General features: G+C 45.3%; 60 protein-coding genes (1 of these 60 running past the window's edge). 6 read left to right on the top strand and 54 right to left on the bottom strand.

Translation table 11 applies throughout. The features are described from left to right. Positions 1 to 585 precede the first annotated feature (585 nt). Together CSV77_RS03025 and CSV77_RS03030 are read right to left on the bottom strand one after the other, a co-directional pair. On the bottom strand, positions 586 to 1,035 hold the full coding sequence (locus CSV77_RS03025) for a transcriptional regulator (RefSeq protein ID WP_099631278.1): 450 nt from the start codon (positions 1,033 to 1,035) through the stop codon (positions 586 to 588). Positions 1,036 to 1,192: 157 nt separating this feature from the next. Then, positions 1,193 to 1,519, bottom strand: a complete 327-nt coding sequence (locus CSV77_RS03030) for a hypothetical protein (RefSeq protein WP_099672248.1) — start codon at positions 1,517 to 1,519, stop codon at positions 1,193 to 1,195. 172 nt (positions 1,520 to 1,691) lie between these two features. Between CSV77_RS03030 and CSV77_RS03035 the strand changes: the two genes are divergently transcribed. The 3 genes from CSV77_RS03035 to CSV77_RS03045 all read left to right on the top strand — a co-directional run bounded on the left by CSV77_RS03035 (position 1,692) and on the right by CSV77_RS03045 (position 6,520). Continuing rightward, entirely contained in the window at positions 1,692 to 2,117 is a 426-nt protein-coding gene (locus CSV77_RS03035) for a helix-turn-helix domain-containing protein (protein WP_099672249.1), read from the top strand. 90 nt (positions 2,118 to 2,207) lie between these two features. Beyond that, complete coding sequence (locus CSV77_RS03040) at positions 2,208 to 3,782, top strand: hypothetical protein (protein ID WP_099672250.1); 1,575 nt, start codon at positions 2,208 to 2,210, stop codon at positions 3,780 to 3,782. Then, on the top strand, positions 3,779 to 6,520 hold the full coding sequence (locus CSV77_RS03045; RefSeq protein ID WP_099672251.1) for a DEAD/DEAH box helicase: 2,742 nt from the start codon (positions 3,779 to 3,781) through the stop codon (positions 6,518 to 6,520). Before CSV77_RS03040 ends, CSV77_RS03045 begins: the two co-directional genes overlap by 4 nt. Before the next feature lie 51 nt (positions 6,521 to 6,571). On the opposite strand, the gene CSV77_RS16840 is transcribed toward CSV77_RS03045, so the two are convergent. Both CSV77_RS16840 and CSV77_RS03050 read right to left on the bottom strand, forming a co-directional pair. Then, complete coding sequence (locus tag CSV77_RS16840; protein ID WP_158232010.1) at positions 6,572 to 6,730, bottom strand: hypothetical protein; 159 nt, start codon at positions 6,728 to 6,730, stop codon at positions 6,572 to 6,574. 331 nt (positions 6,731 to 7,061) lie between these two features. Further along, positions 7,062 to 7,475 (bottom strand): single-stranded DNA-binding protein, encoded by a 414-nt coding sequence (locus CSV77_RS03050; RefSeq protein ID WP_099637238.1) that lies wholly within the window; start codon positions 7,473 to 7,475, stop codon positions 7,062 to 7,064. 244 nt (positions 7,476 to 7,719) lie between these two features. Between CSV77_RS03050 and CSV77_RS03055 the strand changes: the two genes are divergently transcribed. Then, positions 7,720 to 8,172, top strand: coding sequence for a YwpF family protein (locus tag CSV77_RS03055; RefSeq protein WP_099672252.1), 453 nt, complete (start codon positions 7,720 to 7,722; stop codon positions 8,170 to 8,172). A 548-nt stretch (positions 8,173 to 8,720) separates the two neighbouring features. Here the strand turns inward: CSV77_RS03055 and CSV77_RS03060 are convergent. The 8 genes from CSV77_RS03060 to glpK form a co-directional block, all read right to left on the bottom strand. Beyond that, positions 8,721 to 9,101 carry a hypothetical protein gene (locus tag CSV77_RS03060; RefSeq protein ID WP_099672253.1) on the bottom strand — a complete coding sequence of 127 codons (381 nt, stop codon included), beginning with the start codon at positions 9,099 to 9,101 and terminating at the stop codon, positions 8,721 to 8,723. A 90-nt stretch (positions 9,102 to 9,191) separates the two neighbouring features. Next, positions 9,192 to 9,587, bottom strand: a complete 396-nt coding sequence (locus tag CSV77_RS03065; protein WP_233189620.1) for a hypothetical protein — start codon at positions 9,585 to 9,587, stop codon at positions 9,192 to 9,194. Positions 9,588 to 9,668: 81 nt separating this feature from the next. Further along, on the bottom strand, positions 9,669 to 10,106 hold the full coding sequence (gene fabZ / locus CSV77_RS03070; RefSeq protein ID WP_099672254.1) for a 3-hydroxyacyl-ACP dehydratase FabZ: 438 nt from the start codon (positions 10,104 to 10,106) through the stop codon (positions 9,669 to 9,671). A gap of 53 nt (positions 10,107 to 10,159) precedes the next feature. Continuing rightward, complete coding sequence (locus tag CSV77_RS17080; protein ID WP_233212159.1) at positions 10,160 to 10,750, bottom strand: DNA-directed RNA polymerase subunit beta; 591 nt, start codon at positions 10,748 to 10,750, stop codon at positions 10,160 to 10,162. A gap of 23 nt (positions 10,751 to 10,773) precedes the next feature. Continuing rightward, on the bottom strand, positions 10,774 to 11,607 hold the full coding sequence (locus CSV77_RS03080) for a flagellar hook-basal body protein (protein WP_099672255.1): 834 nt from the start codon (positions 11,605 to 11,607) through the stop codon (positions 10,774 to 10,776). A 40-nt stretch (positions 11,608 to 11,647) separates the two neighbouring features. Then, positions 11,648 to 12,472 (bottom strand): flagellar hook-basal body protein, encoded by an 825-nt coding sequence (locus CSV77_RS03085; RefSeq protein ID WP_099672256.1) that lies wholly within the window; start codon positions 12,470 to 12,472, stop codon positions 11,648 to 11,650. Between the two features lie 76 nt (positions 12,473 to 12,548). Then, positions 12,549 to 13,550: a rod shape-determining protein gene (gene mreB / locus CSV77_RS03090; RefSeq protein WP_099672257.1), complete on the bottom strand. Its 1,002-nt coding sequence runs from the start codon at positions 13,548 to 13,550 to the stop codon at positions 12,549 to 12,551. A 143-nt stretch (positions 13,551 to 13,693) separates the two neighbouring features. Beyond that, positions 13,694 to 15,187 (bottom strand): glycerol kinase GlpK, encoded by a 1,494-nt coding sequence (glpK, locus tag CSV77_RS03095; protein WP_099672258.1) that lies wholly within the window; start codon positions 15,185 to 15,187, stop codon positions 13,694 to 13,696. A gap of 41 nt (positions 15,188 to 15,228) precedes the next feature. Between glpK and CSV77_RS17445 the strand changes: the two genes are divergently transcribed. Next, positions 15,229 to 15,879 (top strand): hypothetical protein, encoded by a 651-nt coding sequence (locus CSV77_RS17445; protein ID WP_483315660.1) that lies wholly within the window; start codon positions 15,229 to 15,231, stop codon positions 15,877 to 15,879. A 62-nt stretch (positions 15,880 to 15,941) separates the two neighbouring features. On the opposite strand, the gene CSV77_RS03100 is transcribed toward CSV77_RS17445, so the two are convergent. The 35 genes from CSV77_RS03100 to CSV77_RS03265 form a co-directional block, all read right to left on the bottom strand. Further along, positions 15,942 to 16,214, bottom strand: coding sequence for a sporulation transcriptional regulator SpoIIID (locus CSV77_RS03100; RefSeq protein WP_029053436.1), 273 nt, complete (start codon positions 16,212 to 16,214; stop codon positions 15,942 to 15,944). Between the two features lie 109 nt (positions 16,215 to 16,323). After that, positions 16,324 to 16,980 carry a M23 family metallopeptidase gene (locus tag CSV77_RS03105; RefSeq protein ID WP_199203696.1) on the bottom strand — a complete coding sequence of 219 codons (657 nt, stop codon included), beginning with the start codon at positions 16,978 to 16,980 and terminating at the stop codon, positions 16,324 to 16,326. A gap of 30 nt (positions 16,981 to 17,010) precedes the next feature. Beyond that, positions 17,011 to 17,841 (bottom strand): stage II sporulation protein D, encoded by an 831-nt coding sequence (spoIID, locus tag CSV77_RS03110; RefSeq protein WP_233212160.1) that lies wholly within the window; start codon positions 17,839 to 17,841, stop codon positions 17,011 to 17,013. 203 nt (positions 17,842 to 18,044) lie between these two features. Next, positions 18,045 to 19,340, bottom strand: coding sequence for a UDP-N-acetylglucosamine 1-carboxyvinyltransferase (gene murA / locus CSV77_RS03115; RefSeq protein WP_099631262.1), 1,296 nt, complete (start codon positions 19,338 to 19,340; stop codon positions 18,045 to 18,047). Between the two features lie 505 nt (positions 19,341 to 19,845). Next, the gene (locus tag CSV77_RS03120) at positions 19,846 to 20,079 is read right to left on the bottom strand and encodes a DUF1146 family protein (RefSeq protein ID WP_198166009.1); all 234 of its coding nucleotides are present in this window, start codon (positions 20,077 to 20,079) and stop codon (positions 19,846 to 19,848) included. A 77-nt stretch (positions 20,080 to 20,156) separates the two neighbouring features. Then, entirely contained in the window at positions 20,157 to 20,561 is a 405-nt protein-coding gene (locus CSV77_RS03125) for a F0F1 ATP synthase subunit epsilon (protein WP_099631261.1), read from the bottom strand. Positions 20,562 to 20,585: 24 nt separating this feature from the next. Beyond that, positions 20,586 to 22,001 carry a F0F1 ATP synthase subunit beta gene (gene atpD / locus CSV77_RS03130; RefSeq protein WP_099631260.1) on the bottom strand — a complete coding sequence of 472 codons (1,416 nt, stop codon included), beginning with the start codon at positions 21,999 to 22,001 and terminating at the stop codon, positions 20,586 to 20,588. A gap of 33 nt (positions 22,002 to 22,034) precedes the next feature. Then, entirely contained in the window at positions 22,035 to 22,892 is an 858-nt protein-coding gene (gene atpG / locus CSV77_RS03135; RefSeq protein WP_099672259.1) for an ATP synthase F1 subunit gamma, read from the bottom strand. A 151-nt stretch (positions 22,893 to 23,043) separates the two neighbouring features. Beyond that, on the bottom strand, positions 23,044 to 24,555 hold the full coding sequence (atpA, locus tag CSV77_RS03140) for a F0F1 ATP synthase subunit alpha (protein WP_099672260.1): 1,512 nt from the start codon (positions 24,553 to 24,555) through the stop codon (positions 23,044 to 23,046). A gap of 24 nt (positions 24,556 to 24,579) precedes the next feature. Continuing rightward, positions 24,580 to 25,116: a F0F1 ATP synthase subunit delta gene (locus CSV77_RS03145; protein WP_099672261.1), complete on the bottom strand. Its 537-nt coding sequence runs from the start codon at positions 25,114 to 25,116 to the stop codon at positions 24,580 to 24,582. After that, entirely contained in the window at positions 25,113 to 25,664 is a 552-nt protein-coding gene (atpF, locus tag CSV77_RS03150; protein ID WP_369802736.1) for a F0F1 ATP synthase subunit B, read from the bottom strand. Before atpF ends, CSV77_RS03145 begins: the two co-directional genes overlap by 4 nt. 146 nt (positions 25,665 to 25,810) lie before the next feature. Further along, positions 25,811 to 26,023 (bottom strand): F0F1 ATP synthase subunit C, encoded by a 213-nt coding sequence (gene atpE, locus CSV77_RS03155; protein WP_029053447.1) that lies wholly within the window; start codon positions 26,021 to 26,023, stop codon positions 25,811 to 25,813. A 70-nt stretch (positions 26,024 to 26,093) separates the two neighbouring features. Next, positions 26,094 to 26,804: a F0F1 ATP synthase subunit A gene (gene atpB, locus CSV77_RS03160; RefSeq protein ID WP_099631256.1), complete on the bottom strand. Its 711-nt coding sequence runs from the start codon at positions 26,802 to 26,804 to the stop codon at positions 26,094 to 26,096. A gap of 32 nt (positions 26,805 to 26,836) precedes the next feature. Further along, positions 26,837 to 27,205 carry an ATP synthase subunit I gene (locus CSV77_RS03165; protein WP_099631255.1) on the bottom strand — a complete coding sequence of 123 codons (369 nt, stop codon included), beginning with the start codon at positions 27,203 to 27,205 and terminating at the stop codon, positions 26,837 to 26,839. Between the two features lie 715 nt (positions 27,206 to 27,920). Beyond that, positions 27,921 to 29,039, bottom strand: coding sequence for a non-hydrolyzing UDP-N-acetylglucosamine 2-epimerase (wecB, locus tag CSV77_RS03170; protein ID WP_099631254.1), 1,119 nt, complete (start codon positions 29,037 to 29,039; stop codon positions 27,921 to 27,923). Positions 29,040 to 29,054: 15 nt separating this feature from the next. Further along, positions 29,055 to 29,684, bottom strand: coding sequence for a uracil phosphoribosyltransferase (upp, locus tag CSV77_RS03175; protein WP_085132710.1), 630 nt, complete (start codon positions 29,682 to 29,684; stop codon positions 29,055 to 29,057). A 330-nt stretch (positions 29,685 to 30,014) separates the two neighbouring features. After that, positions 30,015 to 31,268: a serine hydroxymethyltransferase gene (gene glyA / locus CSV77_RS03180; protein ID WP_099672262.1), complete on the bottom strand. Its 1,254-nt coding sequence runs from the start codon at positions 31,266 to 31,268 to the stop codon at positions 30,015 to 30,017. 54 nt (positions 31,269 to 31,322) lie between these two features. Then, positions 31,323 to 31,868: a TIGR01440 family protein gene (locus tag CSV77_RS03185; RefSeq protein ID WP_199203697.1), complete on the bottom strand. Its 546-nt coding sequence runs from the start codon at positions 31,866 to 31,868 to the stop codon at positions 31,323 to 31,325. Positions 31,869 to 31,886: 18 nt separating this feature from the next. Next, the gene (gene rpiB, locus CSV77_RS03190; RefSeq protein WP_099672264.1) at positions 31,887 to 32,327 is read right to left on the bottom strand and encodes a ribose 5-phosphate isomerase B; all 441 of its coding nucleotides are present in this window, start codon (positions 32,325 to 32,327) and stop codon (positions 31,887 to 31,889) included. 324 nt (positions 32,328 to 32,651) lie between these two features. Next, positions 32,652 to 33,944, bottom strand: coding sequence for a methyl-accepting chemotaxis protein (locus CSV77_RS03195; protein ID WP_099672265.1), 1,293 nt, complete (start codon positions 33,942 to 33,944; stop codon positions 32,652 to 32,654). Further along, positions 33,941 to 34,387, bottom strand: coding sequence for a low molecular weight protein arginine phosphatase (locus CSV77_RS03200; protein ID WP_099672266.1), 447 nt, complete (start codon positions 34,385 to 34,387; stop codon positions 33,941 to 33,943). The genes CSV77_RS03195 and CSV77_RS03200 overlap by 4 nt, the downstream gene beginning before the upstream one ends. 55 nt (positions 34,388 to 34,442) lie before the next feature. Continuing rightward, positions 34,443 to 34,946 (bottom strand): manganese efflux pump, encoded by a 504-nt coding sequence (locus tag CSV77_RS03205; RefSeq protein WP_158232011.1) that lies wholly within the window; start codon positions 34,944 to 34,946, stop codon positions 34,443 to 34,445. 79 nt (positions 34,947 to 35,025) lie between these two features. Then, a complete protein-coding gene (locus CSV77_RS03210; RefSeq protein WP_199203698.1) occupies positions 35,026 to 36,057 on the bottom strand; it encodes an L-threonylcarbamoyladenylate synthase in 1,032 nt (343 codons plus the stop codon). Between the two features lie 60 nt (positions 36,058 to 36,117). Continuing rightward, entirely contained in the window at positions 36,118 to 36,687 is a 570-nt protein-coding gene (locus tag CSV77_RS03215) for a stage II sporulation protein R (protein ID WP_099672268.1), read from the bottom strand. A 47-nt stretch (positions 36,688 to 36,734) separates the two neighbouring features. Further along, positions 36,735 to 37,586: a peptide chain release factor N(5)-glutamine methyltransferase gene (gene prmC, locus CSV77_RS03220; protein ID WP_099672269.1), complete on the bottom strand. Its 852-nt coding sequence runs from the start codon at positions 37,584 to 37,586 to the stop codon at positions 36,735 to 36,737. After that, positions 37,579 to 38,655 carry a peptide chain release factor 1 gene (gene prfA / locus CSV77_RS03225; protein ID WP_099631245.1) on the bottom strand — a complete coding sequence of 359 codons (1,077 nt, stop codon included), beginning with the start codon at positions 38,653 to 38,655 and terminating at the stop codon, positions 37,579 to 37,581. Before prfA ends, prmC begins: the two co-directional genes overlap by 8 nt. A 92-nt stretch (positions 38,656 to 38,747) precedes the next feature. Beyond that, positions 38,748 to 39,344, bottom strand: coding sequence for a thymidine kinase (locus CSV77_RS03230; protein WP_099631244.1), 597 nt, complete (start codon positions 39,342 to 39,344; stop codon positions 38,748 to 38,750). A gap of 58 nt (positions 39,345 to 39,402) precedes the next feature. Continuing rightward, a complete protein-coding gene (locus CSV77_RS16845) occupies positions 39,403 to 39,936 on the bottom strand; it encodes a hypothetical protein (RefSeq protein ID WP_158232012.1) in 534 nt (177 codons plus the stop codon). Beyond that, positions 39,878 to 40,093: a 50S ribosomal protein L31 gene (rpmE, locus tag CSV77_RS03235; RefSeq protein ID WP_099631243.1), complete on the bottom strand. Its 216-nt coding sequence runs from the start codon at positions 40,091 to 40,093 to the stop codon at positions 39,878 to 39,880. The genes CSV77_RS16845 and rpmE overlap by 59 nt, the downstream gene beginning before the upstream one ends. 442 nt (positions 40,094 to 40,535) lie before the next feature. Next, on the bottom strand, positions 40,536 to 41,816 hold the full coding sequence (rho, locus tag CSV77_RS03240; protein ID WP_099631242.1) for a transcription termination factor Rho: 1,281 nt from the start codon (positions 41,814 to 41,816) through the stop codon (positions 40,536 to 40,538). Positions 41,817 to 41,976: 160 nt separating this feature from the next. After that, positions 41,977 to 42,942: a class II fructose-bisphosphatase gene (glpX, locus tag CSV77_RS03245; RefSeq protein ID WP_099631241.1), complete on the bottom strand. Its 966-nt coding sequence runs from the start codon at positions 42,940 to 42,942 to the stop codon at positions 41,977 to 41,979. Positions 42,943 to 43,079: 137 nt separating this feature from the next. Next, on the bottom strand, positions 43,080 to 44,357 hold the full coding sequence (locus CSV77_RS03250) for a UDP-N-acetylglucosamine 1-carboxyvinyltransferase (RefSeq protein WP_099637591.1): 1,278 nt from the start codon (positions 44,355 to 44,357) through the stop codon (positions 43,080 to 43,082). Positions 44,358 to 44,377: 20 nt separating this feature from the next. After that, entirely contained in the window at positions 44,378 to 45,025 is a 648-nt protein-coding gene (fsa, locus tag CSV77_RS03255) for a fructose-6-phosphate aldolase (RefSeq protein WP_099672270.1), read from the bottom strand. Positions 45,026 to 45,121: 96 nt separating this feature from the next. Then, positions 45,122 to 45,979 (bottom strand): class II fructose-bisphosphate aldolase, encoded by an 858-nt coding sequence (locus CSV77_RS03260; RefSeq protein WP_099637593.1) that lies wholly within the window; start codon positions 45,977 to 45,979, stop codon positions 45,122 to 45,124. A 98-nt stretch (positions 45,980 to 46,077) separates the two neighbouring features. Next, complete coding sequence (locus tag CSV77_RS03265) at positions 46,078 to 46,446, bottom strand: response regulator (protein ID WP_099672271.1); 369 nt, start codon at positions 46,444 to 46,446, stop codon at positions 46,078 to 46,080. Between the two features lie 240 nt (positions 46,447 to 46,686). On the opposite strand from CSV77_RS03265, the gene CSV77_RS03270 reads away from it, so the two are divergent. Beyond that, a complete protein-coding gene (locus CSV77_RS03270; protein ID WP_099672272.1) occupies positions 46,687 to 47,214 on the top strand; it encodes a DUF2529 family protein in 528 nt (175 codons plus the stop codon). 566 nt (positions 47,215 to 47,780) lie between these two features. Here CSV77_RS03270 and CSV77_RS03275 read toward each other — a convergent pair. The 7 genes from CSV77_RS03275 to CSV77_RS03305 all read right to left on the bottom strand — a co-directional run. Next, positions 47,781 to 49,382, bottom strand: coding sequence for a CTP synthase (locus CSV77_RS03275; RefSeq protein WP_099672273.1), 1,602 nt, complete (start codon positions 49,380 to 49,382; stop codon positions 47,781 to 47,783). A 173-nt stretch (positions 49,383 to 49,555) separates the two neighbouring features. Continuing rightward, a complete protein-coding gene (gene rpoE, locus CSV77_RS03280; protein WP_199203699.1) occupies positions 49,556 to 50,119 on the bottom strand; it encodes a DNA-directed RNA polymerase subunit delta in 564 nt (187 codons plus the stop codon). A 706-nt stretch (positions 50,120 to 50,825) separates the two neighbouring features. Then, complete coding sequence (gene icmF / locus CSV77_RS03285; RefSeq protein WP_099672274.1) at positions 50,826 to 54,083, bottom strand: fused isobutyryl-CoA mutase/GTPase IcmF; 3,258 nt, start codon at positions 54,081 to 54,083, stop codon at positions 50,826 to 50,828. 67 nt (positions 54,084 to 54,150) lie between these two features. Then, a complete protein-coding gene (locus tag CSV77_RS03290; protein ID WP_099631233.1) occupies positions 54,151 to 54,768 on the bottom strand; it encodes a TetR/AcrR family transcriptional regulator in 618 nt (205 codons plus the stop codon). Positions 54,769 to 54,783: 15 nt separating this feature from the next. Further along, a complete protein-coding gene (locus CSV77_RS03295; RefSeq protein ID WP_099631232.1) occupies positions 54,784 to 55,923 on the bottom strand; it encodes an acyl-CoA dehydrogenase in 1,140 nt (379 codons plus the stop codon). A 265-nt stretch (positions 55,924 to 56,188) separates the two neighbouring features. After that, the gene (locus CSV77_RS03300; RefSeq protein ID WP_099672275.1) at positions 56,189 to 57,325 is read right to left on the bottom strand and encodes an acyl-CoA dehydrogenase; all 1,137 of its coding nucleotides are present in this window, start codon (positions 57,323 to 57,325) and stop codon (positions 56,189 to 56,191) included. 32 nt (positions 57,326 to 57,357) lie between these two features. Continuing rightward, positions 57,358 to 57,671 carry the final stretch of a 3-hydroxybutyryl-CoA dehydrogenase gene (locus CSV77_RS03305; protein ID WP_099672276.1) on the bottom strand. It continues 538 nt past the right edge of the window, so only the last 314 of its 852 coding nucleotides appear in the window; its start codon lies off the right edge, out of view; its stop codon occupies positions 57,358 to 57,360.

Here is a 57,671-nt window from a genome sequence, read left to right on the forward strand (position 1 = left end):
ATTCACTTTAGAATTCATGTAAGTCCTCCTTGGTTATTATTAGGGGTCAAGTAGTCGATGCCTTGACACCCCCGAATCATACCAAGGGGACTTTTCTATTTCAATAGGGCTCCACTAACCAAACAGGAATGCTCTGGGAGGATCAGCGTGACAGGTGAAACACCCGGCGAAGCAAAGCGGAGCGGTGTGGTTCACCGCACGCCCTCCAGAACGCGTCCCCTCCGAAGCGCAAATCCCCACCCCAAACCCCCGTCATCCCTTAACGATTTAACAACCCCTAGTTCATTAGATTCATTTAATTATCTGAATGTTTCCAATCTATCGAAATAGGTTACAATAGGAAGTAATAGGGTCAGATGGCTCTTATTACATAAAGGAGTGATGAGCGATGAACTTGGACAAAACGATTGAGTTTACATGGCAGGACTTTGCACTTGGCCTCGGTGGATCGGGACTATTCGTAGTGGCGCTCCATTTCCTTACACTATGAGAAAACGTATAACACAACGCACATAAAAACACCTCAACGTCGACGCACATAGATGTGCTTCCAATTGAGGTGTTTTTATCGTTTTAGTGTGATAATCAAATCATTCGCAGTCCTTCCATCAACTCCTTGAACAAGAGCTGGTTTTTCGTTTCTAACGCATAATCTACCATTCGTTCCCAATTATCTTGCTCCAACTTCTCCACCAAACCGTCCGCTTCACGCATGTACTCTTCCTGTAGATGGCCTTCCAATTCCATCGCTCCTTCGAGTATAGTCGACAAATGCAAATGTAAATCGGAAACTAGTAATAATTGATAAAGTGGGATTCGTATAAATCTGTTACCTCGCTGAAAGACGAATACTTCTCCTAAGTTTTCAATCTGCAAACTTTTCGTATTTACAACGATTTCCTTCCCTTCTGCGGGGATAAACTGGAACACCTCGTCATTTCGCTTAATAGAGAAATATTGATAAGCGAATACAAGGCGTAAGTTAAATTCTTCTTTACTGGTAAAAAATGGCTTGATCCGCTGTACGACTAGCATTTCTTCCCCCTCCTCTTCATTAATTTGAATTTTCCGATTATTATTAATATATCACATTGAAGAGGATTTTGTGCATGATATGAGTCGGAAACCAACTAATATACCAAGAGAATTTTTCAGAAAACGGTCATAGCGGTGAATCACGCAGTCTTTCGGGTTATTCATCATGCCCCACTAGAAAAGTTTTGGACACCGGCTGATACTCGATGTTTCTTTCTTTTAATTGTTCCAGTAATTGTTCGCTTGCATCTACATTCGTTTTCTCGTAAGAAAAAATCATTTGGCTATTTGCGTACGAGATGACGACTTGTTCGAATTCCATCTCATCATGCATGACGTTATATAAATATGAAACTTTCCCGTTTGGATCATGGACAGATTTTTCGGAGTACTGTTCGAGAGATTCGAAGAAACGTGGTTCACTTGTGCTAACGGGTTCCGGCTTTTGTAAACGGTGCCGCAATTGTGGAAAGTGTAAAATCAACTGCACTCTTTCTATCGCTTTCGCCTACTTTCTCTTTTTTACCACAATCTTCTCACAATATTGTAGAAAAGCCTTGAAATTGCTAATTCGTCAATTCGTATTGCCTAAATGACAATTTTATGAAATACCGGATTATTTTCTTATACGATGGCGAGAAAAACGGGTGATGACAATGAGTTTTGGAACACAATTACGAGAATATCGCGATGAGTATTTACATATTTCACAAAAACAAATGGCTGAGGATCTCGGAGTCGACGGGGCGACGATGTCTAGATACGAATCGAGTGAACGGGGTTTCCCGATTGATTTGGTGCCGCTCATTAAGGAAATCTATAACATACCGAATGATATATTACTTGCGATGATTTTGGACAAACCGTTAAAGACGGTGCGCCCTTTTTCGAATCAGACGCTCGACAGTACCGCCACGTACGAAAAAGGGTTTCTTACGCAGTACGGATCGCTAATTGACAATGAGCCACTGTTGAAAGAATTTATTTTACGAGCTGATTCATTGGACTACGAAAATCGCCAGTTGCTGCTGTCAGGCATGTTGAACCTCATGCAGTTATTCGAAAATCAAACAAGTAAATGAAATCCGATTGTTTTTATGCTCCTCAAGTTGTGGTAAAGAACCGAAAAAAACGGTATAATAGGAGGAATGCTTAAGTAAGGAGTGGATTCGGTGGCCATCACTATTGAACGAATCGCAAATATGCACGACTCACAAATTGAAGAATTCATGAATCATATTAAACATACATTTCAGCCGTCTGACCCTGCACAGGCGGAAATAATACGCAAAGCCGCTTCACTTGTACGTATGAACGCAATCGGTGCGTATCGCTACACCGAAACCGAGCAATCCTTAATGGCAAATATTTCGGGTACAGAGTCGGAATTCGCACGTCTTTCTTTCATGACGATGGAGCCGTACTGCACATGTGCTGACGGAGACTGGTGTGCGCATCAGATCTCTGTCGTCTTTCATTTGTACTCGCAGTTTCATTCATTATCCGATTGGCTGAATACGTGGCGCCAGTCAGGAACTGTGCAGACACAATTGTCGATCAATGAACGGACACCGGAAGCTTGGTTAAACGCATTATCCGTATTAGTGAAGCCGCTTAGCGAGTTGAATGCGAGTGACGGACCGACTGGATTCTTGCATTATGCTTCCAAAATTGAACACCAGAAGACGCGGCTTTCTCCTTTTGAATGGGAATGGAAGCCGCTCTTTTCGCTGTACTATCAACTAACCTTATTGCGAGCAGCATGGCCTTTCCTTAAAAACGAACTATCGGCGAACGATTCCTATCATTACGGCAAATGGCAGCTGACGATTTGGCTCAATGAGCAGATGTCCGAAATGAAAGCTAGCATTAAACAGTTAAGTACGAAATCGCGTCTATTTGAGACGGACGCCTTTCACACGAAGCTCAAAGATTTGATTCATTCGTTCGCAATGGACGAAGATGGTTTATTCTCGAAGCGTTTTGAAGCGTTCCGTCTTGTCTATACTGAGCTGTATTCCGATGAAGCCGAATTGACACAGGAGATTGAACGCCTGCAAAAAGAAACGGCAGCAGACGCGCCATTATTCCGTGCATTTCTCTATTTGACGTCGGGACGTTTTGACGAGCTCGATGAGGAACTGAATACTCTAGACGCTACCGCTGTTCCTCAGTGGTTGGCATTTGCGCTCTATGCGAAGGAAGATGAGGATTTTGATATCGTGCAGTCAATTATGTTGCAACTGCTTCCTCATTTAGCCGAGCATTATCAGCAACTTGCGACGCGTAACCGTTCGGCTTTTGCCGAAGATATCGACGAGTTGCTGGCGCTATCTGATGTTTCAGAAGAACAGCGCGATCAATTGTTCCAATCGTATGGACCGGAAGCCAGTCGTGCATACGGCAAGTTTTTATTCGAGCGCAATCGTTATGCTGAATGGGCTGCGCTTATGCATTTGACTCGCGGGTCAGTCGACATGATCGACAGTTCGGCAATGAAAACAGCACTTGCGGAAGATTCGCAAGCGGTTTTCCCTCTCATGCATGCTGAAGCTTTGAAATTAGTCAAAGAGAAAAATCGCGATAGCTATCGCCGTGCAGTGCGTTTATGGAAGCAAATGAAGACGGCTGCGAAGCGCGATGGCCGCAATGAATTTTGGAACCGCTATGTCCATACAGTCCGCGAGCAATTTCCACGTCTGCGTGCACTGATGGAAGAGATGGAGAAAGGAAATCTACTTCTATGACCGATTCGAACATCTTACAACTTTCATTAGAGTTAACATTACAAGAAGGACAAGATGGTATGTTCATCGTGTCTGCAAACGTCGCAGGTGAAACGCGCAAGATTGATGCGGATATGCTCGTGTCGTATTTATTTTATTCGGATGAACCTACGATGTACGGCATGTTGGTGGAGCAGCGTGATAATTGGCTCAATGTATCAATTGATATATTGCTGCGCTTGTTCTCGGCTGGTAGCCATCCGTACGTGCAATACTCTGGTGCGACCTCTAACGATCAACAAATACTTACAGACATTCGCGAAGCAGCGACGTTATGGAAAGACCCTGCGCTGTTTTCATATGTTGAAGCGAGTGAGTCTGGATTGTCGTTTAATCTCGACAAGACCCATTTATCTGAGCAGGCGGGACGGTATATCTCGCTTGCGATGCGTGGACAGTTGGCGACGCTCGGTGTCTCGATGGCAGACTTCCCTGCTTTGTTGCCGCACTTTCAGCAGTATGGATGGCCGAATACCGAAAAGTCGAAGTTACCGTTCCGCGTAGCACTTCGTTTGACGGAGCCGGATATCGATGAGACGGATTGGTTGCTTGAGACGATTCTAATTAGTGATCGCGGTGCACAGTGGTCGCCGGCGATCGGCAAAATAGCAGGATCGATCGAAAATGCTTTACCTGCAAAACGTAAGCCGTACGCGGAGGAAATTGAAGAGCGTCAATCCGAGATGGTCGGGATTTTCCGTTCCGTCGAATGGTATGAACCGCGACAGTTCATGTATGTGCCGCTAAATGATGCACAAGTGCGGATTTTCATTCAGGAAGATCTACCGCTATGTCAGGCGTTTGATTACCCGGTTATACTACCGGCTTGGTTAAAGACCGTGACAGAGACGAAGTTGAAGATTCGGACGTCTGCCGGTATGCAGTCGTATCGTTCGTCAGCGAGTCTCGATCAAGTGTTGTCGTTTGATTGGCAGTTTTCACTCGCCGGGGAAAAGATCGACAAGGATCAGTTCCAGAAGATGGTCGATGAGAACCGCGAGTATATTCGCGCGGGCGATGAGTGGTTCCATTTGGATCCCGCATGGCTCAAACGAATACGCGAGTTGATGGAGCAAGTAGACGATGGTGAATGGACAGTGAAGGATTTGCTGTTCAATGAAGTGCCGGAAGAAATTGTGCCTGTCTATGATGAAGAGGAAGAAGACGATCCATTAGTAGCATTTTCGATGCAGCAATCTTTGCGTAACGTGATGAATATGCTGCATGACAAGAAAGGTTTGCCGCCCGTTGCGGTACCTAAGACGTTGCATGCCGAGTTACGTCCATATCAGCAAGAAGGTTTCGAGTGGCTCCATTTCATGCGCGCCAATAAATTCGGTGCAGTGCTGGCGGATGATATGGGACTTGGTAAAACCGTACAGCTCATCACGTATTTGCTATATGTGCATAATTTACCCGAAACCGACTCCCCTTCGCTGATCATTTGCCCGACAAGTGTTATGGGTAACTGGCAGAAAGAGCTCGAACGTTTCGCGCCTTCTTTGACAGTACACGTACATTACGGGACGAATCGCGCGCGTGAAGAGCAGTTTGCGGAAATTATGAGCAAGCGTCAAGCGGATATCGTTTTAACGACGTATGGTACCGCCACGCAAGATAGCGAGATGCTGTCGATGTATGAGTTTGCGAATGTAACTATTGACGAAGCACAAAATATTAAGAACTTGCAGACGAAGCAGTCACGGGCGATCCGGAAGTTACGCGGTGTGCATCATATCGCGTTGACGGGTACGCCGATCGAGAACCGTTTATCGGAGTTATGGGCTATTTTTGATTTCATTCATAAAGGATATCTCGGCAGTTTCCGTAAATTTAACGAAGAATTCATCGTGCCGATTGAGCGTGATGATCTTGAAGCGGAGAAACGGAAATTGCGTGCTCGAATTCAGCCTTTCATGATGCGTCGGACGAAAAATGATCCGGAATTGCGTCTGAACTTGCCTGAGAAACTCGAGCAAAATGAATATGTCCCACTGACTCCAGAGCAAGCGGCATTGTATGAGAGTTTTGTTTCGGAAACGAAATTCAAACTCGAAACTCTGACAGGATTTGAGCGCAAAGGCTTGATTTTGAAGATGCTCAGTCGTTTAAAACAATTATGTAATCATCCGGCATTATTCCTGAAAGAACCGCCAGCCCCTGCTGCCGAGTTGACGAAGCGATCCAATAAAATGGCGCGAATCGTTTCGATGGCAGCGGAGATTGCGGCGAACGGTGAGCAATGCTTGATCTTCACGCAGTATATTGGCATGGGGCAGATGATCCGTCAGTGTTTGTCCGAGCTACACGGGATTGACGTGCCGTTCTTGACGGGTAGTATGCCGAAAGGACAACGTGATGCATTGGTCGAGGCGTTCCAAAACGGAGAGTTCCCGATTTTCATCCTGTCATTAAAAGCTGGGGGCACCGGCTTGAATTTGACGCAGGCGAATCACGTATTGCACGCAGACCGTTGGTGGAATCCGGCTGTGGAGAACCAGGCAACCGATCGTGCGTACCGTATCGGGCAAACCAAATTCGTGCATGTGCATAAATTTGTAACGGTTGGGACGATCGAGGAAAAGATTGACGAGATGCTCGTCGAGAAAGCAGCGTTGTCAGCTGATTTGATTCATTCGAGTCAATGGTTGACGGAGCTCAATGATCGAGAGCTCGAGGATTTGCTGACGTTTAATTGACATAGTAATCACTAGGACCTGTATCGAACGTTGATGCAGGTCTTTTTGCATTCATTTTACATCGGAGGGAATGAGAAAGGGGTTTGTTTTGATCGTTTCCAGGTAATTGATGCGCTCGTTCAGATTGGCAATAATGCGGATCAGCTGGCCAATCTGGTCTTCGAGACGCTGAATATCTTGTTTCTGCGCGACTGTAGGTGTGCTGTGCATGTGGGCTTCATCCTTTCTATGAGCGGGTATGTATTCCGTCAGCCCGCCAAGTGGAAGTGGTCTCCGACAAAAACGGGCGACGGATGAGTTGGCGTAAAATTGATTCAGTTCCTATGCTGAATGTACTCCCGGCATCACAGAGGATTGGGTCCCCACCCGCTCTTGCTTCTGCCGAGTCATGCTAGTTGGCGAATATGCTTGTAGTGTCGTGTAATTTTCTCTTTTCATTTCTCTTTAATTGTGTGTTATCCATCTCTTTTCAGGAATTGATCAGCAACGGATGTGCGACGGCGGATATGCCTTTTAACTTCCCCTTTCATTTTAGATATTGTTAGAAAATAGGTAGTGCCGTTTCGGTTGATTTCGCTTCTTCAAAACGTTCGGGCTCAGTAGATGACTGCGTTTTCATTTCTGACTGTTGAGGTTTGGATGACTTCGAAAGAAAGCGGATGTCGTTGCACATGACTTCCATGATATACACTTTCGACCGGTCTTCCCGTTCGTAGTTCCGGGTCTGAATGCTTCCACTGACGCCTACGAGCGATCCTTTGCCGCAGTGACGGACTAGGTTTTCGGCGGATCGTCCCCAGACGGAGCACGGCACGAAGTCGGTTGCTATTTCCCCGTTTGCGTTTTTGAAGCTGCGATTGACTGCGAGGGCGAACGTAGTATTGACACGTCCTGACGAGTGTTCTTTTAATACGAGGTCTTTGGTGATGCGCCCTACTAAAGCCACTTGGTTCACGAGTTTGTTCCTCCTTTCTTTGTGCTGTCCTTATCGTAATCTACATGGGATCATTATGGCAAAGTGGCAAAATTGAATTTTAATGCGATTTTCGGCGTAGTTTTTCAATTTTCATTCGAAGGAGTTTTTGGACATTCGCGGTACTATGCGATTTCCACGTGACGAGGTAAATGGCATTATTGAATAATCGAGTATTTCAAGATTTTTATGCTATACTTGGGAAAATTGTACCGAGGTGATGGGATTGAAGACGTTTAAGATGATTTCGGTGGAAGTGGTTCAAGAGAGCGGCGTGCTTGCATTTCCACTGTTTGACGGCATTATCATCAACCAGGAGAACAGTCACCGATTGTGGGTGCTTGAGCTGTTCATTGATGCCAAGTATAAGGATATTATGGAAAAGTGGAAAGCGGAGGAGACGTTGCTGGCCGTACGCGTCGTCATTTCGTATCCTGGCAACGAGCCTGCTTCGTTCGATGTGGCGGTTGAAAACTGGCGTCAGATTGGTGACCGGATTTCTGTGTTGATGAAAGGACGTCTGAAGCGCGTCCGCTCGAAGTATCCGGAATATCTGCTTGAGGAGTTGTTGGATGAAGGTTTGGAGGGCGATGCGTTGCTCGAGCAATTCCAAACGGCCATGTGGGATCGACCGAAGTTGAAGCGCGATATGGAGATGGATGAGAAGACGAAGTTGTGATGGTTGGGCTGCCCTTTTTGGGGTGGCTTTTTTTGTGTTTGGTGGATATAGAGCGGGTGTACGGACTCATAGAGCGGGTAACGCGCGTCATTGAGCGGATAAGCACACATCGAGCGCGCGCGGACTTACATAGAGCGAATAGCGCGAGCGATAGAGCGGGTAACATGACATATTGAGCGCTCGCGGACCTGCATAGAGCGGATCACGCGCGTCATTGAGCGGATAAGCCAGCACATTGCACGCGAACTTACATAGAGCAAATAGCGCGAGCGATAGAGCGGGTAATATGACATATTGAGCGCTCGCGGACCTGCATAGAGCGGATCACGCGCGTCATTGAGCGCACGCGCACTTACATAGAGCAAATAGCGCGAGCGATAGAGCGGATAACATGACATATTGAGCGCTCGCGGACCTACATAGAGCGGATAGCGCGGGACATTGAGCGGGTGAAACACATTGTGCGTGCGCAGACCTGCATTAAACACAACACATATAAAAACGGCCCAAGCATTTAATATGCAGGGCCGTTTCTATAAAGGTGGGAATCATCGTACTTTACGATTTTCATCGCGCAATACGCCGTCAGGAGCCGCGTCGTTGCCGTTCGTGTTACCGTTGAGGTTATTGTCATCACGAGCGCCATTGATATCGTTGTTGTCATCGATCATTTCATCACGGGTTCGATCTAGGCTTTCGCGCGTGTCCTCCATGATGCCATCACCGTTGCCGTTCATGATGCCACGGTCATTGTTGTCGTCAAGACCGTCGAGATTTGGGCCCATGCGTTCGTCACCGTTAGGCGTGTTGTTACGTTCCGTCTCCTGCATAGGCGTTTCGTTATTGCTTGGTAGTGCACCGTTGTTTGTGTTACATGCGGTTAGAACGAGTGCGGAAGCAAAAACTACGGGCAGAGCTTTTCTAATCATAAAAAAATTCCCTCCTTTTTTACGAGCTGTGAATCATACGTTTTGGTATGTTCATCGATAGCTTGTGCGGAAAGGAGAGAACTATTCGTATTAATTATTCGTATGACCTGATGTGGTTTCCAATACGTTTTGAACGTATACGGCTTCCGCTTTGCAGCCATAATCATAATAGGTGTCGAGATTTTGTTGTAAAATTTCAATTTGCGCGATCTGCTCTTCCGTTGGTGGATCGTTGAGGATGCGAATTAGTACTTCCTCCACGCGCTCCGCTAACTCTTTATGGAAATCGGGATCTACTTTGACGTCGTCAGGAATCTTGTCGTACCAAAGTGCTTTGGTCGTAATGTATTCCCGCCAGTTCGCGTAAAATTGTTCGATGTTATATTCTTCTGCAGACCAGCCAATTTCACTCATATATTGTTCGAATGATTGAGAAATGGAACGAGTGATGCTGCTCTTAATATTTGGAGAAAGCTTTTTTAACATGCTGTAGTATACCCTCCCACTGTATGCCCATACTGGCATTCCAATGATTATTATATCAATATTTAGTACGGCATCATGATGTTATGGCTCTTGGACGGGTCCGAGTGCGAACGTAATATCTGCTTCACATGCCACTTCGCCTTCGACGGTTGCGATGGCTTTTCCTTTACCAATTGTTCCACGCAAGCGGACAATTTCTACTTCGAGACGAAGCGTGTCGCCTGGTATGACTTGACGCTTGAAACGGCAGTTGTCGATGCCGGCAAAAAACGCTAGACGGCCTTTGTTTTCTTCTTTTTTAAGTAAAGCGACCGCGCCTACTTGGGCGAGCGCTTCCACGATTAAGACACCTGGCATAACCGGGTAGCCCGGGAAGTGGCCGTTGAAGAAGTCTTCATTAATTGAAACATTTTTTAACCCGACTGCGCGCTTGCCTTCTTCGAGTTCTTCGATGCGATCGACGAGCAAGAATGGATAGCGATGCGGGATGATTTCTTGTATTTGTTGAGCGTTCAGCATGAAATTTGTCTCCTTTATTCCAGAGGTTCTGAAGAATTCAGATGTTTCTGTCCTTATTTACCGTTCATGATATCAAAAATATGCTGCCATGTCTCTTTTTTGAAGACATCGCCTGCTGAGCCGTCACCGATTACACTAAAACCAACCATTGTACCTGCTAGGGCTGCTAAGACAATCAACAACAGTATCAGTAGCAGTCGCAGCCAGATGGGAATCATGCGCACTTGAACCCAGCGCATTTCGCTTATCGGTTTTGTAGCCTTTTTAGAACGTTCTTTACGTGGCCATTTTGACGTAATCTTCGTCCAAAATGTCGCGTCCGTTTGTTCTGATGCAGGTAGTTTTTCTACAGGTTCCGTTTCGACTAGAGGTGTTTGTTCTACTACCTCTTCTGAAGCGTCAGGAGCTTCTTCTAGCACTTCGGCCTCCGTTACCGACTGAATATCTTCCGGAAGTTCTTCGTCTATCGTAGGAGGCTCTGCAAGCGTTATGGCCACTTCGTCCGTTCCAGATGTAACGACCGGATCTATTTCCGTAAGCTCAATCGGATCTTCCATTTCTGTCGGTTCCGGAGTCTTCAAGGGCTCGAATGGTTTCACCGGTGAGAGTGGTTCTGTTATTTTTTTGAAATTTTTATCTGTCATAGTAAGTACTCCTATTGCACGCGTTAGCGAATGCCGTTAATTAAGCCCATCATCTGGTCCGCCATGGTTACGGAACGCGCATTGAATTGATAGGCACGTTGCGTCGAGATTAAATCCGCCATTTCTTTTTCATACTCTACGTTGGAAGTTTCGAGCGCTTGATTTTGTAAGCCAATCTGATTTCGTCCAGCACCTGTCAATTCCGTCAATAAATCATTTGCTGTCAGTCCGATTGCCGCTAGATCTGTGGGCAAACCAAAGCTGGTTGCCGAAAGCTGAACCATTGAATCAGGCTTTTCTAAGACGGTGACACCTAGATTAAATTCCTGCGTTCCTTGTGGTGTCGTGACTTGCAATACACCATTCGGACGAATTTGATAATCGGTTGCTTGTCCTGAAAAGACGATTGGACGGCCAGCGCTATCTGCTACTGCGAGTCCTTCTTCATTAACTAGCGCATTATTGCCATTTGCAGTCGGTGATAAGTAGAAATTCCCTTTACGTGAATAAATCATTTCTTCTCCGCCGTCTGTCGGCTGTATTAAATTAAAATGTTGTTTCGGCTCCGTTAACGCAAAGTCTAGCTGACGGTCCGTTAGTTGGACAGAGCCTACTTTCCAGTTCATCTGCAGGCTACCGAGGTGCGCGCCGGTGCCCATTCGAATGCCGAAATCTGAGCTGCGCTCGGCTTGATCTGCTTTATCATTATTCATTTGTTGGAATAAAAGTTCCTGGAATGTAGCGGCCGAAGACTTGTATCCATGAGTTCCGACGTTCGATAAATTGTTGCCAATCAAGTCGAGACGGTGTTGCAGTTGGTTCATCGTATTCGTCGCTGTGGTCATCGTGCGAATCATTACAGGTCACTTCCTTTACGCATGCTTCTATATGTAGACATTAATTGACTCGTCCTACTTCATTGACTGCTTTTTCCATACTGCGGTCATAGGCTTGCAGAATTTTTTGATTGGCTTCAAAAGCACGGTAGGCTGTCAGCATATCTGTCATCGAGCGCGCGGCATCGACGTTGGAATCTTCAAGAAACCCTTGTTGCAACGTGTATGTACCGCCAGTTGGTAACGCATTTCCGTCGATTGTCGTGTAGAGTCCGTTATCTTGTTTGGATAGAGTGTCCGGACTGTCAGAGTAAGCAATACCTAGTGTCGCGACTTCCGTTTCGCCTGCGAAGATCGCTCCTGAATCCGTCACGCGAATATCATCACTTGTCAGTTCGATCCGATTGCCCGCATCGTCAAGGACGTATAAGCCGGATGGATTGGTTAGGTACCCTTCTGCATTGACAGTGAAATTGCCGTTTCGTGTGTAGAATTGACCGCCGTTCTCGCCTTCTAGCGTGAAGAATACGGTTCCCGCAACACCTGTCTCTTCATTTACTTCCATCGGTCCATCCACTAATGCGATATCAGTCTTCTGTTCCGTTTCACGCAACTGTCCTTGCGCAAATAATGGCAAAGTTTCTTGCATATAAACACCTGTCGACAGTTCGCCTACTTTGGATAGATTCCTAAAGTTCAAGCCTTTTTCCGTCGGCACGCGCATCGAATCTAAGCGAGACATCAACATGTCAGGGAATGCACGAATCGTCGACTGCTCCGCCTTATAGCCCGGTGTGTTGGCGTTCGCGATATTATTTGATAGCATTTCTGTACGGCGCTGCTGTGCAATCATGCCTGATCCTACTGTATAAAAACCACGAAACATTTCATTTCACTCCTTTGCATATTCATGTCGAATAATCGTTGTTTTTAGTATACACTACTTACCGCCTGATGGTAGGTCAAATTATGCGTGTTGATCTTTTACCATCCCACTCCATGAGCAAGGCCGTTCCATCTATAATACAAGTGAGCCCATTTTCCGCAATGAATACCGGAACTTGGAGATGTTCGGATAATAACGTATCTATTCCCGGAAGCAATGCACCGCCACCGATTAATAGGATGCCGCGCTGTGCAATATCCGCAGCAAGCTCCGGTAGTGTTTCTTCCAGTGCATTCCTTGTCGTCTCCACGATTTTACTAATCGGCAAACGCAATGCCTGATGAATCTCTTCCGCCGTCACTTCAATTGTTTTCGGAATACCTGTCGCGAGGTCGCTACCGTGTACGTTCAAAGCATTCGGTTTCTCCCCATCCGTCAACACAAGACCCATGTCTTTTTTCATTTGTTCTGCTGTTTTTTCTCCTATATACACATTATGTTTTTTTCGAATATGTTGGATGATACACTGATCAAAATGAAGGCCACCGATATTCGTTTTTTCAAACGAGACGATTTCTCCCATTGAAAGAACGGAAGCATCTGTCGTGCCTGCACCGAGATCGACTATCATATTGCCTGAAGGCGTAGATATATCCATACCTGTGCCAATCGCCGCCACTTTTGATTCTTCCTCAATGACGACTTGTTTGGCTCCGGCTCCCATCACCACTTGGCGGATCACACTTTTTTCCACTCGCGTCGTATCCGCTTTACAGCCAATCGTAACGTGAGGTTTGATACGCCGGCTTTTTCCTAGCGCTTTTTCAAGGAAGTGCCTGATCAACACACGGGCCATTTCGAATTCCGCAATGTTCCCAGCTTTCATTGGACGTATGATATGAATATATTCCGGTGAACGACCAATCATTCGATATGCCTCTACACCAAAGGCCACAGGTTCATCGGTACGTTTATCGATCGCAATGACGGCCGGCTCATCGATGACGAGACCGTCGTCTTTCACATATATCAATACATTGGCGGTACCCAAGTCTATCCCAATATCTTTTGAAAACATCGTGACCTCGACCCCTTCCTCGTACGTCCTGTCTGATAACACTCATTAGCTGTTTATTATATCATATTTCTACTTTATTTGGCAGTGTTCGAGGGCAGTCGTCAAAACGAAAAGCCGCCAGCAAGTTAGCGGCGGCTCATGATTTATTTAAAGGCAATCGTTGCATGAATGGCTTTTTGCCACCCTTTATAGAGATCTTCACGTACAACTTCTTCCATATTAGGCTCAAAAGGTCGGTCGAGACGCCAGTAGTCTGCGATTTCCTTGCGATCCTTCCAAAACCCTACCGCTAGCCCCGCAAGATAGGCCGCGCCAAGTGCCGTCGTCTCATTGATCGTCGAACGCTCGACTGGCACATTCAGTAAATCTGCTTGAAATTGCATGAGGAAATTATTGTTCACTACTCCCCCATCAACCCGTAACGTTTTCAATGAAATCCCAGAATCCGCTTCCATTGCGTCCAGCACGTCTTTCGTTTGATACGCGAGTGACTCAAGTGTCGCCCGTACGAAATGCTCCTTCGTCGTACCGCGTGTCAGGCCGAATACTGCGCCTTTGACGTCGCTGTCCCAGTACGGCGTGCCGAGCCCGACAAATGCCGGTACAACGTAGACACCGTCAGTAGATTGGACGCGCTTCGCATAACTTTCGGTTTCCGACGCTTTACGGAACATACGCAGTCCGTCACGTAGCCATTGAATCGCGGAACCCGCAACGAAAATACTGCCTTCCAGTGCATACTCCACTTTCCCATCGATTCCCCAAGCGATTGTCGTCAGTAAACCGTTTTCAGATGTCACGGCTTTATCTCCTGTATTCATTAGCATGAAGCAACCGGTACCATAGGTGTTCTTCACCATGCCGCTTTCGAAGCACGCCTGACCGAATAAAGCCGCCTGCTGATCACCCGCAATGCCCGCGATCGGTGCTACGTGACCGAAAAAATGCTTGGTGTCTGTGTGCGTGTAGATTTCGGACGATTCGCAGACGGTTGGCAGCATCGTTTTCGGTACGTCTAATAGGTTGAGTAGTTCTTCATCCCACTGCAGGTCATGAATATTGTACATGAGTGTACGCGATGCGTTGGAGTAGTCGGTTACATGCGCTTCGCCACCGGATAGTTTCCAGATGATCCATGTATCGATGGTGCCGAATAACAAGTCGCCGTTGTTCGCTTTTTCACGCGCCCCTTCTACGTTGTCCAAAATCCACTTTACTTTCGTCCCGGAGAAATACGAATCGATCAGTAAGCCCGTTTTCGCTCGGAATACATCATGATGTCCAGCTGCTTTTAGTTCTTCACAAATGTCAGCTGTCTGGCGGGATTGCCAAACGATCGCATGGTACACGGGAGCGCCAGTATGCCTATCCCAGACGACGGTCGTTTCGCGTTGATTGGTAATACCGATCGCTTCAATTTGCGTGGCCGAAATGTTTTTTTCAGAAATGACCGCCGCAATGACGGATAGAATCGAGCTCCAAATTTCATCCGCATTATGCTCCACCCAGCCAGACTGCGGAAAATACTGCGTGAATTCCTGTTGCGCCGTGTGAAAGATGTTGCCCTTTTTATCGAATAAAATTGCACGTGAGCTCGTCGTACCTTGATCGAGTGCCAGAATATATTTTTTCGTCATGATGCATTCCTCCCGTTTGCTTTGATTGGTGTTTATTATACATGTTTTTGGATTGGGGGGTGGGGGGATGCATTGAGCGTTCGTGGACTGGCTTTGAGCGGGTGGCGCGGGCGATTGAGCGAGTGAGGAAACACATTGAGCGCACGCGGGCTTACATAGAGCGGATAGCGTGCACCATTGAGCGGGTGAGGAAAAACTTTGAGCGCTCGCGGACCCACATAGAGCGGATAGCGCGCACGATTGAGCGGGTGAGGAAAAACTTTGAGCGCTCGCGGACCCACATAGAGCGGATAGCGCGCACCATTGAGCGGATGAGGAAACACATTGAGCGCTCGCGGGCTTATATAGAGCGGATAGCGCGCACGATTGAGCGGGTAAGGAAACACTTTGAGCGCACGCGGACCCACATAGAGCGGATAGCGCGCACGATTGAGCGGGTGAGGAAAAACTTTGAGCGCTCGCGGACCCACATAGAGCGGATAGCGCGCACAATTGAGCGGGTGAGGAAACCCATTGAGCGCACGCGGACCCACATAGAGCGGATAGCGAGCACGATTGAGCGGGTAAGGAAACACATTGAGCGTCCGCGGACCCACATAGAGCGGATAGCGAGCACGATTGAGCGACCCCCCCTCCCACCCCAGAACACAATCCATCAAACAAAAGCTATCCAGATACATTCCTCTGGATAGCTTTTCATAATTTTAGGCTGTTTGTATAGATACAGTATATTACGGCTTCATTTTCAGTGTGGCTAGGCATCTGCTTTTTGTGCTTCGGTTTCATTTTTCCATTTTTGACGGGTGGCTTCTCCTCCGCGCAGGTGGCGGATGGATTTGTGGTAGGCCAGAATTTCCGCGACTTTCCGTGACAAGCATGGATCTACATTTGGCAATCGTTCGGTCAAGTCTTTGTGGACCGTGCTTTTGGAGTAGCCGGTCGCAGTGGCTAGCGCGCGCACTGTCAAGTTGGTCTCGATCAGTAGCTTGCCCAGTCGTACGCAGCGTTTTCTAATTTGCTCGTGCACGCCCTCTTCCTTTCTCTATTCACTCCTTTGACTAATGTAGTCTATGCGAACATGTATCAACATATGAAAAAAGCCATTCCGGGGGCTGGAATGGCTTGAGTGCTACGTATTAAAATGCTAGGAAATCGTGTGGGTTTACAGATACGCCATCTTGCTGGATTTCAAATTGCAAGTGGACGCCTGCTTCAGGGTTCCATTCATTCTGAGTGGTCGTGGCAAGCACTTGTCCTTGTTGGACGACGTCGCCTTCTTTAACGAGTACGCCCGTTAATGAACCGTAAATCGTCGTCTTACCATCCGCGTGTTTCAATCTAACTTCTGTTCCTTTGAATGAATCCACGATGACTTCTTCGACTGTTCCACTCATTGCCGCTACGGCTTCGAATGGTTCACCCTCCATCGATAGAGAAAGTCCTTTGCTGGTGACGTACGTCTGGTTGAATACGAGTAGTGCTTTCTCACGCACTGCTTCGTCTGCTTCTGCATCATAAAATTCTTGTAAGATGGCGACTTGCTCTACTTTGCTTTCATCGAATGGATACTTCAGTGTTTCTTTTGTTGCGTTTGTTTCTACCGTACCGCTTTCTTTTGGCTGATCTACTTTTGCCACTTCAGACGGGACAGAATCTTCCGTCGTCAATGCGGTGTATCCCCATACCATGCCGATGAATAAAAGCGCTACGCTCGTATAAATGGCAGGCCAGAACCAGCCGTTCTTCGTTTTCTTGTTCTCCTGAGAAGGGGCCTTTGGTTTTTCTTCTCGCATATTCATCACCTCACTTGCATTCTTTGCAAGTTACGGGGATTTTAAACATCGATCTTCAGGTAAATTTATTTTTTGGATTTTCGTGCCTGTATAATAGTGTGACACGATTTGATCTGCGGTCCATCCTTTTTGTGCGAAGGCTTCTGCACCGTATTGACTCATCCCGACGCCATGGCCATAGCCAACGGTCGTAATATGGACGATTTGGTTGTTAATGTCATACGCAATATTGAAATCAGTTGAAGCCAAATGAAGTTTTTCTCGAATTTGCCGTCCGCTCGCTTCATATTGTCCCGCTATGATTTTCTGGACACGTCCGGTTTGATTGCGGACAAGCTTCAGCTCTCGAAATTGATTGGCGCCCCAGTTGAAACCTAGTTTCCGATTCCATTCGGTCAATGTTAGTTCTTGCTTGCGCTCCACGGTAGGCGCTACCTCTTCTTCTCCGGGACTTTCAACGCTCTGCAAATATTCGACCGGATTGCCGCTGAAGTTTTGCGCGGCTTCCGTTTTGCCATTAGATGTAGAGAAGAACATGGCCGATATAATTTCTTCTCCGTACACAATAATTTGACCTTGCGTCTCTTTCGCAGCCTGGCGAACTTTCTTTTCATTGTCCTTGAACGACTTGCCCCAGCGCTCTTTACGTTCAGCTTCCGTACGGTAAACTTGCGCGGAGACATCTTTAGCAATCGGCTTGATTCCTTTATCGGTGTTTCTGGCGGCATATGTGCGGGCTGCAATGACTTGCGCTTTCAGTGCTTCTGGATGAAAATCGGCTGGCATCTCACCTGCTACCACTCCGACCACATACTCTTCAAGCGGAATCGGCTCGTCCACACCTATGACTGTGATCAGCACATCGCAGTACTTCTCCTCTCGTTGGTCTACCAGTTTGAATTCTGGCGCTTGTCTTACTAGAACCGGAATAAAAAATAATGTGAGAATGATGAATAAAAGCAATAGTTTTTTGTACATACTGGACTATATGTTGTGAGGAGATTGTGTATTCATCGTGAAGAATGAAAAAACCATGAACAGCAAACTGTTCATGGCTTCGATCTTTATACTAATTGAGATTCCGTAACTTCTTGTTCAGTTGAGACACGTGTTATGTCTGCACCTAGTGCTTTGAGCTTCTTATCGAAGTCTACATAACCGCGATCCAAGTGAATTAATTCAGTCACACGTGTCACGCCTTCTGCTACGAGTCCGGCTAGGATGAGTGATGCAGCGGCACGCAAGTCTGTGGCTGCGACTTCCGCACCTTGGATTTTTGAAGGACCTGAAACAATAACAGAACGTCCTTCGATTTTTACATCCGCGTTCATACGGCGGAATTCTTCAACGTGCATAAAACGATTTTCAAATACAGTTTCCGTTAACACACCGATACCGGTAGCTGTTAACATCAATGCCATCATTTGTGATTGCATATCAGTTGGGAAACCTGGATGCGGCATAGTCTTCAAATCGACTGCCTTAAGTGGATGATTCGCTCTCACACGAATTCCTTCATCCAACTGCGTGATTTCTACGCCCATTTCCGTCAATTTGGAAATTAATGCTGTAGAGTGTTCTGGTACTGCGTTGTCGATTGTCACGTCTCCACCCGTAATGGCTGCAGCTACCATGAATGTCCCAGCTTCGATACGATCGGGAATAATATGGTGAGTCGATGCATACATTGTCGTTACACCTTCGATACGAATATTATCCGTACCCGCACCTACTACTTTACCGCCCATTTCATTAATGAAATTCGCCAAGTCGACGATTTCAGGTTCTTTAGCAGCGTTTTCAATGATGGTTGTACCTTCAGCAAGAGCAGCAGCCGTCATAATATTTTCTGTTGCGCCTACACTTGGGAAATCCAAGTAGATTTTTGCGCCTTTTAATCGGCCGTTTACTTTCGCTTCCACATGACCATGTCCAAATGTAATTTCTGCTCCCATCGCTTCGAAGCCTTTCAAATGTTGGTCAATAGGTCTTGAACCAATTGCACAGCCTCCTGGCAATGCGACACGCGCGAATCCGTTACGCGCTAGTAACGGTCCCATTACTAAAATGGATGCGCGCATTTTACGTACAAATTCAAATTGTGCTTCGTCCGCTAGTCTTCCACGTGAATCTACGATGACTTCCCCTTTTTCCGGATCATGCGTGATTTTTGCGTTCAAACTTTTAAGCACTTCATTAATCGTCCGTACATCTGATAGATTTGGAACGTCACGAATGACATTCACTCCTTCAGATGCTAATAAAGCAGCAGCCAAGATCGGTAATACCGCGTTCTTCGCACCTTCTACACGTACGTTCCCTTGTAAAGTCCGTCCGCCGTTAATAATAATTTTTTCCACCAGTAGCCCCTCCGAGTCCAATTTATCCTTCACCCACAGCCTATTATCAGTAATCGTCTATAAACATTTTCATTGGTGTTGCAGTTCATTTGTTAAATTCAAATTCCACATATAAAACATATACTATTGTACCTTGGAAAACCTTACTAAACAAGTAACTTCCGGCGCAGTTTTGTGTTATTTCTTGCGTGATGTAGTATATGTGGGGATCTGACACAAAGTGATTGCATTTGATCATTCATTTATAGCAACATTACTGTTATTACCCGCTAATTTTACATTTTACACGCAATGGGTGATATTTTTATTACATGTATATTACAGTTTAAGCAAAATAGAAAGCGTTTTGAGATTTACGTCTCAGTTGTTGACAAGCAGTGAATTATTTAGTCTTTACTTATTCATGTAAAAAAACCACACCATATCTTGAACTTCTGTTTTAATTTCCTTCAGCTAGAGTTCTGTATTCCGTCGGTCATACCGATAGAGCTTCAGCTGGAGGAAATCAAAACCAAGTTGCCCATCTTCCTGACCAGTAGGATATGTCTAAAAAGAATTTTGATACGGTGGAGCCGATAGCAATACTTAACAAAATAAACAAAAGTTGTGTTTGGAACACGCGGTTTTTCCGTATGATGTTTTCTGGCAAGATTGCCTGTAGAGCGACGAAACTTATGCCGATGAAGAATATATGCGATACGATCGCGAGTAATGGATTGCTCCCTAGCATGCTGTCCATCGTTTCCACTCCTCTTTTCTAGGATATAGAGAAAAAGGGCAGACAGAGATTGTCTGTCCGCCCATTTCATTTATAGATTAAATACGTTGCTCATACACTTGCATGCGGTTGATAGCACGTTTTAAATCAAGCTCTGCTAATTTTTGACTAAGGGCGTCAGTTTTGTTCTGAAGATCTTGTTCAGCCTTTTCAGCAGCTTTCTTTGCACGTGCAATATCAATGGACTCAGCCAGTTCCGCACTCTGTGCCAATACAGTGACAACTTCAGGACGGACCTCGATGAAGCCTCCGTGGACTGCGACTGTTTCTGTTTTGCCATCTGTTTTTAGGCGAAGTGCACCAATTTGAAGCGGCGCGACCATCGCGATGTGACCGGGTAGAACCCCGATCTCACCAGCTTCGGTAACTGCAATCACCATGTTCGCATCCATTTCAACAACAGGGCCGTCGGGAGTGACGATATTCACTTTGATTTTACTCATTTTTTTCCCTCCTGGTCCCTTTTCTTAGACTTCTACACCCATTGCTTTTGCTTTTTCGATAACTTCTTCGATACGTCCAACTAAACGGAAAGCATCTTCCGGTAAGTGATCATACTTACCTTCTAGAATTTCAGCAAAGCCTTTGATTGTTTCAGGAACTGGAACGTACGAACCTTTTTGTCCTGTAAACTGCTCAGCAACGTGGAAGTTTTGTGACAAGAAGAACTGAATACGACGCGCGCGATCAACGACCTGCTTGTCATCTTCATCTAACTCGTCCATACCTAAGATTGCGATGATATCTTGCAATTCACGGTATCGTTGAAGAGTTGTTTGTACTTCACGTGCTACACGGTAGTGTTCCGGTCCAACGATTTCTGCACTCAATGCACGTGAAGAAGAAGCTAGTGGATCAACAGCTGGGTAGATACCCATCTCTGAAAGTTTACGCTCCAAGTTCGTTGTTGCATCTAAGTGAGCGAAAGTTGTTGCCGGAGCTGGATCCGTATAGTCATCCGCTGGTACGTAGATTGCTTGGATCGATGTAACCGATCCTTTATTTGTAGAAGTGATTCGCTCTTGTAACTGACCCATTTCAGTTGCCAATGTCGGCTGGTAACCAACCGCAGAAGGCATACGTCCAAGAAGTGCAGAAACTTCAGAACCTGCTTGTGTAAAGCGGAAGATGTTATCGATGAACAATAGAACGTCTTGTCCTTGCTCATCACGGAAATATTCAGCCATAGTCAAGCCAGAAAGTGCTACACGCATACGTGCGCCTGGTGGCTCGTTCATTTGACCGAATACCATTGCCGTTTTCTTGATAACGCCTGAATCTGTCATTTCAAAGTACAAGTCATTTCCTTCACGCGTACGCTCTCCAACACCAGCGAATACGGAAATACCACCGTGTTCTTGTGCGATGTTGTTGATTAATTCCTGAATTAGAACTGTTTTACCAACTCCAGCACCACCGAAGAGTCCGATTTTACCACCCTTGATGTATGGTGCTAGCAAGTCAACTACTTTAATTCCTGTTTCAAGAATTTCTACCTCTGTAGAAAGGAATTCGAATGTTGGTGCAGAACGGTGAATTGGGTCACGTTGTGAATCAGCAGGAACTGGCTCACGCAGGTCAATTTCCTCACCTAGTACGTTAAATACACGTCCGAGTGTAACGTCGCCGACTGGAACAGAAATTGGTGCGCCTGTATTAATAACTGACGTACCGCGTTTCAGACCATCTGTCGAGGACATCGCAATCGTACGAACTGCATCATCACCAAGGTGAAGTGCTACTTCTAAAGTCAATACTTCAACCACTCCGTTGGAACGATCGATATTAACCTTCAATGCGTTATAGATCTCTGGAAGTTGTCCGTTTTCAAACTTTACGTCAACAACTGGACCCATAACTTGAAGAATATGTCCATTACTCATGCTTTTCCCTCCTGTCTTACTGTTTCAAATCTATTATTCGAGTGCTGCTACGCCGGCTACGATTTCAGTGATTTCCTGAGTGATCGCTGCTTGACGAGCGCGGTTAAATTGTAATGTTAACGAATCGATTAGGTCAGACGCATTGTCTGTCGCCGTCTTCATCGCTGTCATACTGGAAGCATGTTCGCTCGCTTTTCCATCGAGTACCGCTCCATAAATGAGGCTCTCCGTGTATTGCGGGAGAAGTGTTTCGAGAATCGCTTCAGCTGAAGGCTCGAACTCATAAGATGATGAAGCTGATACAGATGAAATATCTGTGAGTGGAAGCAATTTACGTTCAGTTGCTTCGTTGGAGATGGCGGAGATGAAGTGATTGTAATACAAGTACACTTCATCATAAACGCCTTCTGTGAACATGCCAACAGCCCGATTCGCGATATCTTTTACTTCTTCAAAACGAGGGTGATCCGAAAGTCCGATCAGGCTTTCTTCAACCTTGTAACCTAGACGGTCAAAGAATTCATAGCCTTTACGACCGATCGCGATAATGACCACTTCATCTTTCGATTTATGGCGTTGTTCGATTGCACGAGTAACGGCACGGAAAATGTGCGAGTTATATCCACCAACAAGACCACGGTCGGAAGTGACTACGATGTACGCAGACTTCTTTACGGGACGTGCAGTTAATAGAGGATGTCCGGAATCTTTCGTTACGGCTGCAATGGCACCAACCACTTCTTCTACTTTATCCATGTAAGGTACGAATTTCTTCGCATTGACTTCAGCACGGTTCAGCTTGGAAGCAGATACCATTTGCATCGCTCTCGTGATTTGACTCGTCTTTTTTGTTGAAGCAATACGGCTTTCTATCTCGCGTAAGGACGCCACTGGCTATTCACCACCTTTATTTTAAGATCCATTAAATAAATCAATCTCGCCTCGGCGTGATTGCGTCTGGATTTTGAATTGCACTTGTGCAATTAACTCCCTACAAAATCCCTGACATCCGCCGGAGGCCTTATCTGAGAATCAGATAAGATTAAGCTTCAGAAGTCACAAAGTTTTTCTTGAATTCGTTGAACGCTGCGCTCATTACGTCATCAGCTGGAAGATCTTTCGTTGTACGGATATGATCATACACTTCCGTATGGTTGGATTCTAACCAGCTAGTGATTTCACTTTCAAAACGCAATACGTCTCTTACTGGAATATCGTCGAGGTAACCGCGTGTCAGTGCATATAGACTGATTACTTGGTATTCGACTTTCAACGGCTTGTTCAAGTCCTGCTTCAAGATTTCAACTGTGCGGTGACCGCGGTCCAGTTTCGCTCTCGTAGTAGGGTCAAGATCCGAACCGAATTGTGAGAATGCTTCTAGTTCACGGAATGCTGCCAAGTCCAAACGAAGTGTACCGGCAACTTTCTTCATTGCTTTAATTTGCGCTGATCCACCAACACGGGATACGGAAAGACCGGCGTTGATCGCTGGACGTACACCTGAGAAGAATAGGTCAGACTGCAAGAAGATTTGTCCGTCTGTAATAGAAATTACGTTTGTTGGGATATAAGCAGAGATATCTCCCGCTTGTGTCTCAACGAACGGCAATGCTGTAATAGATCCTGCTCCTAGTTCGTCATTCAACTTTGCAGCACGCTCAAGTAGGCGGCTGTGTAGGTAGAAGACATCCCCTGGATATGCTTCACGACCTGGAGGACGACGAAGTAGCAAGGACAGTTCACGGTAAGCTGCTGCTTGTTTAGATAGATCATCATAAACGATTAGCACGTGCTTGCCTTCGAACATGAATTCTTCTGCCATCGTAATGCCTGTATATGGTGCCAAGAATAACATTGGCGACGGGCTTGATGCAGATGCAGTAACGACGATTGTGTAATCGAGCGCACCGTTTCTGCGTAGAGTTTCAACAACTCCACGAACAGTAGATTCTTTTTGACCAATTGCAACATAGATACAGATCATGTCTTGGTCTGCTTGGTTTAGGATTGCGTCAATTGCAACAGTCGTTTTACCTGTTTGACGGTCACCGATGATTAATTCACGTTGTCCACGGCCGATTGGAACTAGAGCGTCAATCGCTTTGATTCCTGTTTGCAATGGTTCGTGAACTGATTTACGCGCCATAACCCCTTGTGCAGGGCTTTCGATAGGGCGAGTTTTTGTTGTATTGATTGGACCTAGTCCATCAACCGGTTGTCCAAGTGAATTGACTACACGTCCGATCAATTCTTCTCCGACTGGTACTTCCATAATACGGCCTGTACGACGAACTTCATCGCCTTCTTTAATGTCTGTGTATGGCCCAAGGATAACGATACCTACGTTGTTCGCTTCCAAGTTTTGTGCCAGACCCATTACGCCGGTAGAGAACTCAAGAAGTTCCCCCGCCATGACATTGTCGAGGCCATGAGCAAGTGCGATACCGTCACCTACACGGATTACAGTACCTGTTTCACTTACTTCCATTTCAGACTGATAATTTTCGATCTGTTGTTTGATCAGACCGCTAATTTCCTCAGCTTTGATGCCCATGTATGTCACCCCTCTTAATTCAAATTAATTGATTAATTGACGTTCCAGACGCGCCAGCTTTGCACTGACACTACTGTCGTAAATTTGGTTGCCGATCTGAAGGCGAATGCCACCGATCAAGCTTGGATCAATAATGTTCTCGATATGCAATGATTGTTTTCCTACTTTGTGCGCAAAGGCAGTAGAGATAGCTGTACTTTCTTCAATTGAAAGCAAACGTGTAGAGTAGACTTTCGCTTCGGCAACTCCGGAAGCTTCGTTAGCGAGTTCCTGGAAGTCTTCGATTAGATTGCTTATTTCTTCAATACGGCCTGCATCGATCAACACATATAGTGTGTTCAATACAAGTTGGTTTGCTCCACTGAAAAGTTGCCCAATCAATTCTTTCTTCTTCTCAATAGAAAACTTTGGCGAAATTAATAACTCGTCAAATTGCTTTTCATCAGCGAATACTTTTTGCAATTCTTTTAGATCAGCTTGCACGGAAAGCGTTTGTTGCTTTTCCTGTGCTGCTTCAAATAATGCAACGGCATAGCGTTTTGCGATTACCGATTGGCTCATCGCCCTTCGCCTGCCTTCACAATCGTTTCTTCAATCAATGCGCGGTTGTCTTCCTCAGAAATTTCTTTCCCAAGAACCTTAGACGCAGCCAAGATAGAAAGAGATACGAATTCTTCGCGAACTGCTGCAACTGCTTTCTCTTTTTCAGTAGCGATTTCAAGAGTTGCAGATTCTTTCATACGGTTAGCTTCAGCGCGTGCAGCCATAATCAGCTCTTCACGTTGAGTGTCACCTTGTTTCTTCGCATTCTCTACGATAGATTGTGCGCTTTCGCGTGCTTCTTTTAATAGAGCACGTTGCTCTTCAAGAAGCTTTGCAGATTCTTGACGACTTGCTTCGGCTTGTTCGATCTCCGTAGCGATTAATTGCGCTCGTTGATCCATCACGCCCATTAACGGACCCCATGCAAACTTCTTTAGAAGTACCATGAGAATCGTGAAAAATACTACAGTGACGATAATGTCGCCTAAATTTAGACGTTGGTTTAAACTTGCTAAAAATCCTGCGTCAGCGTTTGCTGATAAGAGGACGAAGGTATCCAACACGATTGTTTCACTCCCTTCAAGAGCTCATGACTCTTTCGTTTCTTACTCTAATTGGAACATTCTATTATTCAGATCTATCAGTTGTTTAAATGTTGACATAAAGCAATGGCGAAGACCGAGACTGCATGCTTCGCCATATAACACAAATATTATTTGTTCATTACGATAAACGCGATAACAGTTGCGATGATTGGAAGTGCCTCAACCAATGCAACACCAATGAACATTGTTGTTTGTAGAACGCCACGTGCTTCTGGTTGACGAGCGATCCCTTCAACTGTTTTAGAAACGATTAAACCGTTACCGATACCTGCACCAAGTGCACCTAGACCAACTGCAATAGCTGCTGCTAATAAACCCATACCTGCCATTTTGTATTTCCTCCTAATATTCTTTGTGGTTTTGTTCCCTGATAACAGGGTAAATATATGTTTAGTGATCTGTGCTGACTTTGTGAGCCATATAGACCATCGTTAACATAACGAAGATAAATGCTTGGATCGCCCCGATGAATACCGAGAAACCGAGCCATGCAAGTGCTGGTATAACAGCTCCGGCAAGACCGAAGATGCTTGAAGCACCCAATGTTGCAAGTAAACCAATCAAGATTTCACCTGCGAAAATGTTACCGTAAAGACGAAGACCAAGTGTCAACGTGTTTGCGAATTCCTCAATGATCTTTAGTGGTGCCAAGAATGGAATTGGTTGGAAATATGATTTCAAGTACTTGCCCATTCCGAGCTGTTTCACACCATAGTAATGCGTTAACGCAACAACTGTAGCAGCGAGGGTTAACGTGATAACTGGATCGGCTGTCGGTGATTTCCACCAAAGTTGGTCATCCCATACGATTGCGAATGGAAGTCCAATCATATTTGCAACGAAGACAAACATGATCAAAGTGATGCCTAGTACGTGGAAGCGGCCTCCCGTTTTCCAGTCCATGTTATTTTTGATGATGCCTTTGACAAAGTCCATGACCCACTCCATGAAGTTTTGCATACCCGTAGGTTTCATTTGAAGCCGCCGTGTAGATGCAACTGCAATCAGGAAGACAATCAGACACGTTACAAATAACATCAGTATATTCGATGGGTTAAACCCGATTCCGAATAAAATAAACTGTGGATTTTCATGATTCACGTTTTTGTTCACCTCCCCTTGCTAGTAAAGTGTCATTGCTTCCAATGGAACAGCAGATGACCAGTAAACAGCAATGCATAGGGTATCATTAACCCGATTACCGTGCTGATCAGATCAAACTCCTCCGGCATAACGAGTGCAATGGCCGTAGCCCCTACACCTGATGCAAAACGTAAGCCCATACCTAATGACTTCGCTCGCTTCCCTTCATCGATAGAGCGGTCAAACCGTTCCATCCGTCGAACGAGAATCCAAAAGTTATACATACCGAAAAGTGAACCTAAGATGAGCCCAGCGAAGATTGTCCGGTAGTCCAAGAAGAACCAACCGAGCACGAACAATGCAAGCAAAAAAAAGAAACTCTTCTTCTGCTGTTTGAAAATTTCCTGCATACTTTGCATTGTCGATTCTCCCAATTCGTATTTTGGATTACAGCGTCTGAAGTGTTCAGTAATTCCCGACTTGTGTCGAGTGTTGAGTCTTTGTCGTTTTGAGATTTTTCAACGACATAGATTCCTTGTGAAGAAATCTGGAAATTGTAAGTGAATCGCCTTTTCCGTCCACCAGGTGACGTTGCCATGTGCGACGTCTACAATGTGTTAGGAAGTAGCGCTTCCGAGTGAAGACTTGAAACCTACGAAACATGATTTCTGTACTCAATTTATGTATGAGTTCCTTATCAATCTTACCCTTTGTTAGCATACAATAGAGGGTTTTTTATGTCAATTGATTCAGGTGAATAAATTCACAATGTGTTCTCTTTGTCAAACATTCGACATATTTGTTTTCTGGCTATATATGGTTACTTTATTGTTTTTTTAGAGTGGAATATTGTTAGTGTTTTTAGAATGAAATGTTCTGGGGTACATGGGTTTATTACTATGAAATGCTGACGGGGTGTCGGGGGTAGGGATTGGTGCCTCGAAGGGGAAGCTTTTCCATGGGTCCGCGGTGAGCCAACCAGGTCGCGAGCTCCCTCTGGGCAAGCCACGCCCTTCGGAAAGCGTCCTCAGCTGGAGCTTCAATCCCAGCTACAAGCCCCCTTCCCTCTCTTGTCTTAACAACTTTTTTGCAAAGAAAAAAACAGCAGATGGAAGCTCTCTGCTGTTTTGAGTCTTATAGTGAATGTAAATACTTGAGTAGGGACTCTACTATTCGTGCTGATGCGTGGCCATCGCCATATGGGTTGTGGGCCTTGGACATTTTTTCGTATTCCGCATCATCGGACAACAGTGCGTCGGCTAGTTGGAAGATGTTTTCTTCTTCTGTTCCCGCTAAACGCAGTGTCCCCGCATCGATACCTTCCGGGCGCTCGGTTGTATCCCGCAAAACAATGACAGGTTTTCCAAGCGAAGGTGCTTCTTCTTGGATACCGCCTGAATCTGTGAGGATGATGTGCGAACGCGCTGCGAAGTTATGGAAGTCCAACACTTCTAGCGGTTCGATCAGATGAATGCGGTCGTTGTCGCCTAGCAGTTCATCCGCCACTTCACGTACAGCCGGATTCATGTGTACCGGATAGATCACTTGAATATCATCGTGTTTGTCGAGCAAACGATTGATTGCACGGAACATATTGCGCATTGGTTCACCGAGGTTTTCACGTCGGTGTGCCGTCAATAGCACCAAACGATCGTCTCCAAGCTGATCGAAAATCGGATGATGGTATTCAGGATCTACCGTCGTTTTCAACGCGTCGATTGCCGTGTTGCCTGTGACATAGATGCGCTCTTTGTTTTTACCTTCATCTAGTAAATTTTGCGCTGATTTCTCAGTTGGTGAAAAATGAAGATCCGCAATAACGCCCGTCAGTTGGCGATTCATTTCTTCAGGATACGGTGAAAACTTATTCCACGTACGTAATCCTGCTTCAACGTGACCAACCGAAATTTGATTATAAAACGCAGCGAGACTCCCGATAAACGTCGTCGATGTATCACCGTGGACAAGCACGATATCCGGTTGCGCTTCTTTCATTACTTTGTCCAAACCTTCAAGGCCTCGTGTTGCCACATCGATGAGTGTTTGACGGTCTTTCATAATATTCAAATCATAGTCTGGTGTGATGTTAAAAGTTTCCAGCACTTGATCCAGCATTTGACGATGCTGCGCAGTGACTGTCACGATGGATTCGATTTCATCGGGGTGCTTTTCTAGTTCAAGAACAAGCGGCGCCATTTTAATAGCTTCCGGCCTCGTACCGAATATCGTCATCACTTTCCATTTCTTAGTCAATGAATGATCCCTCCATTATTTCGTGCCGAACAAACGGTCACCCGCGTCACCTAGTCCAGGGACGATATAGCCGTGTTCGTCCAGCTTTTCGTCAAGCGCTGCGATATACACGTCCACGTCCGGATGAGCTTTCGTCAGCACTTCGACGCCTTCAGGTGCAGCGACTAAGCACATAAATTTAATGTTCACCGCGCCACGCTTTTTCATCGAATTGATTGCTTCGACCGCCGTTCCACCTGTCGCTAGCATCGGATCCACTACGATGAATTCGCGCTCCGCCACGTCAGAAGGTAACTTTACGAAGTATTCAACAGGCTTTAAAGTTTCTGGGTCGCGGAATAATCCAACATGTCCCACTTTTGCAGCCGGAATTAAATCGATGATGCCGTCTACCATGCCAATTCCCGCACGTAAAATCGGAACAATCCCCAATTTCTTCCCTGCCAAGATACGAGATTTAGCTTCGCAGACAGGTGTTTGAATCGTAATTTCCTGTGTTGGAAGATCCCGTGTAATTTCAAACGCCATAAGTGTGGCTAATTCGTTCACAAGCTCGCGAAATTCTTTCGTTCCTGTATCGGCCTTTCGTATAAACGTCAGTTTGTGCTGAATTAATGGATGATCAAATACATGTACTTTTCCCATTGGTATCGCTCCTTTTCGGAATATCTTGTACATTATAACAGAAATCGATCGTCAAGCGCAGTGAACTTGTGTGATTTGTCGTAATGAAAATAATGTGAGGGGGATATTTAATTTTGCGAAGAATCATACTTCTTTGGGAATCGCTCTATAAGCTGGTCGATCCGCTCTATCCTTCCGCCTGAGCGCTCTATCAACCAGGCCAACCGCTCTATCCTTCCGCCTGAGCGCTCTATCAACCAGTCCAACCGCTCTATACCCCCCAATATCCGCCCATAAACACCCGCCACCACATAAAAAAACGCCTGACACAAGGTCAAGGCGTTAGTTTTTTTACTTATATAGAGGATGCTGGTCTGTTAGAGCTGTAACAGCTTTGCGTGCTTCGTCTTTTGCTGATGGGTCTTCGTGGTTTTTCAATAATGTTGCGATGATACGTCCCACTTCCACCATGTCTTCTTCTACGAAACCACGAGTGGTAACAGCCGGTGTACCGATGCGGATACCAGAAGTGATGAATGGACCTTCTGTATCGAATGGTACAGTGTTTTTATTTACTGTAATACCGATCTCGTCCAATACATGCTCTGCTACTTTTCCTGTTAGCTCAAGTGATTTCAGCTTTACTAGTACGATGTGGTTGTCTGTGCCGCCAGAAACAACGTCGATACCTTCTGATTGTAGTTTTTCAGCCAATGCTACAGCGTTTTTCTTCACTTGTTGTGCATATTCTTTGAATGAAGGATCCAATACTTCTTTGAACGCTACCGCTTTTGCAGCGATGACATGCATTAAAGGACCACCCTGAACGCCTGGGAATACGGTTTTGTCAATTTTCTTGCCAAATTCTTCAGCTGTTTCTTCATTCAATAGAATGATACCGCCACGTGGTCCGCGCAATGTTTTATGCGTTGTGGATGTCACGAAGTGTGCGTGTGGAACTGGGTTTTGATGCTCACCTACTGCGACTAGACCCGCAATGTGTGCCATATCTACCATCAAGTATGCACCGACTTCATCCGCAATTTCACGGAATTTTGCAAAGTCGATTGCACGTGGGTATGCACTTGCACCCGCAACGATCATTTTCGGCTTGTGCTCAAGCGCTTTTTGGCGCACATCTTCATAGTCGATTACTTCTTCTTCTTTTGTTACACCGTAATCTACGAAATTATAAAGCTTTCCGGAGAAGTTAACTGGTGAACCGTGTGTTAAGTGGCCTCCGTGGGAAAGGTTCATCCCAAGAACTGTGTCGCCCGGCTCAAGCGCTGTGAAGTATACAGCCATGTTGGCTTGTGCGCCAGAGTGTGGCTGTACGTTTGCATATGCCGCACCGAAAATTTCTTTAACGCGATCGCGTGCAATGTTTTCGACTACGTCTACGTGCTCACATCCGCCATAGTAACGCTTGCCTGGATATCCTTCAGCATATTTATTCGTCAAGTATGATCCTTGCGCTTCCATTACTGCTTCCGTTACGAAGTTTTCAGATGCGATTAATTCGATGTTCGAGTTTTGACGCTTCTTTTCAGCCATGATTGCCTCATAAATTGCTGCATCTTCGCGTTGTACATTGCTTAAGTCCATTGGATAGTATCCCCTTTTTTTGATAGTTTTATATTTTCTTGTATTGTACACGGTTTATTCGTATTTCGCACGACTTCCGCCAATTAATTTTGGACGAGTGGTCGCAAGTGTGATGACCGCTTCACCGATTTTATTAATCGACGTGCGGATCGGTACTACAACCGGCTTCATTTGCATGCCAATTAACGTTTGTCCGATGTCGATACCCGCATTTGCTTGCACCGATTCTACTACGACGGGATCGCTAAATTGCTTGTATGCATAGGTAGACATCGAGCCACCCGCCTTAAAAACGGGTACGACGGATACAGGTTCCAAATGAAATTGCTGCGCCGTCTTGCGTTCCAATGTGATTGCACGGTTGATATGCTCGCAGCCTTGGAAAGCTAAATGTACATGGTATTTATCCGCGAACGCTTGGAGCGGTGCGAATAAAGCCTCTCCTATTTCAAGTGCGCCGTTCGTGCCGATGCGTGCACCTGCCACTTCAGAAGTAGAACAGCCGACGACGAAAATCGTATCTTCGGCAGGTGGTGCTTGTTCGGCAAATTCGGTCAATGCTTGTTCTAGCTGCAGTTTCCATAATTGAATGGCATCCACTTGTTCCACCTGCTTTCTTTAGTTCTTTTCAAGTTCCATCATTTTATTTATACGGCGCTCATGACGGCCGCCTTCAAATTCTGTTTCAAGCCAAGTGCTAACGATTTCTCGTGCCAGCCCTGGTCCAATAACACGTTCCCCCATTGCTAACATGTTGGAATCATTATGTTCGCGTGTTGCTTTAGCGCTAAATACATCATGAACGAGCGCGCAACGGATTCCTTTGATTTTATTGGCAGAAATGGACATGCCGATTCCTGTGCCGCAAATCAAGATTCCGCGGTCTACTTTCCCCGCTACGACGTCATTCGCTACGGGTACTACATAGTCTGGATAATCGACGGAAGTGTCGGCATCCGGTCCGTAGTCGATATATTCTATGTCGAGTTCGGTTAATAGATTGGTGATCTCTTTTCGGAGATTGTTGCCTCCGTGGTCTGAAGAAATTGCAACTTTCACTGCGCACCCTCATTTCTATTTTTACTTATCGCTTATTCTATCATTGTTCAATAAAAAAATCATCGGTTTTACTGTACTCTTTTTGAAATTTTCATTTTGAAACGTTGAAGTTTTGTCATAAAGACGAATGTTATATGAATAAAACGAAATCATCGTACGTGTTTTGGGACTACGAAGTCGTATTCACCTCGTCGCATGAAGAAGATCAGGCGCTTAATTCGGAATTTTCCACCTATCGGATCTGCGCGAGTACCTTGACCCCCGCTTCACAAATAAAAAAAAAACGATCCAGAGCGTAAAACACCTCAGCATCGTCATGATTTATTACACGGGCGTTCGGTCGAACTTCCGGATCACTTTGTACAACTCTTCCGATTGTTCCTTCAGCTCCAACGCCTTATTTTTCGTTTGATCTATAGACGCTACCTGCTCTTCCGTGGCCGCGCGAACTTCTTCTGCTCCCGCTGAAGTATGCTCTGCAATCATCGCTACTTCTAGCGACTGCTTGGCCGTAAGCTCGATCGTCTGCATTTGGTTGCTGACGATTTGGCCAATTTCTTCTACATAATGTGCCATCGTCTGAATGGTGGCGGTCATCGTTTCAACGTTTTCATTTGTTTTCGTCGCACGTGTAGCCTCAGTCGATGCCGTTTCTACTTGTTGCTTCATTTCCGCTACGACTTGTTTGACGTCAGATTGGATCGTTTGAACAAGTCCGGAAATCATCTGGACGGCATTTGCACTTTCATCCGCTAAGTTACGAACTTCTTCTGCCACGACAGCGAAGCCTTTACCATGCTCTCCCGCCCGCGCCGCTTCTATAGAAGCATTTAGCGCCAGTAAGTTTGTCTGCCCCGCGATGTTGCCGACAAGTTCCACGATTTCGCTGATCTTATGCGCATTTTCATCTAGTACTTGTATCGTTTCCAATGAATGCTCGCTTTGATTGCTCATTTGATGAATCCCCGCTAATACCGATCGGAAAATTTCCGTTGTCGCGTGTAATTCTTTTAACATCACTTTAGATTGCTCGGATGATTGTCCCGCTCGATGATTGACTTCCACGGCCAGTTGACGAATATCTTCAATCGCATTGACCGTTTCCCGAATCGACTCCGATGTGTTTTCTGCACCATTGGAAATTTCACCAATAGTGCGCGCAATGGCATCGGATTGGCCGGACGCAGCGCTTGTCTCATTCGTCAATTCATCGACAGATTGGGCAGTAGCTTGAAAGTTGGATTCAATTTGTTCAATAATGCTGCGTAAATTGACGACCACTTGCTGGAATGCTTTGGAAACGGAATGAATTTCATCCGATGAGTTCGGCAACTGAATGTCCGCACCGATTTTCCCATCCGCCACCTTCATAGCGGCAGTTTCCAAACGTTGCAACGGCTTGGTCAAAATGGTACTGAACATGGCCGCTAAAATACCCGACCACATAATGCCCATCGCATATGTAAGCAGTTGAAAAACGAATGGCCGTACATTTGGAAAGAAAGTTGGCTGTACCCAGTTAATGAATACAGCACTTGTCGTATACGTAATGACTGCAAGAATCACAATAAATAAGACGAGTTTCGCTCGTAGTCCTACTTTTTTCGGTTCGTTCATAAGTTCCCCTCCGCTTGTTGTCGGATGACGGAGTTAATGAGTTGAGTCAGCTCATGAAATGTGGTGCGGTAGGTTTCCAAATCACCACCATATGGATCATGCACATCAAGACCTGTCATTGTACCCGCGTATTCTTTTAACGTAAACACTTTTTCTTTCATTGCAGGAAAACGACTGTGCAGGAAATCTCGATGATTCGCTGTCATCGTTAAAACAATATCCGCCCACTCCATATCAGCAGACTTGACTTCATTAGAATATGGAGTAAAAGGGATTTTTTCTTCCGTCAGCAACTGTGCGGAGTTTGCGGAAATCGGCAAGCCATCTATCGCATGAATACCTGCTGATTTCGCGGTAATACCTGGCACATTGGCATGATTGACTAACGCTTCTGCCAAAGGACTTCTACATGTGTTGCCTGTACAAATAAAATAAATATTCATTTTCTTCACCTACTTTACAGAATAACGGATTTATGAGAGAAAAGATACACTATTTTTAATAAATAAAGGACAATACACCCATACATATGAATACGATACCTGCTAACCTTCGAATAAATGTCCCATTAATTACATGCAGACGGCCTGCGGACAAGAAAGCAATAGCCGAAAACGTAAAAGAAAAGAAGCCCGATACCAAAATAAACAGCCATTTATTCAGCTGCATCATACCGAATGTCACACTCACCCCGAATGCATCCACGCTGACGATCAGTGCTAAGAAAAACGGGGAGATTCTATTGACCACTGACGCTTGATCGCTGTCCGCGAGAAGAATGTGAAGTCCGATGAGTGAAAGCAGTACACTCGAGAGCGCATGGCCCCATCCTGCGAAATAGATCATCGCCCATTCCCCTGCGTAGAAACCGATAAGTGGTAGCAACATATTAAGTATAGTAGTCCACAGCAAGATCATCAATCGACCTCGCCGCAGTTGGAGAAATGTATAGACGATTAGTATATCGATCGTTGTAACGATAGCCGCTATGATTTCTATCAAAAAATAAGCCCCCTCGCAAGTCTCGCATATACTCATCCTATGCGGTTGCTGAAGGAGGCTATTCATCATTAACGAAATGTTATTCGGTGAAACGCTTGCCGTCTGATGCTTTATCTAGACGATTCATAACCGCTGCACCGATACCCGAATGATCAGTCTCAACGGCGAGAATCATATCTGCCTCTGTATTGTCGCATTGACGAATTGCTTTATAAAGACTTGATGCCATCGCTTCACGACTATGGATGGAGCCTGTGGAAAAGTACCAATCCGCTTGTTCTGTGTATAACTCATCAGGTCCGATGATTGCGACACGTTTATTTTGTTGATGAATGGTCTTTAGCGCATGGGTAATAGAATTCGCATTCGGCTCGATGATCAACAGCGGTGCTTCAGGTGCGTAATGGATATATTTCATTCCCGGCGCACGAGGTGTTGACGTTTGATCTGCAGGTAACGTGGCCATATGGACTGTGCCAATCAAATCCTCCAATTGCTCCTTCGTAATACCGCCCGGCCGCAAAATGACAGGCGGTGTAACCGTGATATCCAAAATGGTGGATTCAAGGCCTACCCCTGTCTCACCACCATCCAAAATCAACGGAACTCTACCAATTAAATCATGAAAGACATGATCCGCTTCCGTCGGGCTTGGCTTGCCGCTACGATTTGCACTCGGTGCTGCTAACGGCTGGTCTAATTTGCGTAGTAAGGCCAACGCTATCGGGTGATCTGGCATGCGGATGGCTACTGTACTAAGTCCAGCCGTGACGACATCTGCAATGACCCCAGGCTTTTTCTTCATAATTAATGTCAATGGTCCTGGCCAAAATGCTTTCATTAATATGTTTGCAATTTCTGGGATATCGGTTGCGTATTTTTCAATGTCTGACTGGTTCCCAATATGTACGATCAGCGGATTATCTGAAGGTCTTCCTTTCGCTTCGAAGATCCGCTGTACTGCTTGCTCGTCAGTCGCAATGGCTCCCAAACCGTAAACTGTTTCAGTCGGAAAGGCAACAATCCCCCCGGAATTCAGGATATCCACAGCTTGTTCATAGATTCTATCGTTATCCACTAGTTTATCCACTATTTCCCGCATAGTGTCCACTTGCTCAACCCCTCTTTATACACATTTTATCTATCTTATCCACAATAAATGTGAATATGTTCATTTGAACAGCGACTTTATCCACTCCCAAACGAAGAATGTAACAGGTTCTTGTTCTTCTGTTTCAGTCACTGTCGCTTCTTCTGGGAAGCAAACATTCGGAAACAATGAACACCACCAATTATCGCCTCGACCTGCTCCGATTTTTACAACATAGGCATCGTAAACGTCTTGCGGCTGAATGAAATACCCTACCCGTTTCGGTGGAATCACTGCGGCACTGTGCTCAAGCGTTACATGCGCGCCATTCCCTTCTGCTTTCGCGATTGCAAGAAGCGTTGGCTCTAACATTTGAAGTTTATCATTGACTTGCTCCACGTTCGTCGATTGATTGATCGCCTGCTCAAGTAATGGCGCAATTTTTTCTTGCACATCTCGTTTCACTTGTTGATCTGCCACAGTATTAGAGTTTGCGAGAATACGAAATTGCGTCGCTTCACTTGTAGCTGCCTGCTGACCAAATACAAGCAACACCGCTTGAATAGTAAGTAATATAAGTACAAATTCTATAAACGCCAATAGTTTCGAAGTTTGATTCGGTTGTTGGTTAATCGGATAATCTTGTAACATGTCATCCCCTCCTGCACTCTATCTTGGCCCGCAGGAGGAGATTTTATTCATCGAATCTCACAAAATATCATTCGATCTTTTTTATTGATATCCTGAACGATTTCTACTGTCGCTTCTGGAAAGGTTTTTTGCAAGTATCCCCGCACAATAGCTCCTTGCTGATAGCCGATTTCAAAACCGACGAGCGCAGGATGATTCATCAGCGGCGATAAGTTTTCCGCTAGTCTACGATAAAAATAGAGACCTTCTTCTTCAGCGAACAGCGCAGTTTGCGGTTCGAAATCGTAAACAGTTGGTGACATAACAGATTTTTCATTTTCCGCGATATACGGCGGATTGGATAGGATGATATCCCATTTTTGCGATTTCAACGGTTCTTCCATATCCCCTTGCATAAAGGTTATATCTGCTTCATTGCGCCCAGCATTGCGTTCTGCGACTTCAAGCGCCGCTTCACTGAAATCAGTGGCAGTTACTTTTGCAGTCGGTCGTTCCTTTTTGAAGGCAACAGCAATCGCCCCACTTCCCGTTCCAATATCCGCCACTTGAATGACTCGATCTCCGAATAAGCGATTCGCTCGTTGCAATGCATAATGGACGAGTTCTTCCGTTTCAGGACGTGGAATCAGGACGTGTTCATTGACCTCAAATAAATAGCCGTAAAATGACTCTTCACCGAGAATATATTGAATGGGTTTACCGGTCAATAATTCCTTGATGATTGCCCAGAATTGTGAAGACGTTTCGTCCGAAATATGTTCACGAAAACTGGCTAAATAATTAGCCTGACTCATTCCTGCGACAAAACGCATCGCAATTTCAGCTGCATGCGTGTCCATTTCGCGTTCCTGCAATAATTGCTGCGCTTGTTGCACAGACTCAAGCATGGTCTTAGTCATTGCGATCCAAACTTTCCAAGCGATGTGCTTGTTCTTCTATAATCAACGCATCGATTACTTCATCCAATTTCCCTTCTATAATCTGATCGAGTTTTTGGATGGTCAAACCGATTCGATGGTCAGTCACACGATTTTGCGGGAAGTTGTAAGTGCGAATACGCTCCGAACGATCCCCTGATCCAACGGCAGTTTTCCGTTTTTCATCGTATTCTGCTTGCACTTCTTGCATAAACTTATCGTAGACACGCGCACGCAAGACTTTCATCGCTTTTTCCTTATTTTTAATTTGAGATTTTTCATCTTGAATCGATACCGTCGTACCCGTCGGCAAATGCGTAAGGCGCACTGCAGACATGGTCGTGTTGACGGATTGTCCACCCGGCCCCGATGAAGCGAATGTATCGGTACGGATATCTTTATCATGAATCTCGATTTCTACTTCTTCCGCTTCAGGCAAGCACGCAACAGTAGCAGTCGACGTATGTGTACGCCCCCCCGATTCCGTTTCCGGTACACGTTGCACGCGGTGCGCTCCATTTTCGTACTTCAACTTGGAATAAGCACCTTTGCCATCGATCATGAAGATAATTTCTTTAAAACCGCCAAGTTCAGTTGGCGAAGAATCGATGACCTCCACTTTCCAATGATTCATTTCCGCGTAACGTGTATACATACGATATAAACTACTAGCGAATAAGGCTGCTTCGTCTCCACCTGCAGCGCCTCGGATTTCCATGATGACACTTTTATTGTCATTTGGATCTTTCGGAATCAGCAACACTTTTAATTGTTCTTCAAGAGACTCGATACGGTCTTCGAGTTCATCCATTTCCATTTTGACTAATTCTTTCATTTCGTCATCAAGTGGCTCATCTTGCATTTCTTTCGCATCATTATATTGAGTGTAAACATTTTTGTATTCACGGTATACTTCGACTGTGTCTTGTAAATCAGATTGTTCTTTCGAATAGTTCCGTAATTTATCCAGATCATTGACGATTTCCGGGTCACTAAGTAATTCATTGAGTCGATCATAACGGTCTTCCACTGCCTGCAGTCTATCGAACATAGTTGGTTCACCTCTTCTGAAATTATGGGGTATATACTAGTATATAGCAGAACCGTCTATCCTTTGTTGCTTAAGGATAGACGGAAATATGTTTATTTTACATGTTGCGCACGACTAACGGGCACTTCGTGGTGCTTGCGGCAACGTGGTTCGTATGCTTCGGATGCACCAACAAGAATGATTGGATCATCTTGGCATGCGGGTTGTCCATCTATTAATCGTTGCGTTCGGCTCGAAGGCGATCCACAAACGGTACAGACCGCTTGGAGTTTTGTCACCAGTTCGGCCACTGCCATTAATTCTGGCATCGGTCCAAACGGTTCGCCTCTGAAGTCTTGATCGAGTCCTGCAATGATCACGCGAAATCCGCGATCAGCGAGTGTGATCGCGACCTCAATAATATCTTGGTCGAAAAATTGAGCTTCATCAATGGCGACCACATCGAAATCATCTGACACGAGGTTCGGTATTTCACTCGCCTTGGAAATAGGATTAGCAATAGTGGATGCACCGTCGTGGCTGACAATTGCTTCCTCGCTATACCGATCATCAATTGCCGGTTTGAATACCGCAATCTTTTGTTTGGCAAATTCTGCCCGACGAATACGACGAATGAGTTCCTCCGATTTACCTGAAAACATACTGCCGCAGATGACTTCCATCCAGCCGCCTTGCATTGAAACGTACATGGTCAATCCCCTTTCGATGTTGTGCTTATGTATATGTGGTGATGATGCGATAAAGTGGTTAACGTGCGACTATGAGCGGGTGGACACGCAGATAGAGCGCATGACGCGTGGCTATGAGCGGATAAACACGCGGATAGAGCGCATAACGTGCGACTATGAGCGGGTGGACACGCAGATAGAGCGGGTGGACACGCAGATAGAGCGGGTAACGCGTGGCTATGAGCGGGTGGACACGCAGATAGAGCGCATAACGCGTGGCTATGAGCGGATACACACGCGGATAGAGCGCATAACGCGCGACTATGAGCGGATAAACACGCAGATAGAGCGCATAACGCGCGACTATGAGCGGATACACACGCGGATAGAGCGCATAACGCGCGACTATGAGCGGATAAACACGCAGATAGAGCGCATAACGCGCGACTATGAGCGGTTGGACACGCAGATAGAGCGGGTAACGTGGAACTACGCAATAAATTAATAAAAATACCCGTCTGGCATGATTGCACCTGACGGGTATCTGGCTTTTATTACTCTTGTCCTTCTGACTTGATGCCGTATTTTTTGTTGAAACGGTCAACTCGTCCATCTGCAGTAGCAAACTTCTGACGGCCAGTATAGAATGGGTGACATTCTGAGCATACTTCCACTCGAATATCTTCTTTTACAGAACCTGTTTCAAATGTATTGCCACATGAGCAAGTTACTGTTGAAAGTTTGTAATTGGGATGAATTCCTGCTTTCATCGATATCTCTCCTTTCGCCCTGAACCATCTGGAACAGAGTGTGAAATTATGGATGTTTTATTAACCAGTTGTCAATAAAACGATCGATGCCGTACACGACCCGTGTTTGTCAGCCGTATATGCGGTGTACAGAAATACTGTACTTGATTAGTATAGCAAAATCCGATACGTTGTGCAACTGTTTGATTTGGATATTTAATGGGATTGACGGACTTGGTTATGAGTTGGATTTCCGCTACAACTGGAGGACGCTTTCCGGAGGGCCACTCGTTGAGCCAACCAGGTCGCGAGGCTCCCTTTTGGTTGTCTCAACGCTTGGGCTGATCCTTCTGGAGTCGTCTCCCAGCTTTCGCTGCAATCTTTACTTAGTAAGTACGCATATCACTCATTTACATTTAATTAAGAACAAAACAAGAAAATCCAAACCCTAAATCTTAGTAAATCAGATAAGTCCTTTGCCTTTTTTCGCTTTCATTTCTTCGTTAAGCTTATTGAAAAATTCTTCATTGGTTTCAGACTGGCTCAATTTTTTCATGAAGCGTTCGGTAAAGTCGTGGGAATCTGAAAATGTCTTTCTAATGGCCCACAGTTTTTCCAAGTTGTCTTTCGGAATGAGTAGTTCTTCTTTTCGCGTGCCCGAGCGACGGATGTCGAGTGCCGGGAAAATTCTGCGTTCGGCTAAGTTACGGTCTAGGTGTAGCTCCATGTTGCCAGTTCCTTTAAATTCCTCGTAGATGACTTCGTCCATGCGCGAGCCGGTTTCGACTAGGGCTGTGGCAAGGATGGTTAAGCTTCCGCCTTCTTCGATGTTACGTGCAGCACCAAAGAACCTTTTTGGTCGATGGAAGGCCGCTGGGTCGATTCCTCCGGACAGTGTTCGGCCGCTCGGTGGGATGACTAGGTTGAATGCACGTGCAAGCCGTGTGATGGAGTCCATTAAGATAATGACGTCACGTTTACTTTCGACAAGACGCATTGCGCGTTCGAGAACGAGTTCCGCTACTTTAACATGGTTTTGTGGCACTTCATCGAATGTGGAACTGACTACGTCTGCTTTAACTGACCGTTCGATGTCCGTTACTTCTTCTGGTCGTTCGTCGATCAGTAGTACAATGAGTTCCGCATCGGGATGGTTTGTTGTGATTGAGTTGGCGATTTCTTTCAACAACATCGTTTTTCCGGCTTTTGGGGGGGCGACGATTAATCCACGCTGACCAAATCCGACGGGAGAGACAAGGTCCATGATACGTGTGGAAACATTGTTCTTTGATGTCTCCAAATTAATTTGACGGTCTGGATACAATGGTGTTAATGCTGGGAAATGAACGCGTTCACGTGCAACTTCCGGATTTTGCCCGTTGACTGCTTCCACTTGTAGTAAACCATAGAAACGTTCGTTTTCTTTTGGTGGACGGACTTTACCTGTTACTTTGTCACCGTTACGTAGATCAAAACGACGGATTTGAGATGCGGAGATGTAGATATCTTCCGAACTGGATGAGTAATTAATAGGACGTAGGAATCCGTATCCTTCCGTTTGAATAATTTCGAGGACGCCTTCCATGAAGAAGAAGCCTTCTTGTTCAGCGCGAGATTTTAATATAGCGAAGACCAATTCTTTCTTTGTCAGTTTGCTATAGTTGGTAATCTTAAACTGCTTTGCCAGAGAGTAAAGCTCTTTGAGCGTCATATTCTCAAGGTCCGCGAGGGTAATCATTGTCATCTATGCGTACACCACTCTTCATTTATTGTATAGAAAATTTGGCACAGTAAATAGAAAGGAGAGTACGTAATGTACTTCCTTTCCTTCAGTAGCCGGACATTATGGATCTAGATAGTTTTAGGAAATAGGAACCCGGTTGTGACACCGGGTATTGAGGGAGTTAGTTTTGCATTACGAGAAGAGGTTTTTTCTTCATGCTGTGGCGACCTTCTACGAAACGAATAGTTCCTGATTTCGAGCGCATAACGATCGACTGAGTTCGGCAGTATGCACCTTTAAACTGCACGCCATCCATCAATTCGCCATCTGTTACGCCAGTTGCTGCGAAAATGCAGTCGTCACCTTTTACCAAATCGTCCATCATCAGAACTTTGTCCACGTCGATGCCCATTTTCATGCAACGTTCTCTCTCTTCATCATTAGAAGGAACGAGACGTCCTTGGATTTCTCCGCCTAGACATTTCAATCCAACCGCTGCGATTACCCCTTCAGGAGCACCGCCTCTACCGAATAAAATATCCACGCCTGTATCATCGAAAGCTGTGTTAATAGCGGCTGCAACGTCGCCATCTTCGATCAATTTAATACGCGCACCCGCTTCACGAATCTCTTCAATGATTGCTGCGTGACGTTCACGATTCAAAACAGATGCCACTAGGTCAGATACTGATTTATTTTTCGCTTTTGCTACAGCCTTCAAGTTATCTGTAACGCTTGCATCGATATCAATTTTACCTACCGCTTCAGGTCCTACTGCAATTTTATCCATGTACATATCCGGTGCATTAAGCAAGTTGCCCTTATCTGCAACAGCCAGAACAGCTAGCGCGTTCCATCCACCTGCTGCTACAATATTCGTACCTTCGACTGGATCAACAGCGATATCTACAGCAGGTCCGTGGCCTGTTCCAAGCTCTTCACCGATATATAGCATAGGTGCTTCGTCCATTTCACCTTCACCGATAACGACTACACCTTCCATAGGAATTGTATCGAATACTGTACGCATTGCTTCTGTCGCTGCGTCATCTGCTTCGTTCTTCAAACCGCGTCCCATCCAGCGAGCTGCCGCAACGGCTGCTGCCTCTGTTACACGTACTAGTTCCATTGATAAACTACGTTCCATAATGTTTTGTTCCTCCTGTTTGCGGTAAGGCGCGTATTGCGTATTACCTTTCATTTGCCTACGTCCGCATCCATCGGCTACTTTCTTAGTAATGGATGTGTCGTTTGAGTCCATTATACACGTTTTGGCAATTAGCGTCACTCAGAAATTGAAGATGGAGTGAGCACGTTCACTTTATTGATATCGGCGCCGAGATGTTGCAGCTTCTCAATAATATCGCCATAGCCACGTTCAATATGTTCAATTGCATGAATCTCTGTTTCTCCGCTTGCTAATAATCCCGCGATCAATAGCGCAGCTCCCGCTCGTAAATCTGTAGCTTCAACCGTTGCAGCTTGCAATTCCGTTGGTCCTGTTATGATGGCTGATCGACCCTCTACTCTACCGTCCGCATTCATTCGACGAAGCTCATCGATTTGCTTAAAGCGCGCTGGATAGATTGTGTCTGTCAGGATGGATGAACCTTCTGCCTGTGTCGACAAAACACCAAATGGTTGCTGCAAGTCTGTCGGGAATCCTGGATACACGAGAGTTTTCACATCGACAGCGTGAAGTTTTTCGGTTTTCGGAATGTAGATCTGTTCTTCACCGACTTCTACTTTCACGCCCATTTCACGAAGTTTTGCTGTTACAGCTTCAACGTGCAACGGAATGACGTTATCGATTGTGACACCATCACCAATTGCAGCCGCCATGATCATATGTGTGCCTGTTTCAATACGGTCTGGAATGATTGTGTGTTTCGTACCATGCAATGTTTCTACGCCTTCGATACGAATAACGTTCGTTCCTGCACCTTTAATATTCGCGCCCATATTGGAAAGCAAAGTCGCGACATCAATAATTTCAGGTTCTTTCGCTGCGTTTTCAATAATCGTTTTGCCTTTTGCTTTAACTGCAGCCAGCATGATATTAATCGTAGCCCCCACGCTGACGACGTCTAAATAAATTTTCGCGCCATGAAGTTCATCTGCACGCAAATAAATAGCGCCATGTTCATTTTCGACTTTTGCGCCAAGTGCTTCAAAGCCCTTTATATGTTGATCTATCGGGCGTGGACCCAAGTGACAACCTCCAGGTAACCCGATGACTGCGTGCTTAAACTTGCCAAGCATCGCTCCCATCATATAGTAGGATGCACGAAGTTTTTTTACGTTACCGTTAGGCAATGGCATAGAAATGATTTCAGTTGGATCGATGATCATCGTGCCATCTTTCATTTCCACTTTGCCGCCGATTTCTTCGACGAGCGCCTGCAATGTATAGACATCTGAAATTTCGGGAAGACCTGCAATTGTAACAGGTGAGTCAGCTAGAATAGCAGCGGGAATAAGTGCCACTGCGCTGTTCTTCGCTCCGCTCACTCTGATCGTTCCTTGCAGTCGTTTTCCCCCTTTGATTTTATAAACGTCCATTTCAAGCTCCTTTTGTTCTATCACTTATTCGCTCTGGTTTCCCAGTCCTTCAAAAACTGGTCGATTCCTTTAGTTGTCAATGGGTGCGCAAACAGACTTTGCAGTACGTTGAATGGAGTCGTTGCAATATGCGCTCCTGCAAGTGCGGCAGCCGTAATATGCTGTGGATGTCTGATAGAAGCTGCAATGATTTGTGTATCTACGTCGTGAATTGTAAAGATATCCGAGATAGTTTCAATTAATTCGACACCATTTTGGCCAATGTCATCTAAACGTCCGATAAATGGTGAAACGTATGTCGCGCCTGCGCGAGCTGCAAGCAAGGCTTGATTGGCACTAAAAATGAGCGTGACGTTCGTTTTGATACCTTCTGACGCAAATACAGAACAAGCTTTCAACCCTTCAGGTGTCATCGGTAATTTCACCGTGATGTTTTCTGCAAGTGCTGCAAGTTTACGCCCTTCTTCAATCATACCTTCTGCATCCAGAGCGATTACTTCCGCACTGACAGAACCGGGTACGAGTGCCGTAATTTCTTTCAAGCGCTCATGGAATGAAATATTTTCTTTCGCAACAAGCGATGGGTTGGTTGTGACACCTGAGATGATCCCCCAGCTATGCGCTTCTTTAATTTCCTCAAAATTGGCTGTATCAATAAAAAATTTCACGTGTGTTGTCCTCCTAGTTGTGGTTTATTCATTTAGCTAAAAAGCAAAAGAAGGAGAAGTAGTGCGCTCCTCCTTTGTTCTATTGAAACTCTGTAATTACGCTTGCTTTGAACTACCGAACTCGCGCATTTTGCCGATGACTGTTGCTTTAATCGCTTCGCGCATTGGTCCAAGATACTTACGTGGATCATAGACTTCGGAATCTTCGTTTAAGATGTCGCGTACAGCTTTTGTGCCTTGAATTTGATTTTCTGTGTTGACGTTGATTTTGGATGTGCCAAGTGAAATAGCACGTTGAATATCCTTCGTTGGAATACCAGTACCGCCGTGCAACACGAGTGGAATATCTCCTTGCTTAGAGATTTCTTCCATTTCTTCAAATCCAAGATTTGGTTCGCCTTTATACGGACCATGTACAGAACCAAGTGCAGGTGCTAGACAGTCGATACCCGTCTGAGCTACAAGCTCTCTACATTCAGCTGGATCTGCATAAATAACGCCGTCTGCAATCACGTCATCTTCCTGACCGCCTACTACGCCAAGTTCAGCTTCTACCGATACATTATGTTGCTTTGCGAAATCTACCACTTTCTTCGTGATTTCAATGTTTTCTTCAAGTGGCTTAGAAGATGCATCAATCATAACAGACGTAAATCCTGCTTCGATCGCTTCTTTACACTTCTCAAAGCTAGAACCGTGATCCAAATGAATTGCTACCGGCACAGTTGTACCGTAGTCTTCCATTAATCCTTTGACCATCATAACGACTGTTTTGAATCCGCCCATATAACGAGCAGCGCCTTCTGAAACACCTAAAATAACAGGCGATTTCTCTTCTTCAGCAGCTTGTAAGATCGCTTGCGTATATTCCAGGTTATTCAGGTTAAATTGACCGATTGCATAGCCTTTCTCTTTACCTTGAATCATCATTTCCTTCATCGAGACCAGTGGCATGTAAAATTCCTCCTTGAGTTTCCCACGAATTTTTATGAGTTTTCATTATATTAATTTCTATCCACTAGCATATCAAATTCATGCGCTGATTACTACTATCAGACGTCTAGTACCCCCAACCTTTTTAAGATACTATCACGCACTTCGAATATATCAAACGGCTTGGTAAAGTGCTGATCAATACCAAGTTTATCGGCGTCTTCAAGTAATTCTATTTCACTGTACGCCGTCATCATCATGACAATTGCGTCAGGTGAGAGGGTTCGGATTTGCCGTAATACTTCGACGCCATTCATACCCGGCATCTTCATATCAAGTAAAATACAGTCTGGATTATGTTTCTGAACTATTTCTAACGCTTCTTTTCCATTCGATGCAAGCGCTGTCATTATTCCTGTTGGTTTGAAGATTTCCTCCAGTAATAATCGAATCCCTGGTTGGTCATCTACAATTAATAAATGCTTCATCCAAACATCTCCTATCCCCTAATTTTACACGTTTGATTATACGTCGACAGTTTTGTGCGACTCTTATGATCCGTATGTAAAAGTATTGCATTTATAGAAAAATATCCATACACCTATATTTCTATTTTATTCGCCTATGTCATATTATTCAAGAAAATTCCAACAACTCCTCTATTTTTTCGTATACTATTTTGCACTTCTCTCTTTTGTCACCTATACTGAGCTTTTGGAGGGATTTATATGAAAATATTGACGACACAAATTAGAGGTCTTCTGGAGAGAATTGCAGAAGGACAAGAAGAGTCGATGGAAGAAACTGCTCGTTTATTGGCGCAAGCGTTAGTAGGCGAAGGACGAATCATCTTAGCAGCTTTTGATGAATTAGAAGCTGTTACTGTGACTGCACTGGACGGTGTCGAACCGTTAGATGGGGCTATTCGATATACAAAAGAGTTGGAGCTGACGACAGCGGATCGCGTATGGTTGCTTGTACGTAAGGCAGATCATCCCGTTGCGCTTGAGCTAGCACGGGAACTTGCAGATCAATTCGTCCCGTTTGCTGTGTTGGCTGCCGATAAAGAAGATGACGACAATGAACTCGCTACTCTTGCCTATACGTATATTTCGACAGGTTTGAAAAAAGGACTTATTCCAGGTCCTACGGGCGAAAGAATCGTACAACCTCACGCGCTTGCTGCGTTGTTTGTGTATGAGGCAGTAAAGCTCTCGATCGATGATATGTTGGCGGATGAAGAAGACGGGCTTTAATCTGGGATAGGCTGGCAGTGGTGTTAGGGTGTGGATTTGCGCTACGGAGGGGACGCGTTTGAAGTGACCCTCCTAGTGCAAAGATGTGCTCCTAACGCTGCGCTTTTATTCGCAAAAGCCGTCCTTCGTTACGGCTCTCGCTCCAATCCCTGGCAATATGAGTGGGCGATACGTTTTGTTGTGCATTAAAGTAAGTGTTGTAATGGGTTTTGAACTTCAGTACTTGTACCTAAATAAGTTAAGACAAAACAATAATTCACATACCACCTACAGCGAGTGATTTAAGTATCCTTACTATCAACGTAGGGATGGAAGCGGAAGTTGGGGGCGACTCCCTATGGATCAGCGAGAGATTGAGACCCTAGACGAAGCGAAGCGTAGGAAGCGGCTCAAGCCGAGCCCATGGGAAAGCGTCCCCCAACTGGAGCTTCCATCCCCCCCGTACTCAATAATTCTCTTATTCATTCCAATCCCCTAGCACTCTCACCCCCTAACTTCTATAAACATTCTAAATACCCAAAGTCAAAAATGCCCACAAAAGAAAAATCTTCTGTGGGCATTGTTTTTTAGTTTTTATGCTCAAGCGCCGCGCGGATAAAGTCGCGGATCAGTGGAGATGGACGATTTGGGCGGGAAGCGAATTCCGGGTGGAACTGGCAAGCAACGAAGTATGGATGATCTTGCATCTCCATAATTTCGATCAAGCGACCGTCCGGGCTAATTCCAGAAACGATGAACCCTACCTCTTCCAACTGCGCACGATATGCCAAGTTCATTTCATAACGGTGGCGATGACGCTCGTACACTAACTCCTCGCCATATGCAGCGAAAGCCTTCGTGTTTTCAGCTACTTTACATGGATAAGCACCTAGACGCAATGTACTATCTGCTTCGCGTGCTGTACGGCAATCCGGATGGAAAGTCGTAATCTGATGCTCAGTCTCTGTGTCAAACTCTAGTGAATGAGCCGTTTTCAGACCGATGACGTTACGTGCAATTTCAGTAGCTGCTAACTGCAAACCTAAACTGATACCAAAGAATGGAATCTTCTGTTCACGTGCATACGTGATCGCTTCAATTTTACCGTCAATTGCACGATCTCCGAAGCCACCCGGTACCAGAATACCGTCCACGTCACAAAGAAGTTCTGCTACATTTTCAGAAGTCACATCTGCCGAGTTGATCCACTTAATATCGATATCTGCATCGAACGCGTATCCAGCGTGACGCATAGCTTCAACCGCTGAAATGTATGCATCTTGTAATTCTACATACTTCCCAACTAAACCGATTGTTACTTTTTCTTTTAGTGACTTAACCAACTTCACTAGGTCTTTCACTTCAGAAAGTTCAGGCTGGGGTGTTTCAAGACCTAGGTAATCGACGACTAGCTGATCCATGTTTTGTTCATGCAAACGAAGAGGTACTTCATATAGAGTTTCTGCATCAAGTGCTTCAATCACTTCTTCTGGCTTGATGTTACAGAATAAGGCAATCTTGTCCTTCATTTCTTGTGGTACAGGATACTCGCTTCGCACGACGATCATGTTCGGCTGAATTCCTAGACTACGCAATTCCTTTACACTATGCTGTGTCGGCTTCGTTTTCATTTCACCAGCTGCATGCAAATATGGAATGAGTGTGTTGTGGATGTACATTACGTCATCTTTCGCCAGATCCGTTTTCAACTGACGAATGGCTTCGAGATATGGCAATGATTCGATATCTCCTACACTTCCACCAATTTCTGTAATTACGACATCTGCGTTCAATGTTTGACCTGCACGTTTGATCAATTCTTTAATTTCGTTAGTAATATGCGGGATTACCTGAACTGTTGCCCCATTGTATTCACCAGCGCGTTCTTTGCGTAACACAAGATCATACACTTTTCCCATTGTTACGTTGGAGTAACGATTACATTCTATGTCAATAAAACGCTCGTAGTGACCGATATCCAGATCCGTTTCCGCTCCGTCTTCCGTTACGAAAACTTCCCCGTGCTGATACGGACTCATCATGCGTGGGTCGATATTAATATATGGATCAAATTTTTGGTTCGTAACTTTCAAACCGCGGTTCTTAAGTAAACGTCCGAGTGATGCCGCGTTGATACCTTTACCTAAAGAAGAGACGACGCCGCCTGTAATGAAAATATATTTTGTCATGTGTAGTGCCTCCATTTATTCTTTTTCCAAATTATTAGGGTCGATATAAAATCAAAAAAGCGCCCCGTTTGTAGCGTAACTACAATAAGGAGCGCGTATACACGAATTAATGTGTCCTTTTCAGGAGCCCATCCAAATCTTATATTTTTGGGCACTAAAAGTCAAGCCAATTATTACTCTTCCTCGTACTCTTCTTCTTCCTCTTCCTCTTCATCGTCTTCATCGATATCGAGTTCTACTTCAGGAATAACTTCCAGGTCATCATCAGGATCGATTAAATCTTCATCGATTTCGACTACTTCCTCTTCTTCTTCCTCTTCTTCGTCGTCAGCATCATCTTCTTCGCCAAGTTCAACGTATTCTTCATCGAAAATTTCTTCTTCGTCATCATCTTCGTCTTCGATGTCATCTTCGTCATAATCTTTTTTCTTCTTTTTCTTCTTGCGCACTTTCACGACAGGTGCAGTTTCTTCTTCGATCTGATCAACTGGATACCATTCGCGTAAGCCCCAACGGTTGTCCTGGATCGCTAGGAATCTGCCATCGATGTTCAGGTCTGTATAGAATTGAAGGAGTTTCGCTTTTAATTCTTTCTCGGTAATACCTGTAAGTTTACGGAACTCTTCCATCAATTCCGCCAACGTGAGAGATTCACGTCGTTCGGTCAGCACCTGATGAGTGATGTTGATTAACGATTCTTCCAAAAGTTCTTCTTTTGTCATGTCATGGATATTCAATGTATGGCACGTCCTTTCTTCTATCAATCACACGCAGAACCGACCAAGTCAGTTACTGATTTGGCCGATCGACGTTTATTATCTTGTAGCATATAAGCATAGTGTACATTATATACGTTATTTCTACCAATATGCTACATTCTTTTACTTCTCTTTATATTTATATACTCCGTAATGGCCAGATACCCCAGGTAGACTGCCGAAAAGGTAAAAGGGATTACGCCGAGTCCGCTGCTGTAGAGGATGAGTGTGAGTGTAGTTAAGAGAGCTATTATGATTGCATGATAGTACCATCTCACATTCAGCACGTCCCTTTTCTTTGTTGTTCTTATTATACTGACTAACTTACTAAATTATCCACTTTGATGGGGAATAGATTTTATGCAAGGGTGGGGTTTATAGGATACTTGAAATAGAGTGGGTGGCATTAGGTTAAGGGTTGAAGATACATATTATTACCCATTAGAGTCATTTTCATAATCTATTCAGTACTTGACCTTAAATATGTCTCAAGACAACAATAATTAACACTCCATTGCCAGTGAATATTCCACGTCTTATCACTCTACGTAAGGATCGCAACGGAAGCCCGGGCCCTCTGGAACGCGTCCCCAGCTGGAGTTGCAATCCCGTGCACTACCCCCATCGCAAAAAAGAGGATGCCGCCAGAAGTGATGGCTTCTGTGACATCCCCTCTTGAGATGCGTTACATATTACGGCGGTACTGCCCGCCTACTTCGTACAGTGCATTCGTAATTTGTCCGAGACTCGCTACTCGCACAGTCTTCATCAACTCAGCGAATACATTACCTCCCGTAATCGCTACTTCCTGAAGATCAGCAAGCGCTTGCCCTGCTTCGTCAGCATGCTTGGCTTGGAATGCGCGCAAGTTGGTAATTTGGGACTCTTTTTCTTGTTGTGTCGCACGTGCCAACTCCATATTATCGATATCTTCCTCAGATGGCGGATTCGGATTCAAGTAGGTATTGACGCCGATGATCGGTAGCTCCCCTGAGTGCTTTTTCATTTCATAATACATCGATTCTTCCTGGATCTTGCCACGCTGGTACTGCGTCTCCATAGAGCCTAGTACACCGCCACGGTCGTTCAGTCGATCAAATTCTTGTAATACCGCTTCTTCTACGAGACTTGTCATTTCTTCTATAATGTAAGCCCCTTGAAGCGGATTTTCGTTTTTTGATAAGCCGTGTTCTTTCATGATGATCATCTGGATCGCCATCGCGCGACGAACAGATTCTTCTGTCGGTGTCGTAATGGCTTCGTCGTATGCATTTGTGTGAAGGGAGTTACAGTTATCTTGCAACGCCATCAATGCCTGCAACGTTGTGCGAATGTCGTTGAAATCAATTTCTTGAGCATGCAAACTACGGCCAGATGTTTGAATATGGTATTTCAACTTTTGGCTGCGTTCATTCGCTCCGTATTTGTCACGCATCGTAATCGCCCAAATTCGACGTGCCACGCGACCGATTACCGTATACTCAGGATCAAGACCATTGGAGAAGAAGAACGACAGGTTCGGTGCAAAGTCGTCAATATGCATGCCGCGGCTCAAGTAATATTCCACATACGTGAAGCCGTTCGCGAGTGTGAACGCAAGTTGTGAAATCGGATTCGATCCCGCTTCTGCGATATGATAGCCAGAAATCGATACGGAATAGTAATTACGAACTTTTTTATCAATGAAGTACTGTTGGATATCACCCATCAGACGTAATGCAAATTCTGTAGAGAAGATACAGGTATTTTGCCCTTGGTCTTCTTTCAAAATATCCGCCTGTACTGTTCCACGGACCGTTTGGAATGTCATTTCACGCACTTCAGTGAACTCTTCGACAGTAAGTGTCCGTCCAAGTTCTTGTTCTTTTTTACGTACTTGCTGATCGACTGCTGCATTCATGAACATCGCTAGGATAATCGGTGCCGGTCCATTGATTGTCATTGACACAGACGTCGTAGGCGAGCAGAGATCAAAGCCGTCATAGAGCTTCTTCATATCTTCAAGTGTACAAATACTCACGCCAGATTCGCCAACTTTTCCGTAGATATCAGGACGTTCGTCAGGATCTTCTCCGTATAATGTCACAGAGTCAAACGCCGTGGATAAACGTTTTGCGTCGTCATCTTTTGATACATAGTGGAAACGACGATTCGTACGTTCAGGTGTCCCTTCCCCAGCGAATTGACGGCGCGGATCCTCGCCTTCGCGTTTGAACGGGAAGACGCCTCCAGTGTACGGGAATGAACCCGGAACGTTCTCGCTGTATACAAAGCGTAGGATTTCACCATAATCTTTGTATGGCGGCAACACTACTTTTGGAACCTTCAAGCCAGATAGACTGACAGTATTGAGCGTCGTACGGATTTCTTTATCGCGTATTTTCACCACATATTCATCCTGCTCGTAAGACTCTTTCAAAGGCCCCCAGTTTTTCAAAGCACGCTTCGATTCACCTGTTAATTGCTCTTCAACGCCTTCTTTCAAGCTATTCAATGACTCTAGTAATGCTAAGTTAGAGTCTGCTTCTTTCACTGCTTCGATCGCACCTTCTAGTTGGAACACGCGGCGTGCTAGTTCTGCTTGCTGTTTGGATTTCGCGTGGTAATTACGAATCGTCGACGCGATTTCACGTAAGTAGTGGCTGCGGTCAGGCGGAATAATCACGGTTTGCTTTTGATTCGTCACGAAGTCTGTGTAACTTGTCGTCCAATCAGAATCCGTTGCGTTGTTAAGTTTTTCAACAAGCGCTGCAAAAAGTGTGTTGGTGCCTTTATCGTTAAACTGGCTCGCAATTGTGCCATATACAGGCATCGTTTCAAGATCATGATCAAATAGCAAATGGCTACGTTGATATTGTTTGCGTACTTGGATCAATGCATCTTCCGAACCTTTTCGCTCAAATTTATTTATCACAATTAAGTCAGCAAAGTCAATCATATCAATTTTCTCAAGCTGTGTCGGCGCACCAAATTCACTCGTCATCACGTACATCGAAACGTCGGAGACATCCGTAATACGTGCATCCCCTTGCCCAATTCCGCTCGTCTCTACAATAATCAAGTCATAGCCAGCTGCTTTTGTGACATCCAGCACGTCATGGATAGCCGTTGTTAGCTCTGAACGTGATCCGCGCGTTGCCAAACTGCGCATGTAGACACGGTTATTAAAGATCGCATTCATACGAATCCGGTCGCCAAGTAACGCTCCACCCGTTTTTTGCTTCGTTGGATCTACGGATAGGATCGCTACTCTTTTGTCCGGGAATTCACGCAAGAAACGACGTATTAATTCATCCGTCAATGAACTTTTACCTGCTCCACCTGTACCTGTGATCCCTAGCACTGGGGTTTGTTTGGACATGGCGCGTGCACGATCGAGTAATTGCTTCGTCGCTTCGTCTTTGTTCAAATGGTTTTCTTCTACGTACGTGATTAAATTCGCTAAGATACCTGGTGTTTCCGCTGTCAGTTGTTCGAGGTTGGCCTCTTCGCTTTCGGGAGTCGTGGAGAAATCCGATAGTTCCATGATTTTATTGATCATGCCTTGTAGACCTAGTTTTCTACCGTCTTCCGGTGAAAAGATCCACTCGATGCCGTATTCATGCAATTCTTTGATTTCTTTTGGGATGATGACTCCTCCACCACCACCGAATATTTTAATATGGGAAGCGCCTCTTTCCTTCAGCAAGTCATGCATGTATTTGAAATACTCCACATGACCACCTTGGTAGGAGGACATCGCGATTCCTTGCACATCTTCTTGAATGGCAGCGTTTACAACTTCTTCAACAGATCGATTATGTCCGAGATGAATAACTTCCGCACCGGTTGCTTGTAATATTCTGCGCATGATATTGATCGATGCGTCATGCCCGTCGAATAAACTAGATGCCGTGACGAAACGAATATGGTGTTTCGGTTTATAGATTTCCCCAGTTACCATTTGCCTTCCACCTTCCGTACATGCTGACCACCGCCACAAAACTTTCATGGCGGAGTCCCCAAGTTATTTATTTCTCCAAACCTTTGATAATTTGATCAGTTTGTACTTTCGTATAGTGTTCTAACGTATATGGTTTGCGCAACGCCCATCTTCTAAATGACCACATTTGGCCGGATACGAGGATGTGGTGCGCGATCAGTGATACTTCATCCGGTCCGATGCGTAGATTCCCAGCTTCCATGCACTTACGAATGATCGTCTCAAATTGCTCGACCATTTCTAGTTCTTTAGTGAGTACATAACGAAGCGCTTCGCTCGGTAACGATTTCGACTCTTGGTACATGACGAGGAACTCATCAGACATTTGATCGATGACTTCGTAATACCGTGCAATCGCCACACGTAGCCCTTCTACCGTGTTGTCATTGTTATCGAGCTCAGACAAACGAACTTTGACTTCATCATAAATATTGTCACAGACGAGATACAGGACATCTTCTTTTGTCCGAATATACTCGTATAATGTGCCAATACTGAAGCCCGCTTCTTTGGCGATTTCACGTGTAGTCGTTCGGTGAAATCCTTTGTCGATAAATAATTTCACAGCGCCGCGGCTAATCTGTGCACGTCGCTTCTGAATAAGTTCTTCATCTTTGACGGTGGATTTCACTTCATGTTTTGGCATTGCATAGACCTCCTGTTATTTCGTCAACATACGAGATATGACGAGACGTTGAATTTCTTGTGTACCTTCATAAATTTGCGTAATTTTCGCGTCACGCATATAGCGCTCCACCGGATAATCTTTTGTATAACCATAGCCACCGAATACTTGAACGGCTTCTGTTGTGACTTTCATCGCTGTGTCACCAGCCATCAGTTTCGCCATAGCTGACGCTTTACCGTACGGCAGGTCGTTAGATTCGAGCCATGCTGCTTGATATGTCAACAGACGAGATGCTTCTGTCGCCGTTGCCATATCCGCCAGTTTAAAGCTGATGCCTTGATTGGCAACGATGGGCTTGCCAAATTGTGTACGTTCTTTTGAGTAATCAACAGCAGCGTCAAGTGCGCCTTGTGCAATCCCCACTGCTTGAGCAGCAATTCCGTTACGTCCGCCATCGAGCGTTTTCATTGCGATAATAAAACCGTCACCTTCTTCTCCAAGAAGATTTTCTTTCGGCACGCGGCAGTTATCTAGTACGACTTCTGTTGTGGGTGAAGAACGAATTCCCATTTTCTTCTCTTTCTTACCTACAGAGAATCCTTCGAATGTGCTTTCTACAATGAATGCGCTTGTTCCTTTATGTTTGGATTCCGGATCGGTTACAGCGAAGACGATATAGGTGTCAGCAATCCCACCATTTGTAATGAAGATTTTCGAGCCATTTAGCACGTAGTCGTCACCGTCAAGCTTCGCTGTAGTTTTCATGCCGCCCGCGTCTGATCCTGAACCTGCTTCTGTTAGACAGTATGCACCCATCTTCGTACCTTCCGCAAGTGGGCGTAAGTATTTTTGTTTCTGTTCTTCGTTACCGTATTTGAATAGCGGCCATCCTGCTAGAGATGTGTGTGCAGATAAGACGACGCCTGTAGATGCGCAAACACGGGATAGTTCTTCTACAGCAATGACGTAAGCTAGGTAGTCGCTACCGATGCCGCCGTATTCTTCTGGCCATGGAATGCCTGTGAGTCCAAGTTCGGCCATCTTGTGGAAGATGTCCATATCGAATGTTTCGTCTTCGTCTCGTTGTGCTGCAGTTGGCGCTACTTCTTTTTGTGCAAAGTCGCGTACCATCTTTCTAATCATTTCATGTTCTTCTGATAATTTAAAGTCCATAGTTCTCCCACCCTTTTGTTTGGTTAATGAAATTTTAGTTTTGAAGAAGGAATGCTTGAAATTGGTTTGCGGTTGTTTATGGATCACGCGCCTCAGCTTGCGTTGACCGCGCCAAAGGTGTTGCTAACCGCGCCATTCTGTAACTAGACCGCGCAATTGTCTACGAGTATCGCGCTATTCATTGGAATAACCGCGCCAATCTACTGTCTGATCGCGCCAAAGTGCAGCAGAACCGCGCAATGCGCTCCCCTAGGCGCTTCTACCTTTAGTTTGTCAGATGTTTGGCGATGACTACTCTTTGAATTTCGCTTGTACCTTCATAGATTTGACATACTTTCGCGTCGCGGAAGTAACGTTCTACTGGATAGTCCTTCGTGTAGCCATAGCCGCCGAATACTTGGACGGCTTCTATGGAGTTAGCTACGGCTGCTTGAGATGCGAATAGTTTGGCCATGGAGGCTTCTTTGCCGCATGGTTTGTTTTCAGAACGTAACCAAGCCGCGCGGTAGACTAGTAGTCGGGCCGCTTCTGTTGCGGTGGCCATGTCAGCTAGTTTGAATCCTATGCCTTGATTGGCTGCGATTGGTTTACCAAATTGTTCGCGTTCTTTTGCATAGGCAACGGCTGCTTCCAGTGAGGCTTCTGCTATGCCTAGTGCTTGAGCGGCGATGCCGATTCGACCGACGTCGAGGTTGGCCATGGCGATTTTGAAGCCGCCTCCTTCTTCACCTAGTCTATTTTCCACGGGTACTTTCATATTGTCGAAGCTGAGCGCGACGGTTCGCGAGCCGTGTAGGCCCATTTTCTTTTCATCTTTGCCTATAGATAATCCCGGTGTGTCCCGGTCGACGATAAATGCAGTGATACCATACGTTCCTTTTTCAGGAGCGGTGTTAGCAAAGACGATGTAGACGTCCGCTTCCCCACCGTTTGTGATGAACATTTTGGAGCCAGTAATGATGTACTGGTCGTCGACTCGCTTCGCTCTCGTTTTCAATGAACCTGCATCTGATCCAGACGATGCTTCGGTCAGGCAAAATGCACCTAGGTATTCGCCAGATGCCATTTTCGGCAAGTAGCGATTCTTTTGTTCTTCCGTACCAAAGTAGAGGATCGGATTCATTCCAACAGAAGTATGGACAGACAACACGACTCCCATGACGGCGCTGACTTTTGATAGTTCGTGAATTGCGATGATATATGACAAGAAGTCCATCTCTGAACCTCCATACTGTTCAGGTGCTGTAATTCCCATCAATCCGAGCTCACCCATTTTTTCTAATAGTTCACGTGGAAATTCCCCATCTTCCATCCGTGGAATCCAAGGTTCGATCTCGTTTTTTGCGAAATCACGAACCATTTGGCGCATCATTAGTTGTTCTTCTGTTAATGTAAAGTCCATCCTTTTCACCTCTTGCTTTCAACTTAATTCATTTATTCGTATGAATAGAAACCGCGTCCTGTTTTTTTACCGTGCCAACCTGCTTTGACATATTTACGTAGCAACGGGCATGGACGGTATTTTGAATCGCCAAATCCTTCATACAATGTTTCCATAATGTACAGGCACGTATCCAGCCCAATGAAATCTGCTAGTTGCAGAGGCCCCATCGGATGATTCATCCCCATTTTCATGACGTCGTCAATCGCTTCTTTCGTCGCGACACCTTCGTATAATGTGAAGATGGCTTCGTTGATCATCGGCATCAATACACGGTTCGCAACAAATCCTGGTGCATCGTTCACTT

The organism is Sporosarcina sp. P16b, assembly GCF_002743065.1.
In the GTDB taxonomy this organism is placed as follows: Bacteria; Bacillota; Bacilli; order Bacillales_A; family Planococcaceae; genus Sporosarcina.

What these genes read in the sequence shown, in the direction of transcription:
- CSV77_RS03025 (WP_099631278.1), bottom strand. Translation starts at nt 1,035, where the DNA reads ATGCTAGTCGTACAGCGGATCAAGCCATTTTTTACCAGTAAAGAAGAA.
- CSV77_RS03035 (WP_099672249.1), top strand. Translation starts at nt 1,692, where the DNA reads ATGAGTTTTGGAACACAATTACGAGAATATCGCGATGAGTATTTACAT.
- CSV77_RS03045 (WP_099672251.1), top strand. Translation starts at nt 3,779, where the DNA reads ATGACCGATTCGAACATCTTACAACTTTCATTAGAGTTAACATTACAA.
- CSV77_RS16840 (WP_158232010.1), bottom strand. Translation starts at nt 6,730, where the DNA reads ATGCACAGCACACCTACAGTCGCGCAGAAACAAGATATTCAGCGTCTC.
- CSV77_RS03060 (WP_099672253.1), bottom strand. Translation starts at nt 9,101, where the DNA reads ATGATTAGAAAAGCTCTGCCCGTAGTTTTTGCTTCCGCACTCGTTCTA.
- CSV77_RS03065 (WP_233189620.1), bottom strand. Translation starts at nt 9,587, where the DNA reads ATGTTAAAAAAGCTTTCTCCAAATATTAAGAGCAGCATCACTCGTTCC.
- fabZ (WP_099672254.1), bottom strand. Translation starts at nt 10,106, where the DNA reads ATGCTGAACGCTCAACAAATACAAGAAATCATCCCGCATCGCTATCCA.
- CSV77_RS17080 (WP_233212159.1), bottom strand. Translation starts at nt 10,750, where the DNA reads ATGACAGATAAAAATTTCAAAAAAATAACAGAACCACTCTCACCGGTG.
- CSV77_RS03080 (WP_099672255.1), bottom strand. Translation starts at nt 11,607, where the DNA reads ATGATTCGCACGATGACCACAGCGACGAATACGATGAACCAACTGCAA.
- CSV77_RS03085 (WP_099672256.1), bottom strand. Translation starts at nt 12,472, where the DNA reads ATGTTTCGTGGTTTTTATACAGTAGGATCAGGCATGATTGCACAGCAG.
- mreB (WP_099672257.1), bottom strand. Translation starts at nt 13,550, where the DNA reads ATGTTTTCAAAAGATATTGGGATAGACTTGGGTACCGCCAATGTATTG.
- glpK (WP_099672258.1), bottom strand. Translation starts at nt 15,187, where the DNA reads ATGACGAAAAAATATATTCTGGCACTCGATCAAGGTACGACGAGCTCA.
- CSV77_RS17445 (WP_483315660.1), top strand. Translation starts at nt 15,229, where the DNA reads ATGTTTTTGGATTGGGGGGTGGGGGGATGCATTGAGCGTTCGTGGACT.
- CSV77_RS03105 (WP_199203696.1), bottom strand. Translation starts at nt 16,980, where the DNA reads ATGCGAGAAGAAAAACCAAAGGCCCCTTCTCAGGAGAACAAGAAAACG.
- CSV77_RS03120 (WP_198166009.1), bottom strand. Translation starts at nt 20,079, where the DNA reads ATGGACAGCATGCTAGGGAGCAATCCATTACTCGCGATCGTATCGCAT.
- CSV77_RS03125 (WP_099631261.1), bottom strand. Translation starts at nt 20,561, where the DNA reads ATGAGTAAAATCAAAGTGAATATCGTCACTCCCGACGGCCCTGTTGTT.
- atpD (WP_099631260.1), bottom strand. Translation starts at nt 22,001, where the DNA reads ATGAGTAATGGACATATTCTTCAAGTTATGGGTCCAGTTGTTGACGTA.
- atpA (WP_099672260.1), bottom strand. Translation starts at nt 24,555, where the DNA reads ATGGGCATCAAAGCTGAGGAAATTAGCGGTCTGATCAAACAACAGATC.
- CSV77_RS03145 (WP_099672261.1), bottom strand. Translation starts at nt 25,116, where the DNA reads ATGAGCCAATCGGTAATCGCAAAACGCTATGCCGTTGCATTATTTGAA.
- atpE (WP_029053447.1), bottom strand. Translation starts at nt 26,023, where the DNA reads ATGGGTTTATTAGCAGCAGCTATTGCAGTTGGTCTAGGTGCACTTGGT.
- CSV77_RS03165 (WP_099631255.1), bottom strand. Translation starts at nt 27,205, where the DNA reads ATGCAAAGTATGCAGGAAATTTTCAAACAGCAGAAGAAGAGTTTCTTT.
- upp (WP_085132710.1), bottom strand. Translation starts at nt 29,684, where the DNA reads ATGGGAAAAGTACATGTATTTGATCATCCATTAATTCAGCACAAACTG.
- glyA (WP_099672262.1), bottom strand. Translation starts at nt 31,268, where the DNA reads ATGGACTTAAGCAATGTACAACGCGAAGATGCAGCAATTTATGAGGCA.
- CSV77_RS03195 (WP_099672265.1), bottom strand. Translation starts at nt 33,944, where the DNA reads ATGAACGAACCGAAAAAAGTAGGACTACGAGCGAAACTCGTCTTATTT.
- CSV77_RS03200 (WP_099672266.1), bottom strand. Translation starts at nt 34,387, where the DNA reads ATGAATATTTATTTTATTTGTACAGGCAACACATGTAGAAGTCCTTTG.
- CSV77_RS03215 (WP_099672268.1), bottom strand. Translation starts at nt 36,687, where the DNA reads ATGTTACAAGATTATCCGATTAACCAACAACCGAATCAAACTTCGAAA.
- prmC (WP_099672269.1), bottom strand. Translation starts at nt 37,586, where the DNA reads ATGACTAAGACCATGCTTGAGTCTGTGCAACAAGCGCAGCAATTATTG.
- prfA (WP_099631245.1), bottom strand. Translation starts at nt 38,655, where the DNA reads ATGTTCGATAGACTGCAGGCAGTGGAAGACCGTTATGATCGACTCAAT.
- CSV77_RS03230 (WP_099631244.1), bottom strand. Translation starts at nt 39,344, where the DNA reads ATGTACGTTTCAATGCAAGGCGGCTGGATGGAAGTCATCTGCGGCAGT.
- CSV77_RS16845 (WP_158232012.1), bottom strand. Translation starts at nt 39,936, where the DNA reads ATGGACGAGTTGACCGTTTCAACAAAAAATACGGCATCAAGTCAGAAG.
- rpmE (WP_099631243.1), bottom strand. Translation starts at nt 40,093, where the DNA reads ATGAAAGCAGGAATTCATCCCAATTACAAACTTTCAACAGTAACTTGC.
- rho (WP_099631242.1), bottom strand. Translation starts at nt 41,816, where the DNA reads ATGACAATGATTACCCTCGCGGACCTTGAGAATATGACGCTCAAAGAG.
- glpX (WP_099631241.1), bottom strand. Translation starts at nt 42,942, where the DNA reads ATGGAACGTAGTTTATCAATGGAACTAGTACGTGTAACAGAGGCAGCA.
- CSV77_RS03250 (WP_099637591.1), bottom strand. Translation starts at nt 44,357, where the DNA reads ATGGACGTTTATAAAATCAAAGGGGGAAAACGACTGCAAGGAACGATC.
- CSV77_RS03260 (WP_099637593.1), bottom strand. Translation starts at nt 45,979, where the DNA reads ATGCCACTGGTCTCGATGAAGGAAATGATGATTCAAGGTAAAGAGAAA.
- CSV77_RS03265 (WP_099672271.1), bottom strand. Translation starts at nt 46,446, where the DNA reads ATGAAGCATTTATTAATTGTAGATGACCAACCAGGGATTCGATTATTA.
- CSV77_RS03270 (WP_099672272.1), top strand. Translation starts at nt 46,687, where the DNA reads ATGAAAATATTGACGACACAAATTAGAGGTCTTCTGGAGAGAATTGCA.
- CSV77_RS03275 (WP_099672273.1), bottom strand. Translation starts at nt 49,382, where the DNA reads ATGACAAAATATATTTTCATTACAGGCGGCGTCGTCTCTTCTTTAGGT.
- icmF (WP_099672274.1), bottom strand. Translation starts at nt 54,083, where the DNA reads ATGGTAACTGGGGAAATCTATAAACCGAAACACCATATTCGTTTCGTC.
- CSV77_RS03290 (WP_099631233.1), bottom strand. Translation starts at nt 54,768, where the DNA reads ATGCCAAAACATGAAGTGAAATCCACCGTCAAAGATGAAGAACTTATT.
- CSV77_RS03295 (WP_099631232.1), bottom strand. Translation starts at nt 55,923, where the DNA reads ATGGACTTTAAATTATCAGAAGAACATGAAATGATTAGAAAGATGGTA.
- CSV77_RS03300 (WP_099672275.1), bottom strand. Translation starts at nt 57,325, where the DNA reads ATGGACTTTACATTAACAGAAGAACAACTAATGATGCGCCAAATGGTT.